The 56,473-nt window shown below is 72.0% G+C and carries 51 protein-coding genes and 3 pseudogenes (2 of these 54 only partly in view); 21 read left to right on the forward strand and 33 right to left on the reverse strand.

What is annotated here, in order from left to right; genetic code table 11:
- The 9 genes from AB0G52_RS18595 to pssA all read left to right on the forward strand — a co-directional run.
- Positions 1–1,362 carry the 3' portion of a 3-hydroxyacyl-CoA dehydrogenase family protein gene (locus AB0G52_RS18595; protein ID WP_132893202.1) on the forward strand. The gene continues 444 nt to the left of window position 1, outside the view, so the window shows 1,362 of its 1,806 coding nt (coding positions 445–1,806); its start codon lies beyond the left edge, outside the window; its stop codon occupies positions 1,360–1,362.
- 136 nt (positions 1,363–1,498) lie between these two features.
- Positions 1,499–2,317 carry a TetR family transcriptional regulator gene (locus AB0G52_RS18600; protein ID WP_207921900.1) on the forward strand — a complete coding sequence of 273 codons (819 nt, stop codon included), beginning with the start codon at positions 1,499–1,501 and terminating at the stop codon, positions 2,315–2,317.
- 407 nt (positions 2,318–2,724) lie between these two features.
- Positions 2,725–4,068, forward strand: a complete 1,344-nt coding sequence (ccrA, locus tag AB0G52_RS18605; RefSeq protein WP_132893198.1) for a crotonyl-CoA carboxylase/reductase — start codon at positions 2,725–2,727, stop codon at positions 4,066–4,068.
- Between the two features lie 17 nt (positions 4,069–4,085).
- A complete protein-coding gene (locus tag AB0G52_RS18610; protein WP_132893196.1) occupies positions 4,086–6,134 on the forward strand; it encodes a protein meaA in 2,049 nt (682 codons plus the stop codon).
- On the forward strand, positions 6,131–7,096 hold the full coding sequence (locus AB0G52_RS18615) for a CoA ester lyase (protein ID WP_132893194.1): 966 nt from the start codon (positions 6,131–6,133) through the stop codon (positions 7,094–7,096). The genes AB0G52_RS18610 and AB0G52_RS18615 overlap by 4 nt, the downstream gene beginning before the upstream one ends.
- A 5-nt stretch (positions 7,097–7,101) precedes the next feature.
- Positions 7,102–7,608, forward strand: coding sequence for a MaoC family dehydratase (locus tag AB0G52_RS18620; RefSeq protein WP_132893286.1), 507 nt, complete (start codon positions 7,102–7,104; stop codon positions 7,606–7,608).
- A gap of 2 nt (positions 7,609–7,610) precedes the next feature.
- The gene (locus AB0G52_RS18625; protein WP_132893192.1) at positions 7,611–8,816 is read left to right on the forward strand and encodes an acyl-CoA dehydrogenase family protein; all 1,206 of its coding nucleotides are present in this window, start codon (positions 7,611–7,613) and stop codon (positions 8,814–8,816) included.
- 169 nt (positions 8,817–8,985) lie between these two features.
- Positions 8,986–9,642, forward strand: coding sequence for a phosphatidylserine decarboxylase (locus AB0G52_RS18630; RefSeq protein WP_132893190.1), 657 nt, complete (start codon positions 8,986–8,988; stop codon positions 9,640–9,642).
- Positions 9,643–9,664: 22 nt separating this feature from the next.
- The gene (gene pssA / locus AB0G52_RS18635) at positions 9,665–10,489 is read left to right on the forward strand and encodes a CDP-diacylglycerol--serine O-phosphatidyltransferase (RefSeq protein WP_132893285.1); all 825 of its coding nucleotides are present in this window, start codon (positions 9,665–9,667) and stop codon (positions 10,487–10,489) included.
- A gap of 99 nt (positions 10,490–10,588) precedes the next feature.
- Here the strand turns inward: pssA and AB0G52_RS18640 are convergent, their stop codons facing one another.
- Positions 10,589–11,707, reverse strand: coding sequence for a glycerate kinase (locus AB0G52_RS18640; protein WP_132893283.1), 1,119 nt, complete (start codon positions 11,705–11,707; stop codon positions 10,589–10,591).
- 159 nt (positions 11,708–11,866) lie between these two features.
- On the opposite strand from AB0G52_RS18640, the gene AB0G52_RS18645 reads away from it, so the two are divergent.
- Positions 11,867–12,361 (forward strand): NUDIX hydrolase, encoded by a 495-nt coding sequence (locus AB0G52_RS18645; protein WP_132893188.1) that lies wholly within the window; start codon positions 11,867–11,869, stop codon positions 12,359–12,361.
- 87 nt (positions 12,362–12,448) lie between these two features.
- Positions 12,449–13,177 (forward strand): Sir2 family NAD-dependent protein deacetylase, encoded by a 729-nt coding sequence (locus AB0G52_RS18650; RefSeq protein ID WP_361337316.1) that lies wholly within the window; start codon positions 12,449–12,451, stop codon positions 13,175–13,177.
- 10 nt (positions 13,178–13,187) lie between these two features.
- On the opposite strand, the gene AB0G52_RS18655 is transcribed toward AB0G52_RS18650, so the two are convergent.
- From AB0G52_RS18655 to AB0G52_RS18665, 3 genes are all read right to left on the reverse strand, one after another.
- The gene (locus AB0G52_RS18655; protein WP_132893184.1) at positions 13,188–13,670 is read right to left on the reverse strand and encodes a methylated-DNA--[protein]-cysteine S-methyltransferase; all 483 of its coding nucleotides are present in this window, start codon (positions 13,668–13,670) and stop codon (positions 13,188–13,190) included.
- 10 nt (positions 13,671–13,680) lie between these two features.
- Positions 13,681–15,147, reverse strand: a complete 1,467-nt coding sequence (locus AB0G52_RS18660; protein WP_361337527.1) for an AlkA N-terminal domain-containing protein — start codon at positions 15,145–15,147, stop codon at positions 13,681–13,683.
- A 108-nt stretch (positions 15,148–15,255) separates the two neighbouring features.
- A complete protein-coding gene (locus tag AB0G52_RS18665; RefSeq protein ID WP_132893183.1) occupies positions 15,256–16,143 on the reverse strand; it encodes an SDR family oxidoreductase in 888 nt (295 codons plus the stop codon).
- A 156-nt stretch (positions 16,144–16,299) separates the two neighbouring features.
- Between AB0G52_RS18665 and AB0G52_RS18670 the strand changes: the two genes are divergently transcribed.
- Complete coding sequence (locus AB0G52_RS18670) at positions 16,300–17,340, forward strand: LysR substrate-binding domain-containing protein (RefSeq protein ID WP_361337318.1); 1,041 nt, start codon at positions 16,300–16,302, stop codon at positions 17,338–17,340.
- Here AB0G52_RS18670 and AB0G52_RS18675 read toward each other — a convergent pair.
- From AB0G52_RS18675 to AB0G52_RS18695, 5 genes are all read right to left on the reverse strand, one after another.
- Positions 17,244–17,672 (reverse strand): hypothetical protein, encoded by a 429-nt coding sequence (locus tag AB0G52_RS18675; protein WP_132893179.1) that lies wholly within the window; start codon positions 17,670–17,672, stop codon positions 17,244–17,246. The two genes, AB0G52_RS18670 and AB0G52_RS18675, sit on opposite strands and share 97 nt — an antisense overlap.
- A gap of 49 nt (positions 17,673–17,721) precedes the next feature.
- The gene (locus tag AB0G52_RS18680) at positions 17,722–18,198 is read right to left on the reverse strand and encodes an SHOCT domain-containing protein (protein WP_132893177.1); all 477 of its coding nucleotides are present in this window, start codon (positions 18,196–18,198) and stop codon (positions 17,722–17,724) included.
- Positions 18,199–18,321: 123 nt separating this feature from the next.
- Positions 18,322–18,519 (reverse strand): hypothetical protein, encoded by a 198-nt coding sequence (locus AB0G52_RS18685; protein WP_046730104.1) that lies wholly within the window; start codon positions 18,517–18,519, stop codon positions 18,322–18,324.
- A 125-nt stretch (positions 18,520–18,644) separates the two neighbouring features.
- Positions 18,645–21,305, reverse strand: a complete 2,661-nt coding sequence (locus AB0G52_RS18690; RefSeq protein ID WP_132893175.1) for a LuxR C-terminal-related transcriptional regulator — start codon at positions 21,303–21,305, stop codon at positions 18,645–18,647.
- 108 nt (positions 21,306–21,413) lie between these two features.
- Positions 21,414–22,376, reverse strand: coding sequence for a YhjD/YihY/BrkB family envelope integrity protein (locus AB0G52_RS18695; protein ID WP_132893173.1), 963 nt, complete (start codon positions 22,374–22,376; stop codon positions 21,414–21,416).
- Between the two features lie 138 nt (positions 22,377–22,514).
- Between AB0G52_RS18695 and AB0G52_RS18700 the strand changes: the two genes are divergently transcribed.
- From AB0G52_RS18700 to AB0G52_RS18710, 3 genes are all read left to right on the forward strand, one after another.
- On the forward strand, positions 22,515–23,201 hold the full coding sequence (locus AB0G52_RS18700; protein WP_132893279.1) for a GAP family protein: 687 nt from the start codon (positions 22,515–22,517) through the stop codon (positions 23,199–23,201).
- Between the two features lie 138 nt (positions 23,202–23,339).
- Positions 23,340–23,768 (forward strand): DUF6325 family protein, encoded by a 429-nt coding sequence (locus AB0G52_RS18705; protein ID WP_361337323.1) that lies wholly within the window; start codon positions 23,340–23,342, stop codon positions 23,766–23,768.
- 24 nt (positions 23,769–23,792) lie between these two features.
- On the forward strand, positions 23,793–24,065 hold the full coding sequence (locus tag AB0G52_RS18710) for an SHOCT domain-containing protein (protein WP_361337529.1): 273 nt from the start codon (positions 23,793–23,795) through the stop codon (positions 24,063–24,065).
- A 31-nt stretch (positions 24,066–24,096) separates the two neighbouring features.
- Here the strand turns inward: AB0G52_RS18710 and AB0G52_RS18715 are convergent, their stop codons facing one another.
- The 6 genes from AB0G52_RS18715 to AB0G52_RS18740 form a co-directional block, all read right to left on the reverse strand.
- The gene (locus AB0G52_RS18715) at positions 24,097–24,606 is read right to left on the reverse strand and encodes an O-acetyl-ADP-ribose deacetylase (RefSeq protein ID WP_361337325.1); all 510 of its coding nucleotides are present in this window, start codon (positions 24,604–24,606) and stop codon (positions 24,097–24,099) included.
- Positions 24,603–26,012, reverse strand: coding sequence for an NAD(P)/FAD-dependent oxidoreductase (locus tag AB0G52_RS18720; protein WP_132893169.1), 1,410 nt, complete (start codon positions 26,010–26,012; stop codon positions 24,603–24,605). The genes AB0G52_RS18715 and AB0G52_RS18720 overlap by 4 nt, the downstream gene beginning before the upstream one ends.
- 84 nt (positions 26,013–26,096) lie before the next feature.
- Positions 26,097–26,945, reverse strand: coding sequence for an inositol monophosphatase family protein (locus AB0G52_RS18725; RefSeq protein WP_361337327.1), 849 nt, complete (start codon positions 26,943–26,945; stop codon positions 26,097–26,099).
- Between the two features lie 111 nt (positions 26,946–27,056).
- Entirely contained in the window at positions 27,057–28,862 is a 1,806-nt protein-coding gene (locus AB0G52_RS18730) for a gamma-glutamyltransferase (protein ID WP_361337329.1), read from the reverse strand.
- 143 nt (positions 28,863–29,005) lie between these two features.
- The gene (locus tag AB0G52_RS18735; protein WP_361337331.1) at positions 29,006–30,709 is read right to left on the reverse strand and encodes an LCP family protein; all 1,704 of its coding nucleotides are present in this window, start codon (positions 30,707–30,709) and stop codon (positions 29,006–29,008) included.
- 227 nt (positions 30,710–30,936) lie between these two features.
- Positions 30,937–31,302: a metalloregulator ArsR/SmtB family transcription factor gene (locus AB0G52_RS18740; protein ID WP_132893164.1), complete on the reverse strand. Its 366-nt coding sequence runs from the start codon at positions 31,300–31,302 to the stop codon at positions 30,937–30,939.
- Positions 31,303–31,533: 231 nt separating this feature from the next.
- On the opposite strand from AB0G52_RS18740, the gene AB0G52_RS18745 reads away from it, so the two are divergent.
- Positions 31,534–31,806 carry a GlsB/YeaQ/YmgE family stress response membrane protein gene (locus tag AB0G52_RS18745; protein WP_132893162.1) on the forward strand — a complete coding sequence of 91 codons (273 nt, stop codon included), beginning with the start codon at positions 31,534–31,536 and terminating at the stop codon, positions 31,804–31,806.
- 234 nt (positions 31,807–32,040) lie between these two features.
- On the forward strand, positions 32,041–32,724 hold the full coding sequence (locus tag AB0G52_RS18750) for a hypothetical protein (RefSeq protein ID WP_361337333.1): 684 nt from the start codon (positions 32,041–32,043) through the stop codon (positions 32,722–32,724).
- Positions 32,725–32,759: 35 nt separating this feature from the next.
- Here the strand turns inward: AB0G52_RS18750 and AB0G52_RS18755 are convergent.
- The 9 genes and pseudogenes from AB0G52_RS18755 to AB0G52_RS18795 form a co-directional block, all read right to left on the reverse strand.
- Positions 32,760–34,279, reverse strand: a pseudogene (locus AB0G52_RS18755) (NCS1 family nucleobase:cation symporter-1).
- Between the two features lie 130 nt (positions 34,280–34,409).
- Positions 34,410–35,432: a TIGR03842 family LLM class F420-dependent oxidoreductase gene (locus AB0G52_RS18760; protein ID WP_132893157.1), complete on the reverse strand. Its 1,023-nt coding sequence runs from the start codon at positions 35,430–35,432 to the stop codon at positions 34,410–34,412.
- An 11-nt stretch (positions 35,433–35,443) separates the two neighbouring features.
- Complete coding sequence (gene hydA, locus AB0G52_RS18765) at positions 35,444–36,850, reverse strand: dihydropyrimidinase (RefSeq protein ID WP_132893155.1); 1,407 nt, start codon at positions 36,848–36,850, stop codon at positions 35,444–35,446.
- A gap of 80 nt (positions 36,851–36,930) precedes the next feature.
- Positions 36,931–37,773, reverse strand: a complete 843-nt coding sequence (locus tag AB0G52_RS18770) for a nitrilase-related carbon-nitrogen hydrolase (RefSeq protein WP_352362706.1) — start codon at positions 37,771–37,773, stop codon at positions 36,931–36,933.
- A 168-nt stretch (positions 37,774–37,941) separates the two neighbouring features.
- On the reverse strand, positions 37,942–39,522 hold the full coding sequence (locus tag AB0G52_RS18775) for a PucR family transcriptional regulator (protein WP_132893151.1): 1,581 nt from the start codon (positions 39,520–39,522) through the stop codon (positions 37,942–37,944).
- A 169-nt stretch (positions 39,523–39,691) separates the two neighbouring features.
- Positions 39,692–40,975 (reverse strand): aspartate aminotransferase family protein, encoded by a 1,284-nt coding sequence (locus tag AB0G52_RS18780; RefSeq protein WP_132893149.1) that lies wholly within the window; start codon positions 40,973–40,975, stop codon positions 39,692–39,694.
- Positions 40,972–41,814, reverse strand: a complete 843-nt coding sequence (locus tag AB0G52_RS18785; RefSeq protein ID WP_132893147.1) for a nitrilase-related carbon-nitrogen hydrolase — start codon at positions 41,812–41,814, stop codon at positions 40,972–40,974. The genes AB0G52_RS18780 and AB0G52_RS18785 overlap by 4 nt, the downstream gene beginning before the upstream one ends.
- Before the next feature lie 141 nt (positions 41,815–41,955).
- Positions 41,956–43,359 (reverse strand): hypothetical protein, encoded by a 1,404-nt coding sequence (locus AB0G52_RS18790; protein WP_361337336.1) that lies wholly within the window; start codon positions 43,357–43,359, stop codon positions 41,956–41,958.
- 126 nt (positions 43,360–43,485) lie between these two features.
- Positions 43,486–43,737, reverse strand: a complete 252-nt coding sequence (locus AB0G52_RS18795; RefSeq protein ID WP_132893144.1) for a helix-turn-helix transcriptional regulator — start codon at positions 43,735–43,737, stop codon at positions 43,486–43,488.
- Positions 43,738–43,781: 44 nt separating this feature from the next.
- Between AB0G52_RS18795 and map the strand changes: the two genes are divergently transcribed.
- Together map and AB0G52_RS18805 are read left to right on the forward strand one after the other, a co-directional pair.
- Entirely contained in the window at positions 43,782–44,561 is a 780-nt protein-coding gene (map, locus tag AB0G52_RS18800) for a type I methionyl aminopeptidase (RefSeq protein ID WP_132893142.1), read from the forward strand.
- A 357-nt stretch (positions 44,562–44,918) separates the two neighbouring features.
- Positions 44,919–47,468, forward strand: a complete 2,550-nt coding sequence (locus tag AB0G52_RS18805; RefSeq protein ID WP_132893140.1) for an ATP-dependent Clp protease ATP-binding subunit — start codon at positions 44,919–44,921, stop codon at positions 47,466–47,468.
- Positions 47,469–47,485: 17 nt separating this feature from the next.
- On the opposite strand, the gene ggt is transcribed toward AB0G52_RS18805, so the two are convergent.
- A complete protein-coding gene (ggt, locus tag AB0G52_RS18810) occupies positions 47,486–49,282 on the reverse strand; it encodes a gamma-glutamyltransferase (protein WP_361337339.1) in 1,797 nt (598 codons plus the stop codon).
- Between the two features lie 142 nt (positions 49,283–49,424).
- Between ggt and AB0G52_RS18815 the strand changes: the two genes are divergently transcribed.
- Both AB0G52_RS18815 and AB0G52_RS18820 read left to right on the forward strand, forming a co-directional pair.
- Positions 49,425–50,192 (forward strand): hypothetical protein, encoded by a 768-nt coding sequence (locus tag AB0G52_RS18815; RefSeq protein WP_132893136.1) that lies wholly within the window; start codon positions 49,425–49,427, stop codon positions 50,190–50,192.
- 116 nt (positions 50,193–50,308) lie between these two features.
- Positions 50,309–51,883, forward strand: a complete 1,575-nt coding sequence (locus AB0G52_RS18820) for an alpha/beta fold hydrolase (RefSeq protein ID WP_361337341.1) — start codon at positions 50,309–50,311, stop codon at positions 51,881–51,883.
- A gap of 91 nt (positions 51,884–51,974) precedes the next feature.
- Here AB0G52_RS18820 and AB0G52_RS18825 read toward each other — a convergent pair.
- The 8 genes and pseudogenes from AB0G52_RS18825 to AB0G52_RS18860 all read right to left on the reverse strand — a co-directional run.
- A pseudogene (locus AB0G52_RS18825) lies at positions 51,975–52,067 on the reverse strand (amino acid ABC transporter permease); the annotation flags it as partial.
- Positions 52,068–52,223: 156 nt separating this feature from the next.
- Complete coding sequence (locus AB0G52_RS18830) at positions 52,224–52,631, reverse strand: DUF6278 family protein (RefSeq protein ID WP_132893132.1); 408 nt, start codon at positions 52,629–52,631, stop codon at positions 52,224–52,226.
- A gap of 16 nt (positions 52,632–52,647) precedes the next feature.
- Positions 52,648–53,427, reverse strand: a complete 780-nt coding sequence (locus tag AB0G52_RS18835) for an exodeoxyribonuclease III (protein ID WP_358980111.1) — start codon at positions 53,425–53,427, stop codon at positions 52,648–52,650.
- A 36-nt stretch (positions 53,428–53,463) separates the two neighbouring features.
- Positions 53,464–54,099 (reverse strand): MBL fold metallo-hydrolase, encoded by a 636-nt coding sequence (locus AB0G52_RS18840; RefSeq protein ID WP_132893129.1) that lies wholly within the window; start codon positions 54,097–54,099, stop codon positions 53,464–53,466.
- 85 nt (positions 54,100–54,184) lie between these two features.
- A complete protein-coding gene (pcaC, locus tag AB0G52_RS18845; RefSeq protein ID WP_132893127.1) occupies positions 54,185–55,519 on the reverse strand; it encodes a 4-carboxymuconolactone decarboxylase in 1,335 nt (444 codons plus the stop codon).
- A 32-nt stretch (positions 55,520–55,551) separates the two neighbouring features.
- Entirely contained in the window at positions 55,552–55,863 is a 312-nt protein-coding gene (locus AB0G52_RS18850) for an IS110 family transposase (protein ID WP_361337344.1), read from the reverse strand.
- Between the two features lie 83 nt (positions 55,864–55,946).
- Complete coding sequence (locus tag AB0G52_RS18855; RefSeq protein WP_361337346.1) at positions 55,947–56,378, reverse strand: transposase; 432 nt, start codon at positions 56,376–56,378, stop codon at positions 55,947–55,949.
- A gap of 27 nt (positions 56,379–56,405) precedes the next feature.
- Positions 56,406–56,473, reverse strand: a pseudogene (locus AB0G52_RS18860) (IS256 family transposase); it runs 1,173 nt beyond the window's last position.

Raw genomic sequence — 56,473 nt, forward strand, 5'->3', positions numbered from 1 at the left:
CTGCACTTCTTCAACCCGGCCCCGGCGATGAAGCTGGTCGAGGTCGTCTCCTCGGTGCTGACCGCGCCGAGCGCCGTCGCCACCGTCACCGACCTCGCGATCGAGCTGGGCAAGGAGCCGGTCGCGGTCGGCGACCGACCGGGCTTCGTCGCGGACGGGCTGCTGTTCGGCTACCTCAACCAGGCCGCCGCGATGTACGAGGCGAAGTACGCCTCCCGCGAGGACATCGACGCGGCCATGCGGCTGGGCTGCGGACTGCCCATGGGCCCGCTCGCACTGCTGGACCTGATCGGCATCGACACCGCGCGCACCGTCCTGGACGCCATGTACGCCGAGTCCCGGGACCGGCTGCACGCACCGGCCCCGATCCTCAAGCAGCTCAGCGAGGCGGGCCTGAACGGCCGCAAGTCCGGGCGAGGGTTCTACAGTTACGAGGCTCCGGGCAGCGCCACCGTGGTCCGTGACGCGGGGACCCCGCTGGACGGCGCCGCCCTCACCCCGGGCCGCACGGTCTCCTCGGTCGGGGTCGCCGGTTCCGGCACCATGGCCTCGGGGATAGCCGAGGTCTTCGCCAAGGCCGGGTACGAGGTGGTCCTCGCCGCCCGCAGCGAGGAGAAGGCGCAGGCCGCGAAGGCCCGGATCGGCAAGTCCCTGGACCGCTCGGTCGGCAAGGGGCGGATGACCGCCGAGGCCGCCGCTCGGACGCTGGACCTGATCACCCCGGCCGGCTCCTACGACTCCTTCGCGCAGGTCGACCTGGCGGTGGAGGCGGTCGCGGAGGACCTGGAGGTCAAGCGGCAGCTGTTCCAGACGCTGGACAAGGTCTGCAAGCCGGGCGCCGTCCTGGCCACCACGACCTCCTCGCTGCCGGTGGTCGCCTGCGCCCGCGCCACCTCGCGTCCGCAGGACGTGATCGGGATGCACTTCTTCAACCCGGCGCCGGCCATGAAGCTGGTCGAGGTCGTGCGGACCGTGCTGACCGCCGAGGACGTGCACGCCACGGTGCGCGAGGTCTGCGCGAGGATCCGCAAGCACCCGGTCGACTGCGGTGACCGGGCCGGCTTCATCGTGAACGCGCTGCTGTTCCCGTACCTCAACAACGCGATCAAGATGGTCGAGGAGCACTACGCCTCGCTGGACGACATCGACGCGGCGATGAAGCTCGGCGGCGGCTACCCGATGGGCCCGTTCGAACTGCTCGACGTGGTCGGCCTGGACGTCTCGCTCGCGATCGAGAAGGTGCTGCACCGGGAGTTCCGCGACCCGGGCCTCGCGCCCGCGCCGCTCCTGGAGCACCTGGTGGCCGCGGGCTGCCTCGGCCGCAAGACCGGCCGCGGCTTCCGCGAGTATGCCCGCCGCTGACGGCGTCGGCGACTGGTTCCGGGACGAGAAGGACTGGGGCGGACTGCTCGACCCCTCCGGGACGCCCCCGCTCCCCGCGGGCGGGGGTTGCCCCGGGCATGCGCATCAAGCTGCGCACATGCAGTACGTTCGGGTCATGTCCCAGCCCGCCAAGTCCTCACGTACCCCCGCCACGCCGGACGCGCCGGAGAGTGCCGCAGGCAGTCGCGCGGCGGCCCAGCGGCTCAAGATGCGCCGAGAACTGGCGGCCGCCGCGATGGAGCTCTTCGCGACGAAGGGGTACGAGGCGACCACCGTCGACGAGATCGCGGCCGCGGCCGGGGTCGCGCGCCGCACCTTCTTCCGGCACTTCCGCTCCAAGGAAGAGGCGATCTTCCCGGACCACGACGACACGCTGATCCGCGCGGAAGCCGTGCTCAACGCGGCCCCGGCGCACGAGCACCCGCTCGACACCGTGTGCCGCGGCATCAAGGAAGTGATGAAGATGTACGCGGGCCGGCCGGAGATCTCGGTCGCCCGGTACAAGCTCACCCGCGAGGTCCCCACCCTCCGCGAGGCCGAGATCGCCTCGGTGGCCCGCTACGAGCGCCTCTTCACCCGCTACCTCCTCGGGCACTTCGACGAGCACGCGCACGCGGACGACGCGAACGACGACCCGCTGCTGGCCGAGGTCGCCGCGTCGGCGGTGGTCACCGCCCACAACCACGTGCTGCGGCGCTGGCTGCGGGCGGGCGGCCAGGGCGACGTGGAGGCCCAGCTCGACCACGCCTTCGCGATCGTGCGCAAGACGTTCGGGACCGGGATCGGGGCGGGCCGGGAGACCGCGCCCCGCACCACCCCGGCCGCGGGAGCCTCGACGCTCTCGCAGGGCGAGGTGCTGGTGACGGTGGCGCGCACGGACGCGCCGCTGGACGAGGTCATGCGCACCATCGAACAGGCCCTCAAGGAACGCTGACCCCTCACGCGGAGTGTCCCCGCGACACTCCGTGCCTGTGACGACGGCCACCCGCCCGGGTGGCCGTTTTGGCATGTCAGGAGCCCTTTTCAGGCAGCTTTCCACTGCCGTTCGATCGATCATCGCTCATTTGTTACGTAAAGATTTCATCTGAGGGGAAGATCTGGCACTCAGTGCCTTGCGGCATGACACGCGGTGTCATACGTTGAGGGAGTCCGGCCTGTCCCGGTGAGCACACCAGCTCCCCCGTCGGACGCCTGCGTCACAGGCACCCTCCCGCGCCACAAAGCGCCGCCGCAGCTCCACCACCGCCGAACCGACGGCACGCACCCCGCAACCCTCAGCAGCACCGACGTAACCCTCAGCGCCCCTTCCCGCAAGGGGCGCGCATCGCCGGAGGCAACACCGTGACCACTCAGGCCATCCTGGACGCGATCCAGTCGCCCGACTCGACGCCGGACGACTTCGCCGCCCTGCCGCTCCCCGAGTCGTACCGCGCGATCACCGTGCACAAGGACGAGACGGACATGTTCGCCGGTCTGGAGACCCGCGACAAGGACCCCCGCAAGTCGATCCACCTCGACGAGGTCCCGCTGCCCGAGCTGGGCCCGGGCGAGGCCCTGGTCGCCGTCATGGCATCGAGCGTCAACTACAACTCGGTGTGGACCTCGATCTTCGAACCGCTGTCGACCTTCGGCTTCCTGGAGCGCTACGGTCGCACGAACGAGCTGGCGAAGCGGCACGACCTGCCGTACCACATCATCGGCTCCGACCTCGCGGGCGTCGTCCTGCGCACCGGCCCCGGCGTCAACGCCTGGAAGCCCGGTGACGAGGTCGTCGCGCACTGCCTGAGCGTGGAACTGGAGTCGAGCGACGGGCACAACGACACGATGCTCGACCCCGAGCAGCGCATCTGGGGCTTCGAGACCAACTTCGGCGGTCTCGCCGAGGTCGCGCTCGTCAAGTCCAACCAGCTGATGCCGAAGCCGGACCACCTGAGCTGGGAGGAGGCCGCCGCCCCGGGTCTGGTCAACTCCACCGCGTACCGGCAGCTGGTCTCCCGCAACGGCGCCGGCATGAAGCAGGGCGACAACGTGCTGATCTGGGGCGCGAGCGGCGGCCTCGGCTCGTACGCCACCCAGTTCGCGCTGGCCGGCGGCGCCAACCCCATCTGCGTCGTCTCCTCGCCGCAGAAGGCGGACATCTGCCGGGCGATGGGCGCCGAGGCGATCATCGACCGCAACGCCGAGGGCTACAAGTTCTGGAAGAACGAGCAGGAGCAGGACCCGCGCGAGTGGAAGCGCTTCGGCAAGCGCATCCGCGAACTCACCGGCGGCGAGGACATCGACATCGTCTTCGAGCACCCCGGCCGCGAGACCTTCGGCGCGAGCGTGTTCGTCACCCGCAAGGGCGGCACGATCACCACCTGCGCCTCGACCTCCGGCTACATGCACGAGTACGACAACCGCTACCTGTGGATGTCGCTGAAGCGGATCATCGGCTCGCACTTCGCCAACTACCGCGAGGCCTGGGAGGCCAACCGGCTGATCGCGAAGGGCAAGATCCACCCGACGCTGTCGAAGACCTACTCCCTGGAGGAGACCGGGCAGGCCGCGTACGACGTGCACCGCAACCTCCACCAGGGCAAGGTCGGCGTGCTCTGCCTCGCCCCCGAGGAGGGCCTCGGCGTGCGCGACGAGGAGATGCGGGCCAAGCACCTCGACGCCATCAACCGCTTCCGCAACATCTGAGACACCCGAGGTCATAGATGACTGAGCGTCAGATCGCCGACGGGGCGCGTGCCAAGGACCGGCCGTGGCTCATGCGCACGTACGCCGGCCACTCCACGGCCGAGGCGTCCAACGAGCTGTACCGGCGCAACCTCGCCAAGGGACAGACGGGTCTGTCGGTGGCGTTCGACCTGCCGACGCAGACCGGCTACGACCCCGACCACGTCCTCGCCCGCGGCGAGGTCGGCCGGGTGGGCGTGCCCGTCTCGCACCTGGGCGACATGCGCCGCCTCTTCCAGGACATCCCCCTGGAGCAGATGAACACCTCGATGACGATCAACGCCACGGCGATGTGGCTGCTGGCGCTCTACCAGGTGGTCGCCGAGGAGCAGGGCGCGGACATCACCAAGCTCCAGGGCACCACCCAGAACGACATCGTCAAGGAGTACCTGTCCCGGGGGACGCACGTCTTCCCGCCGGGGCCGAGCCTCCGCCTGACGACGGACATGATCGCGTACACGGTCTCCCACATCCCGAAGTGGAACCCGATCAACATCTGCAGCTACCACCTGCAGGAGGCGGGCGCCACGCCGGTCCAGGAGATCGCGTACGCGATGTCCACCGCCGTCGCCGTGCTGGACGCGGTGCGGGACAGCGGCCAGGTGCCGCAGGAGCGCATGGGCGACGTCGTCGCCCGGATCTCCTTCTTCGTGAACGCCGGCGTCCGGTTCGTCGAGGAGATGTGCAAGATGCGGGCGTTCGGCCGCATCTGGGACCGCATCACCAGCGAGCGGTACGGCATCGAGGACCCCAAGCAGCGGCGGTTCCGGTACGGCGTCCAGGTCAACTCGCTCGGGCTGACCGAGGCGCAGCCGGAGAACAACGTCCAGCGGATCGTCCTGGAGATGCTCGCGGTGACGCTGTCGAAGGACGCCCGCGCGCGTGCCGTGCAGCTCCCCGCCTGGAACGAGGCGCTCGGCCTGCCGACGCCCTGGGACCAGCAGTGGTCGCTGCGCATCCAGCAGGTGCTCGCCCACGAGAGCGACCTGCTGGAGTACGAGGACATCTTCGAGGGCTCGCACGTCATCGAGAAGAAGGTCGCCCAGCTGGTCGAGGACTCCCTGGCCGAGATCGAGCGGATCCAGGAGATGGGCGGCGCGATGGCCGCCGTGGAGTCGGGCTACCTGAAGTCGCAGCTGGTCTCCTCGCACGCCGAGCGCCGGGCCCGGATCGAGTCCGGCCAGGAGAAGATCGTCGGCGTCAACATCTTCGAGACCACCGAGCCGAACCCGCTCACCGCCGACCTGGACACGGCCATCCAGACCGTCGACCCGGCGGTCGAGGCGCGGGTCGTCGAGGCGATCGGGCGCTGGCGCGACTCGCGCTACCAGCCGCCGTTCAACCACCCGCGGCCCTGCAAGGCCCTGGAGCGTCTCAAGGAGGCCGCCAAGGGCACCGACAACCTCATGGAGGCCACCCTGGAGTGCGCCCGCGCGGGCGTGACGACCGGTGAGTGGGCCGGTGCCCTGCGGGAGGTGTTCGGCGAGTTCCGGGCGCCGACCGGGGTCTCCTCGGCCCCCGTCGCGGTCCCCGTCGAGGCGGGCTCGGCGCTGGCGCGGGTGCGCGCCAAGGTGGATGCCACCGCCCGCGACCTGGGCACCGGCAAGCTGAGGTTCCTCGTCGGCAAGCCGGGCCTCGACGGGCACTCCAACGGCGCCGAGCAGATCGCCGTACGGGCCAGGGACGCCGGCTTCGAGGTGGTCTACCAGGGCATCCGCCTCACCCCGGAGCAGATCGTGGACGCGGCGCTCGCCGAGGACGTGCACGCGGTGGGCCTGTCCATCCTGTCCGGGTCGCACGCCCAGCTGGTCCCGGACGTCCTGGAACGACTCCGTGTGGCCGGTGCCACAGATATACCGGTGATCGCCGGTGGCATCATCCCGAACGGTGATGCCGAGCAGCTCAGGCAAGCCGGAGTGGCCGCGGTCTTCACCCCGAAGGACTTCGACATCACCGGAATCATCGGCCGCATCGTCGACGAGATCCGGAAAGCGAACCAGCTCGACCCTCTGGAGGTCCCCGCATGACGACACCCGTCAACCGTCTCCGTCCGCGGCGCTCGTGCCTGGCAGTGCCCGGTTCGAACCCGCGCTTCCTGGAGAAGGCGCAGGGTCTCCCGGCGGACCAGGTCTTCCTGGACCTGGAGGACGCGTGCGCGCCGCTCGCCAAGCCCGAGGCGCGGCACACCATCGTCAAGTTCCTCAACGAGGGCGACTGGACCGGCAAGACGCGCGTGGTGCGCGTGAACGACTGGACGACCGAGTGGACGTACCGCGACGTCGTCACGGTCGTCGAGGGGGCCGGCCAGAACCTGGACTGCATCATGCTGCCGAAGGTGCAGACGGCGCAGCAGGTGGTCGCCCTGGACCTGCTGCTGACCCAGATCGAGAAGACCATGGGCTTCGAGGTCGGCAAGATCGGCATCGAGGCGCAGATCGAGAACGCGCAGGGCCTCAACAACGTCAACGAGATCGCGACGGCCTCCCAGCGCGTCGAGACGATCATCTTCGGCCCGGCCGACTTCATGGCGTCCATCAACATGAAGTCGCTGGTCGTGGGCGAGCAGCCGCCCGGTTACCCGGCGGACGCCTACCACTACATCCTGATGAAGATCCTGATGGCCGCCCGCGCCAACAACCTCCAGGCGATCGACGGCCCCTACCTGCAGATCCGCAACGTCGAGGGCTACCGCGAGGTCGCCCGGCGCGCCGCGGCCCTCGGCTTCGACGGCAAGTGGGTGCTGCACCCGGGCCAGGTCGAGGCGTCCAACGAGATCTTCTCGCCCTCCCAGGAGGACTACGACCACGCCGAGCTGATCTTGGACGCGTACGACTACTACACGTCCGAGGCGGGCGGCAAGAAGGGCTCGGCGATGCTCGGCGACGAGATGATCGACGAGGCCAGCCGCAAGATGGCCCTGGTCATCTCCGGCAAGGGCCGGGCCGCGGGCATGCAGCGCACGTCGAAGTTCGAGATCCCGGAGGCGTGAGCGCGATGCAGTTCGGACGCACGTACGAGGAGTTCGAGGTCGGGGCGACGTACAAGCACTGGCCCGGCAAGACGGTCACGGAGTACGACGACCACCTGTTCTGTCTCCTCACCATGAACCACCACCCGCTCCACATGGACACGAACTACGCCGAGAAGACGACGGACTTCGGCAGGAACGTGGTGGTCGGCAACTACATCTACTCGCTGCTGCTCGGCATGTCCGTCCCGGACATCTCGGGCAAGGCGATCGCCAACCTGGAGATCGAGTCGCTCAAGCACGTGGCTCCGACCTTCCACGGCGACACGATCTACGGCCAGACCACCGTGCTCGACAAGTGGCCCTCGAAGTCGAAGAGCGACCGCGGGATCGTCCACGTCGAGACCAAGGGCTACAAGCAGGACGGCACGCTCGTGTGCGTCTTCCGCCGCAAGGTGATGGTGCCGACCGAGACGTACATCAAGGAGCGCGGCGGCGAGCAGCCCGGCCGCCCGGAACTTCAGGAGCGCTAGTCATGGCCCGTCTCGCCCAGACCGCCGGTCTGACCGACGTCCAGCAGGAGATCCTCTCCACCGTCCGCGACTTCGTGGACAAGGAGATCATCCCGGTCGCCACCGAGCTGGAGCACCGCGACGAGTATCCGCAGGCGATCGTCGACGGTCTCCGGGAGCTCGGCCTGTTCGGCCTGATGATCCCCGAGGAGTACGGCGGCCTGGGCGAGTCCCTCCTGACGTACGCGCTGTGCGTCGAGGAGATCGCCCGGGGCTGGATGTCCGTGTCCGGGATCATCAACACGCACTTCATCGTGGCGTACATGCTCAAGCAGCACGGTACCCAGGAGCAGAAGGAGCACTTCCTGCCGCGGATGGCGGCCGGCGACATCCGGGGCGCGTTCTCGATGTCGGAGCCGGGTCTCGGCTCGGACGTGTCGGCGATCACCTCGAAGGCGGTGCGGGACGGCGAGGAGTACGTCCTGAACGGCCAGAAGATGTGGCTGACGAACGGCGGCACCTCGTCCCTCGTGGCGGTGCTCGTCCGTAGTGACGAAGGACACCCCGAGGGTACGGCGCCGCACAGGTCGATGACGACCTTCCTGGTCGAGAAGGAGCCCGGCTTCGGCGAGGTCCGCCCCGGCCTGACCATCCCGGGCAAGATCGACAAGATGGGCTACAAGGGCGTCGACACCACCGAGCTGATCATGGACGGGCTGCGGATTCCGGCCGATCGGGTGCTCGGCGGGGTCACCGGCCGAGGTTTTTACCAAATGATGGACGGAGTCGAGGTCGGCCGGGTCAACGTGGCGGCACGCGGCTGCGGTGTCGCCCAGCGCGCTTTCGAACTCGGCGTCCAGTATGCCCAGCAGCGTCACACTTTCGGCAAGGCGATCGCCCAGCACCAGGCCATCCAGTTCAAGCTGGCGGAGATGGCCACCAAGGTCGAGGCCGCCCATGCCATGATGGTCAACGCCGCACGCAAAAAGGACTCCGGGGAGCGAAACGACCTGGAGGCGGGGATGGCGAAGTACCTCGCCTCGGAGTACTGCAAGGAGGTCGTGGAGGACGCCTTCCGGATCCACGGCGGCTACGGATTCTCCAAGGAGTACGAGATCGAGCGCCTCTACCGCGAGGCGCCGATGCTGCTGATCGGCGAGGGCACCGCCGAGATCCAGAAAATGATCATCGGGCGAAGGCTGCTCGAAGAGTATCGATTCCAGGGCTGATTGTCCGGGTACGGGGTGTTTTCTTCGAGAAGAAGATCACACCCCGTCAACGGTCTTCGGCCGCCGACTCGGCTGCTTGGCTTGCCCAGTTGTGGCCCCCGACCGGTACGATCCCGGAAAGCCGCCGTCCCCGTTTCCCGCGCGGCATCATCCGCTACGAAGGTCATCCATGCCCCACAGCCAAACCTCTGCACATCGAGACAGCCTGGCCGGCGTACGCCTCGCGCGCGGAGCATCGCCGTGGCTTCTCCCGACCGTCGCCACCGCAGCTGTCAGCCTCCTGCGCGCCCGTCGCTCCGGTGCCGCGAAGGCCGTCGCCGTGCCCGCCACCGCACTCGCGGCGGGCATGCTGTGGTTCTTCCGCGACCCCGAGCGTGAGATCGCCCCGGGCCGTGTCATCTCGCCCGCCGACGGTGTGGTGCAGAGCATCATGCCGTGGAAGGACGGTCGCACCCGCGTCGCGATCTTCATGAGCCCGCTCAACGTCCACGTCAACCGCGCGCCCCTGGCGGGCGAGGTGACGTCGGTGGAGCACATCCCCGGTGGCTTCGTTCCCGCCTTCAACAAGGAGAGCGAGAACAACGAGCGCGTAGTCTGGCATTTCGACACCGAACTCGGCGACATCGAAATGATCCAGATCGCCGGCGCGGTGGCCCGTCGCATCGTCCCCTACGTTCCGCAGGGCACGAAGGTCGAGCAGGGCGACCGCATCGGTCTGATCCGGTTCGGCTCGCGCGTCGACATCTACCTGCCCGAGGGCGTGGAGGTCGCGGTCGAGGTCGGCCAGAAGACCGTGGCTGGGGTGACTCGCATTGACCGTGATTGATCCAGAGACCCAGGCGGGCTGGGTGCCCGAGGCCGACGAGATCGGCGACGACGAGGAGGAGATGCCGCTCTCTCTCCGCCTCTCGATAGCGGACACCCTCACCCTGGGCAACGCCACCTGCGGGTTCATGGCGGTGTACTTCACCACCACCGGCATCCTGATCCCGCACCTCACCGGGGACGACCAGTCGGCGGGCATGGCCCGCCACAGCGCGGCCACCGCGGTCATCCTGATGCTGTGCGCGGCGATCTTCGACCTGTTCGACGGCCTGGTGGCGCGCAAGCTGCGCTCCTCCCCCATGGGCGCGGAACTGGACAACCTCTCCGACCTGATCAGCTTCGGCCTCGCCCCGGCGTACTTCGTCCTCGTCTACGGCATGGTGGCGGACGACGCGTACCAGAAGGTGGCCGCGGTCGGGGCGGTCGTGGTGCTGCTGGCCGTGGTGCTGAGACTCGCGCGCTTCTCCTGCGTGACACCGCCGAACGGCATGTTCCAGGGCATGCCCTCGCCGTTCGGCGCGCTGACGGTCGTCTCGATCGTGCTCCTGGAGCTGCCGTTCTTCGCGACGCTGCTGGCGATCCTGGGCACGGCGTGGCTGATGGTCAGCCGGGTCGAGTACCCGAAGCCGCGCGGCCGCCTCGCGGTCGCGATGCTGTCCTGGATCGTGCTCGGCGTCGGCCTCCTGGCGGCCTGGGCCTTCGACGCCCCGGGCGGCCAGCTGCTCCTCCAGACCGGCTGCGCGCTGCAGCTGGTGACCGGCGCGGTGATCCCGCTGTTCGCCACGGCCCGCCGGGTGAACAACTTCCGCGACAACCGACGCGAGGCGCGGGCGGCCCAGCTGCCCTGACGCCGCCCGCACGGAAGACGGGTGTGGCCCGGACCCGTAGGTCCGGGCCACACCCGTCTTCCGTTCACGTTCCCCGCTCCGGGACGCGGCTTTCGCCCCTCAGCTCAGGAAGTCCCGGGCGATCTGTTCCGCCACCCGCTCCAGGATCGGTCCGGCGTCGGCGATGCACGTCACCACGTCCGGTTCGACGTCGGTGAGCGGGTAGACGCGGCGGATCCCGGCCCGCCCGATCGCCTCGGGCGGCAGGGCGAGGCGGCCGCAGACCGCCACCACCTCCTTGCCTGCGGCACGGGCCGCCGCGGCCACCCCGGCCGGTGCCTTGCCGTGCAGCGTCTGCTCGTCGAGCGAGCCCTCGCCGGTGATGACGAGCGACGCCCGCTCCAGCGCCGGCGCGAAGCCCAGAACGTCGAGCATGACCTCGATGCCGGCCCGGAACCGGGCGCCGAGCAGCAGCGCGCCGTACCCGATGCCGCCGGCCGCACCGGCGCCCGGTGCCACCGCGTACCCGGCGGCGCGCGAGCCGGCCTCGGCCTCCAGGACCTTCGCGAAGTGGGCCAGCGCCGCGTCCAGCAGTTCCACGTCGTCGGGGGAGGCGCCCTTCTGCGGGCCGTAGACGGCGGGCGCGCCCTTCGGGCCGGTCAGCGGGTTGTCGACGTCGCTGGCGAGGATCAGGTCCACGGAGGACAGCCGCGGGTCCAGCCCGGACAGGTCCGCGCGGGCCAGTTCGGCGAGTCCGCCACCGCCCGGCGGCACCGGTTCGCCGTCCGCGTCGAGGAGACGCGCGCCGAGCGCCGACAGCATCCCGGCCCCGCCGTCCGTCGTGGCACTGCCTCCGACGCCGAAGACGATCGTGCGGGCACCCGCGTCCAGCGCGGCCCGCAGCAGCTCTCCGGAGCCGTACGTGGAGGCCGTGAGCGGCGCGAACACGCCGCGGGGCAGCCGCTGCAGTCCGCTCGCCTCGGCCATCTCCACCACCGCGGTGTCACCGCGCAGCGCGAACGCGGCGGTGACCTCCTGCCCCAGGGGGCCGGCGACCCGCCGCTCCCGTCGTTCGAAACCGGCCGCGACCGCGGCGGCCACCGTGCCGTCCCCGCCGTCGGCGACGGGCAGCGCCGCCACGTCCAGGCCGGGCACGACCCGCCGCAGCCCCGCCGTGACCCGCTCGGCGACCTGCACGGCGGTCAGCGAGCCCTTGAACTTGTCCGCGGCGATGAGCACGCGCTGTGTCACCTGTATCCCCTTGCATTCCGGGCCTCGCGCACGTCAAGGCCAGTCGCGCCGCTGCGACCTTAACCGCAGGACGCCCTCCCCGTCATGCCCGGCCGAAGCGGCGACACGGCGGCCCGGGCGCGGCCCCGGCCTGGTTACCCTGCCTGGGTGACCACCACCGACACCTACGCCGCGTACATCGCGAGCCTCCCCCGCGTCCTCGCCGGGGCCGCCGCGCTCTTCCTGGACGCCGAGGGGCGGGTCCTGCTCGTCGAACCCAACTACCGGGAGGGCTGGGCGCTGCCGGGCGGGACCGTCGAGTCCGACGACGGCGAGACCCCCCGCCAGGGCGCGCGCCGGGAGACCCTGGAGGAGATCGGCCTGGACCGGCCGATGGGCCGGCTGCTGGCGGTGGACTGGGTGCACGGCACCGGCCGGCCGCCCGTCGTGGCGTACGTGTACGACGGCGGCGTCCTCACCGACGACGACCTCCGGGCGATCGTCCTCCAGGAGGAGGAACTGCTGTCCTGGCGGCTGGTCCCCCGCGAGCGGATCACGGACCACCTGTCCGGCGCGCTCGGACGGCGCGTCCTGGTCGCCCTGGACACCCTCACGGACGGCTCGGGGACGGCGGAGCTGGAGAACGGTCACCGGGTCGGCTGAACCACGGCCCCGCCCCCGCCCGCCGATATCCACCGCCCGCCGATATCCACTCGCTGCCGCCGGCCGCCCCGCCCTACCCTCGACCCCATGACCAAGCCCCTCGTCGCCATCCTCAGTGGCGCCGGTGTCTCGACCGATTCCGGGATCCCCGACTACCGCGGTCCCCACGGCCTGTGGCGCGAGGATCCCGAGGCCGAGAAGCTCGTGACGTACGAGTACTACATGGGCGACCCGGAGATCCGGCGCCGCTCATGGCAGATGCGGCGCGAGAACCGCACCCTCCAGGCGGAGCCGAACGCGGCACACCGGGCCGTCGCCGAGCTGGAGCGGTCGGGGACGCCGGTGCGGGTGATCACGCAGAACGTGGACGGCCTGCACCAGCTCGCCGGGATGCCCGCCCGCAAGGTGCTCGAACTGCACGGCACCGCACGGCAGGTGGTGTGCACGAACTGCGGTGCGCGGGGCACGATGGCGGACGCGCTCGCCAGGGTCGAGGCGGGTGAGGCGGATCCCCCGTGCCTGGAGTGCGGGGGCATCCTCAAGTCGGCGACCGTGATGTTCGGCGAGCGTCTCGACCCGGTCGTCCTCGGTGACGCTCTCGCCATCAGCAAGGCCTGCACGGTGTTCATCGCGGTGGGCAGCAGCCTCCAGGTCCAGCCGGCCGCCGGACTGGCGGGCGTCGCCGCCGACCACGGCGCCCGGCTGGTCATCGTCAACGCCGAGCCCACGCCGTACGACGACCGCGCCGACGACGTCATCCGGGAACCGATCGGCAGTGCGCTGCCGAAGCTGCTCGCGGAGCTGCGAGCCGGCTAGGAAAGACCCGTCAGAACAGGCCCGCGCCCCGTTCGAAGTCCAGCAGGCGCTGCTTGCGGGGCAGGCCGCCGCCGTAGCCGGTGAGGTTGCCGTCGGCGCCGATCACCCGGTGGCAGGGGACGATGATGCCGACGGGGTTGCGGCCGTTGGCGAGGCCGACCGCGCGGGAGGCCTGGGGGTTGCCGAGGGCGTCGGCGAGTTCGCCGTAGCTGCGGGTCTCCCCGTACGGTATGCGGGTCAGCTGGTCCCAGACGCTGCGCTGGAACGGCGTGCCGGCCAGCCGCAGTTCGACGGTGAACTCCTTCAACTCCCCCGCGAAGTAGGCGGAGAGCTGTTCCTCGGCCTCCGCGAACAGATCGTCGTCGCGGTCGCCGAAGGTCTCCTCGGGCGGCCGGTGGCGCTGTTCCTCCATGTACAGGCCGCACAGGATGCCGTCCTCGGCGACCAGGGTGAGCGGGCCGTAGGGGCTGTCGGTGACGGTGTGGTTCTTCACGGCAAGGTCCTCACACGGGCAGGAAGTTGATCGGGTGGTTGTCGGTCGCCCACAGGTACTGGACGGCGTAGGCGCGCCAGGGACGCCAGGCGGCCGCGCGTGCGGTGAGGGCGGCCGGGGTGCCGGGCAGGCCCAACTCCTGGGCGGCACGGCGGATTCCGAGGTCGGTGGGGAGGAAGGCGTCGGGGTCGCCGAGGGCGCGCATGGCGATGACGTCGACGGTCCAGGGGCCGAAGCCGGGGAGGGCGAGGAGCTGGGCGCGGGCTTCCGCCCAGTCGCACTCCACCCCCAGGTGGAGGGTTCCGCCGGCCAGTCGGCTCACCAGGGTGGTGAAGGTGGTACGGCGGCTGCGGGGCATCGCCAGGGACTCGGGGGGCACGTCCGCGAGTGCCTCGGGGGACGGGAAGAGGTGGGTCAGGCCGCCCTCGGGGTCGTCGACCGGGGTGCCGTGGGCCGTCACCAGGCGGGCCGCGTGGGTACGGGCGGCGGCCGTGGAGACCTGCTGGCCGAGCACGGCCCGGACCGCGAACTCCGCTTCGTCCACCGTGCGCGGCACCCGCCGCCCCGGCGCCTTGTCCACCAGCGGCGCCAGGACGGGATCCCAACGGAGCTGATCGTCCACGGCGACCGGGTCGGCGTCCAGGTCCAGGAGCCGGCGGCAGCGGCTGATGGCGACGGGCAGGTCCCGCAGGTCGCTGAGGGCGAGCCGGCAGGCGATGTGGTCGGGCTTCGGCGCGAGGGCGGCGATGCCGTGGCCGTACGGCAGCCGCAGGGTCCGCCGGTAGGCGCCGTCCCGCCACTCCTCCACGCCGGGTACGGCGGTGGCCGCGAGGTGCCCGAACAGGTTGTCGGGGTTGAGCGGGGCACGGAACGGGAGGCGCAGCGAGAGCGCGCCCGGTGCCTGCCGCGCGGTCCTCGGGCGGCGGTCGCGCAGCTCGGTCGGAGAGAGCGCGAAGACCTCCCGGACGGTGTCGTTGAAGGTGCGGATCGAGGAGAATCCGGACGCGAAGGCGATCTCCGCCATCGGCAGGGCGGTCGTCTCGATCAGCAGGCGGGCGGTCTGGGCGCGCTGGGCCCGGGCGAGGGCCAGCGGACCGGCGCCGAGTTCGGCGAGCAGCTGGCGTTCCACCTGCCGGGGGCTGTAGCCGAGGCGGGCGGCCAGGCCGGGCACGCCCTCGCGGTCCACGACCCCGTCGGCGATCAGCCGCATGGCGCGGGCGACCAGGTCGGCGCGCTGGTTCCACTCAGGGGAGCCGGGGCTGGTGTCCGGACGGCAGCGCTTGCAGGCGCGGAAGCCGGCCTGCTGGCAGGCGGCGGCGCTCGGGTAGAACGTCATGTTCGCGGGCTTGGGCGGTACCACCGGGCAGCTGGGCCGGCAGTAGATGCGCGTGGTGAGGACGGCGGTGTAGAACCAGCCGTCGAACCGCGCGTCCTTCGACTGCACGGCCCGTACGCAGTGCTCTCGGTCGAGGTGCATCCCTTTCTGCATGGGTCCAGCATCGGCCACGCGAGGGGGTCGATGCTGGCGGGAATCCGACACGAAGGTGCGCTGACCTCGGCTCGCGGGAAGGTCCGCGCGGGAAGGTCAGAAGTAGTGGTCCTGATCCAGGTCGGCGAGGAGGCCGGGCTGCTCGGGCCGCCAGTCGTACCGCTGCCGGGTCAAGGCGCTCGACGTCGGGTTGTCGTTGACGCAGAAGTGGCCGAGCCATCCGAAGTGGTCGATCGCCCGATCCCGGGGCAGGGAGACCGCCGGCACGTCGAGGCGGCGGCCGATCACCTCGGCGATGTCGCGCAACCGTACGTCCCCTTCGGCGACCGCGTGCAGTACGGCGCCCGCCGGGGCCGCCTCCAGGGCCCGGCGGTAGAGGACGGCGGCGTCCAGGCGGTGCACGGCGGACCAGCGGTTGGTGCCCTCGTCCGGGTAGGCGGCGACGCCCTTGTCCCGGGCGATGCCGATGAGGGCCGGGACGAACGCGTGGTCGCCCGCACCGTGCACCGAGGGCAGGCGGATCGCGCTGACCCGCACCCCGCGGTCGGCCAGGGCCAGTGCGGCCCGTTCCGACTCGGCGCGGTGGGCGCCCGGCCCGGCGGGGTCGGGAGCGTCGGTCTCGGTGCCGACGCGGCCGGGGGCGAGCAGGCCGGTCACGGACGTGACGACGAGGGGGCGACCGGAACCGGCGAGGGCGTCACCGAAGGCGGCCAGGGCCGCGAGTTCGATGCGCAGGGCGCCGTGCAGGTCGGAGAAGTCGTGGTGGAAGCCGGTGTGGACCACTCCGTCGGCTTCGGCGGCCGCGGTCCGCAGCCCGTCGACGTCGCTCAGGTCGCCCCGGTGCGCCTGCGCTCCCGCCTCCTTCAGGGCCGCCTCGGCCGCGTCCGAGCGGGCCAGGCCGAGCACCTGGTGTCCGGCGTCGAGCAGCTCGCGGACCACCGCGCTGCCGACGAAGCCGGTGGCGCCGGTGACGAACACACGCATGACAAATCACCTCACGGGGAGTGCATCTGGTGGGACGACCCCAGCGTGCGTCCGGCTGCCGGGCCGGGTCCAAGACCTGTTCCGCACCCGGTGATGCCTGTCCGATTATCACCGCAGCTCACCGACGTTTCAGCGGCGCGCGGGTAGAGTCACGGGGTGCCCGATTCCCCCGTACCGGCGGTGGACCTGGAGCTGCGCCTGGTGCGTTACTTCACCGTCGTCGCCGAAGAGCTGCACTTCGGTCGCGCGGCCGCCGCGCTGCGTCTGGCGCAGCCCTCGCTGAGCCGGCAGATCCGGCGGCTCGAGCAGCAGGTGGGTGCCCGGCTGCTGGACCGCAGCCCGCGCGGCACCCGGCTCACCGAGGCCGGGGAGGTCTTCCTGCCGCAGGCCAGGGAGCTGCTGCGGACGGCCGGCCGGGCCGCCGCGAGCGCGCGTTCGGCGGCCGCCCACGCCCCGTTCACCGTCGGGTTCACCACCCACATGATCGTCACCCCGGCCGTCCGGGAGTTGCGCCGGCGTCACCCCGAGGCGGATGTCCGCGCCCTGCACCTGGACTGGAACGACCCGCGCGAAGCGCTGCTGGACCGGCGCGTCGACGTGGTGGTGACCCGGTTCCTGTTCACCGCCGACGACCTGGACGTCACCGTCCTCTACGAGGAGCCGCGCGTCCTGCTGGTGCCGCTCGACCACCGGCTGGCGGGCAAGAAGTCGGTCACCCTCGCCGACTTCTCCGACGAGCCGCTCCCGCGTTTCACCGGCGCCGACCGGATCGGGGCGAACCCTCCCGGCCACACCCGGCTGGGCCCCTCGGTGGACTCGCTGGAGGACAAGCTCGAACTGGTCGCGAGCGGTGAGGTGGTGACGCTGGCACCGGCCGGGTTCGGCGGGAACCTGCGGCCGGACATCGCCGTCGTCCCGGTGGCGGACGCCACGCCCCTCCAGGTGGTCCTCGCCGTCCGGGCCGGGGACCGCCACCCGCTGTTCCCGGCGTTCCGCCGCGCGGCCGAGGCCCACCTGGTCCCGGACGGCGCCGCCCGGACCGAGCACTCGGTACGAGGCGGCGCCGCCGTGGGGAGGGGCTCCGGGTGGGCCCGGACGCGTCAGGCCGTGTCCGTGGACTCGTCGCCGCGGACCACGCACAGTGCCCAGATGATGAAACCGGAGAGCGCGATCATCACCACGGACCACACCGGGTAGTACGGCAGGGACAGGAAGTTGGCGATGATCACCAGCGCGGCGATGGCCACGCCGGCGCCGCGGGCCCAGGCGGCGGGCTGGAGGAGGCCGACACCGACGACCACGGCGATCACGCCGAGGACCAGGTGGATCCAGCCCCAGCTCGTGAGGTCGAACTTGAAGACGTAGTTGGGCGTCGTGACGAACACGTCGTCCTGGGCGATCGCCATGATGCCGCGGAACACCGCGAGCAGACCGGCGATCATCAGCATGACGGCGGAGAAGGTCGTCAGTCCGCCGGCCCACTGCATCTTGGCGGTGTGCGGGTGGTGCGCGGGATGTGTCGCTGTCATGCGCCTGCCTCGATTCGTTCTCGCAGATCTCGTGGTACTGGGGGTGCGGTCAGCGCCCGTGGGTGGTGGGCACGGCGCCGGTGCGGGGGGCGGCGGCCGGGCCGGCGTCGCCGAGGATCAGTGCCTTGGCCCGGCGGAACTCCTCGTCCGAGATGTCGCCGCGGGACTTCATCTCGGAGAGCCTGGCCAGTTCGTCGACGCTGCTCGTCTGGCCGGTGCCGCTCTGGGCGGTCTGCCGGATGTAGGACTCGAAGGCCTTCTGCTGGTCCCGGGCCTGGGCGATTTCGCGCTGCCCCATGCCCTTGCCGCGGGCGATCACGTAGATGAGCACGCCCAGGAAGGGAACCACGATGCAGAGGGCCAGCCAGCCTGCCTTGGCCCAGCCGCCCATCGAGTCGTCGCGGAAGACGTCCACGATGACCCGGAACAGCAGGACGAGCCACATGATCCACAGGAACAGCCACAGCATGGTCCAGAAGGCGCTCAGCAGCGGATAGTCGTACGCGAGGTAGGTCTGCGCGCTCATTTGTGTCCTCCGTCCACGGCGCCGGCCGGTCGGCCGCGCTCTGCGGTTTCAGGGTGCGCACGGCGGCCTTGCGGGGTCCTCACCCGGTGCGGGTGATCGTGCGCTGCTGTGCGGGACGCCCGGTCACTCCGGGCGGCGCCGCATCTCCACGACCCGCAGTCCGAGTGACAGACAGCGGTTCAGCAGGCCGTACAGCTGTGCCTCGTCGATGACGGGACCGAACAGGACCGTCTGGCCGGACATCGTCACGTGTTCCATTTCCGGGAAGGCCTGCGTCAGCGTCTCGGACATGGCCCCTTCGACGCGGATCTCGTAGTGCATGAGCCGTCTCCCGCCGCGGTGTGCTGCGGTCTGTGCACCGATCCTGCGCCGCGCCGGGCGCCGCCGGCCTCACCCGGCGGAGGTGATCCGGGCCCGGCCTCCGGTGACCGTCGCGGACGGGCGGCTCACAGCAGCCCGCGCTCGCGGGCCCGGCGCACCGCGTCGCCGCGCCGGCCCACCCCGAGTTTCCGGTAGACGCTCTTGAGGTGCGTCTTCACGGTGTTCACGGAGACGTACAGGTCGGCGGCGATCTCCTGGGTGGACATCAGCTGCGCCAGCCTGCTGAGCACCTCGCGCTCACGCCCGCTCAGCTCCTCCACGAGCAGCGGCGAGGCCTCGGGCACGGCACCGGCGCCGTCGCCGTACAGCCAGCCCGCGGCCAGACCGTGCAGCTGCGGGGTGTCCAGCAGGCGCCGGATGCGCGGCCCGGCGTCCAGGAACGGGCGGCGCAGCCGGTCCCCGCGGGCCGCCAGGAGCGCCTTGGCGAGCAGTCTTCGGGCGGTGTCGGCGTCCCCCGTCTCGACCGCGGCCAGCGCGTGGACCAGGGTGGCCCGCACCGTGACCCCGGGACCTCCCCCCTCGTCCGCGCACAGCGGGCCCGCCGCCTCGACCGCTTCGTCGCGGTGGCCGGTGACCAGTCGCGCCCAGGCCAGCTCCGCCGCGCACACGGACCCGTCGGGGCCCCGGACCCCGTCGAGCACCCCGGCGGCCGCCTCCGGGCGGCCCTCGGCGAGATGGGCCGCCGACGAGGCCAGGGCCGCGCCGGCCCGGACCCAGGGCGAGGTGACGGTGGCTCGTACGGCCGGGGTGGCCGCGTGCGCGGCGGCCTCCGGGTCGCCGAGCGCGGCCAGCAGCCGTGCGGTCGCCAGGGCCCGGCACCCCTCGGTCACCGGGTCGGGCGCCGCGGGGCCGGGGCCGGACGCGGCGGCCTCGGCCAGCAGGGTCCGGGCCTGGTCCAGTTCGTCGCGGTCGACGGCCACGGCGGCCAGCACCAGCTGCCCGAGCCCGGCGCCCGGGAACGGGTGGCCGCCGCAGTGCCGGGTCACGGCCGTGGCGGCCAGGGCCCGGCTCTCCGCCCGGTCGAGCCGGCCGTCGAAGTAGTCGAGCAGCGCCAGGTGCCCGAGGCAGTCCTCGCGCGGCAGCTCCGTCGCGGCGTCGGCGAGGGCGGTCACCTCGGTGAGGACGGCGCGGGCCTCGTCGAAGTGCCCGGCCCACACCCGGGCCGAACCCAGATGGGTGAGCAGCAGCGCGCCGAGCTCGGGGTGGCGCGCCAGCTGGTCGGCGGGCACCTCGCGGCGGAGCCGCTCGGCCGTCGCCATCGCCTGCTCGGCCTGGCCGGGGGCGCCGGTCAGCCGGGCCGCCAGGGACTCCAGGAGCACCCGGCTCAGCCGGCTCGCCGCGGCGGACTCCCCCGCGGCCGGGTCCCGCGCCGCGTGGCCGAGGTGGACGAGGCCGCGGTCGAGGTCGCAGCCGGACAGTTCGCGGGCCGCCCGCACCAGGTCCACCGCCGCGCCGTCGGCCGCGGTGTCCATCCGGGAGAACAGCTCGGTGAGGTCGTCGGCGCGCGGCCCGGTGAGCAGCCGGCCGATCGCCAGGTCGTCGACGACGGTGCCGGCGGTGAACTCCCAGTCGGCCGCCGCCGCGCCGTGGGCCAGTGCCTCGGGTACGGCGCCGTGGGCCCGCAGCCAGCACGCGGCGCGCCGGTGCAGTTCGGGTTCCCGCTCCGGTCGGCGCGCCCGCAGGTGGACCCGGAGGATCTCCGCGAACAGCGGGTGCAGCCGGAACCAGGAGTGCCCGAGGTACTCGACGAAGGCGTTCTGGCGGCACAGCCCGGCCAGCCGAGGCCCGGCTCCGGGGCGGCCCGTGAGGGCCTCGGCCAGTTCGGGGCAGAACCGGTCCAGGACGCTGACGCACAGCAGCAGGTCCTGCGTCCCGGGCGGCTGCCGGTCGAGGACCTCGGCCAGCAGGAAGTCGGCGATGACGCTGTGCCCCGCCTCGAACTCCTTGAGGTACGTCTCCGGGTCCGGGCTCTGCCGGGCGGCGAGGGCGCTCAGCTGCACTCCGGCCGCCCAGCCGCGGGTGCGCTCCACCAGGGCGCGGGCGGCCTGGGCGGGCAGCGCCAGGTCGTGCCGGGCCAGCAGGGCGGCGGCCTCCTCGGGGGTGAAGGCCAGTTCGTCGTTCCTGATCTCGGTGATGGCCGCGGCGGCCCGGTAGCGGTGCAGGGGCAGCAGGGGTTCGGTCCGGGTGACCAGGATCAGCCGCAGGCCCTGTCCGGCGTGGTGCAGGACGAACTCCAGTTGCTCGGCGGGCTCCGGGGCGGACAGCCGGTCGAACTCGTCGAGGACCAGGATCGCCGGCCGGCCGCTCCCGTTCAGCTCGTCGGCGAGCCGGCCGAGCAGCCGGTGGCCGACCATGCCGATGGTCCCCGGGCCGCCGACGCCGGCGGGGAGCGCGGTGCCCGCGGAGCGCAGGGCGTGCAGGACATGGGTCCAGAACGTGCCGGGCCGCTGGTCGCCCGCCTCGAGGGTGAGCCAGGCGACCGGTTGTCCGAGCCCGGCGGCCCAGTCGGCGACGAGGAGGGTCTTCCCCGCGCCGGCCGCGCCGTTGACCATGGTCAGCGGTGCCTGGAGGGCCTGGTCGAGGTGCGCGGTCAGCCTGGGCCTGCGGACGAAGGCGGGGGGCCTGGCCGGTGCGGTGAACCGGGTACGCAGCAGCGGCTCCCCCGGCGGTCCGGTGTACCCCGCGGTCCGCCCCGGTGCGCTGTCGTCGTGCACGGCCACAGACATCACCACCTGTGTCCGGCCGGCCGTGGCCGGCGCCCTACGTTCTCAGGATCACAGGGTTTGCGCCCCGGCGCAGGACTGGCAGGGGCCCCCGGCCGAACGGCACCGCTGTCAGGAGCGGGGGCCGGGTGGGCCGGGCGCCCGGTCCACGGGCGTCCGGGTGTCCCGGGGACGGCGGGGCGGCGGGCTGCCGAGCCGGCCCGCGAGGAACGGCTCCTGAGCCAGGACCGCACCGACGGTGACGCTGAGGGTGGCGGCCAGGCAGACCACGATCAGCCAGGACAGGGCCACGAAGACCGCTCCCAGCGAGCCGTACTCGCCGAGGGCGCGGTCGAGGGCGCGCGGCATGTAGAACCGCGCGGTCACCGACAGGACGGTGAAGGAGAGCGCGGTGATCGCGGCCCCGGGGAACAGCGGCTTCCAGCTGACGTGACCGCCGAGCAGCAGGTGCTGGGTCCACCACCACAGGCACACCTGGGCGGCGAAGGTGACCGGGACGCCCAGCCAGGCCCCCACGCCGAAACCGTCCCGCAGCACGCCCTGCAGGACCAGCGCGACGATCCACAGGGCGAGCCAGGCGAGCCAGCGCCACGGTGCGATCCGGATGCTGCCGCGCGGGATGCCCCAGGCACGCTGGCACAGCCGTTGCACGGCCCGGCTGAGCGAGGTGGCGGAGATCAGCACCATCAGCACGCCCACGGCGCCGGTGGTCTGCCGCAGGCCTTCGCTCTGCGGCTGCACCAGGTGCTGGAGCTGGGGGTCCGCCGGTCCGGTCAGGCCGAACACCGAGCGCACCGAACGGATCAGCTCCTGCTCGACCGCGGGCGGGGCGTAGGCGACGAACACGAAGAGCAGCGGGACTGCGGTCAGGAAGCACTGGGCGGCGACCCGCGTGGCGGTGTCGAAGATGTTCACGGACACCATCCGGTCCGCGAGATGGATCACGACGGGGAACCGGATCTCCGCCCACCGGTGCAGCGCCCTCGCCCGCGCCGCCAGCCGCGCGGTCCGCTCACGCCACCGCGACGGCCCGGGCCGAGAGCCGTTGCGCGGCACCCGCCCCCTGGTCCGCATGGCATCGCTCCTTCCTGCGTCCAGGGTGCGCGGCGGGCGCCCGGGCGGCACCCCGGAGGCACTCCGCCGGGCCCGGTCCGGGTGTCGCCCCGGTGACCCGCGCCTACGCTCGTGGTGTCCGACACCCTGGGGGTCGTCGTGGTCCTCGACCTGCTGCTCATCGCGCTGGCCATCACGCTCGAACCGCTGCCGCCGACGGCCTTCGTCCTGGTGGTGGCCTCCGCCAGGGGCGTGTGGAAGGGCCTGGTCTTCATCCTGAGCTGGCTGGCGTGCCTGGTCCTCGTGATCGCGATCGTCCTGGTGCTGACGGGCGGACAGCCGCCACCGCCGAAGTCCCCGCCGTCCACCGCCGCCCTCGCGGCGAAGCTGTTCGCCGGCGTGTCCCTCATCGGGTACGGCGCACACCGGCGCCGGCGCCCGGGCGGCCACCGGGCCCGGAACGGCCGGGCGGGGCGGCCCGCGCCGGAACCGGCGTCGTCCGGGGCCCTGACCTCGGAGATGGACCGCAGTTCGGTGTGGAGCGCGGCCGGTCTCGCCGTCCTGCTGCAACCGTGGGGGCTGGTCGCGGCCGGGGCCACGACGGTCGTGGAGGCGGACACCTCGCACGTGGCGACCTGGCTCGCCCTGTCCGGCTTCTGCCTGCTGGCCACCTCGAGCCTGCTGACCCTGGAGCTGTACGTGGTCTTCGCCCCGACGGCGGCCCGCGGCCGGCTGCTGCGGTTGCGCGCCTGGCTGACCCGGCACCAGGAGCAGGCGCTGGTGTCGCTGTGCCTGCTGCTGGGCTGCTGGCTGGTCGGCAGGAGCCTCTACCAGCTGACGAGTTGACCCCGGGGAAGCCGCGGGTGCGGGGCCGTCCCGGCCGGTGCCCGCACATGCGGTGCCCCGGCGCGGGTGCTGGAATGGAGGCACCGGCCGGCGACCGCCCCCGCGCTCCCGTCCCGTTCCGTCCAGGAGGAGTGACCCATGGACAGCGTCGAAGAGATGGGCCCCGTCGACTACCTGGTGATCGAGTTCCCGGGCAACAAGATGACCGGCGAGGCCTTTCCCCTGCTGGTGGATCTCGCCGACCGCCGCATCGTGCGGATCCTCGACCTGGCCTTCCTGCGCAAGGACGCCGACGGTTCGGTGACCGCGCTCGAACTACGGGACCTCGGCGACGACACGGTCGACCTGACCGTCTTCGAGGGGGCCTCCTCCGGCCTGCTGGACGAGGGCGACCTCGCCGAGGCCGGAAACGCGCTGGAGCCCGGCAACTCCGCCGCGGTCCTCGTGTACGAGAACCTGTGGGCCGCGCCGCTGGCCGCGGCGCTGCGGCGCAGCGGCGCCCAGCTGGTCGCGAACGGCCGGATCCCGGTGCAGGCCCTGCTGGCGTCGCTCGACGCCGCCGACTGAGTCGACCGAAGGGAGATGACCGACATGCCCGGACTGCTGCGCGGGATCGCGCGCACCGCCGTCGTCGCCGGTACGGCGACCGCGGTGTCGAACCGCGTCTCACGGCGCCAGGCGGGCCGCTGGGCCCAGCAGGACTACGAACAGCAACCGCCCGCCGCCCAGCCGCCCGCGCCACCGCCCGCCGCCGACGACATGTCCGCCCGGATGGACCAGCTCAAGCAGCTCGGCGAGCTGAAGGCGCAGGGGATCCTCACCGAGGAGGAGTTCGCGGAGCAGAAGCGCCGCATCCTGGGCTGACCCGCGGGCGTCCTCGGGCCGGCTGGCGCCCTCAGCTCAGCTGGGCGGCGAACGCGTCGTAGGCGCGCTCGTCGAAGAGGACGAACCGCACCTCCTCGACGGCGGTGTCCGTCTCCCGGACGGTCGTCACGGCGATCCGGGCGCCGTCGTCCATCGGCCAGCCGTAGACGCCGGTGGAGATGGCCGGGAAGGCGACCGTACGGGCGCCGAGTTCGTCGGCCCGCCGCAGGGACTCGCGGTAGCAGGACGCCAGCAGCGCGGAGCGGTCCTCGGTCGTGGCGTGCACCGGTCCGACGGTGTGGATGACCCAGCGGGCGTCGAGTTCGCCCGCGGTGGTGGCGACCGCCTGGCCGGTGGGCAGCCCCTTTCCCAGGTGCCCGGCGCGCAGCTTGCGGCACTCCGCCAGGATCGCGGGGCCGCCACGCCGGTGGATGGCACCGTCGACGCCTCCGCCGCCGAGCAGCGAGGAGTTGGCCGCGTTGACGACGGCGTCGACGCTCTGCCGGGTGATGTCACCTCGGACGAGGGTGATGCGGGTCATGGCTGTCTCAGCCTCCTCCACACGGCCTTCGCCGCGTTGTGCCCCGACATGCCGTGCACACCCGGGCCGGGCGGGGTCGCCGACGAGCAGATGAAGACGGCCGGGTGCGGGGTGGCGTACGGGAACAGGGACAGTCTGGGGCGCAGCAGGGCCTGCAGGCCGGTGACCGCGCCGGTGCCGATGTCGCCGCCGACGTAGTTGGCGTTGCGGGCGGCGAGTTCGGCGGGGCCCGCGGTGGCGCGGGCCAGCACGCGGTCGCGGAACCCGGGGGCGAACCTCTCCAGTTGACGCTCCATCACGTCGGTGAGGTCGCCGGTCCAGCCATTCGGCACGTGGGCGTACGCCCAGAACACCTGCTTGCCCTCGGGGGCGCGGCTCGGGTCGGCCACGCCGGGCTGCACGGTGATCATGAACGGCCGGCCGGGGGCGCGGCCCTCGCGGGAGGCGGCGCGCAGGGCGGCGCCGATCTCCGTGCTGTCCGCGCCGATCTGCACGGTCCCGGCGCGGCGGGCCTCCGGGGCGGTCCAGGGGACCGGCCCGTCCAGCGCATAGTCGACCTTGAAGACGCCGGGGCCGTAGCGGTAGCCCTGGTAGTAGGTGCCGAAGCCGGCGATGCGGGCGAGGGCGGTGGGCGAGGTGTCGAACACGTACGCGCGCGCGGGCGGCAGGTCGTCCAGTCGCTTGACCTCGTAGTCGGTGTGGATGGCGCCGCCGAGGTCCTTCAGATAGGCGGCGAGGGCGTCGGAGACGGCCTGGGAGCCGCCCTGGGCGACCGGCCAGCCGCGGGCGTGCGCGGCGAGCGCGAAGACCAGGCCGACGGCGCCGGTCGCGAAGCCGCTGAGCGGGGCCATGACGTGGGCGACGAGCCCGGCGAACAGCGTCCTGGCCCGCTCCTCACGGAACCGGCGCAGCAGCAGCGTGGCCGGTGGCAGCCCGGTCAGGCCGAAGCGGGCGAGGGTGACCGGGTCACGGGGCAGGGCGGTCGCCGGCAGCGACATGAAGTCCCGGGCCAGCGTGTCCCACCGGGGCAGGAACGGCTCGACCAGCCTGCGGTACGTGCCGGCGTCGCGTGGCCCGAAGGAGGCCGCGGTCTCGGCGACGGAGCGGGCCAGCACGGCGGCGCTGCCGTCGGGGAAGGGGTGGGCCATGGGCAGATCGGCGTGCAGCCACCGCAGGCCGTAGCGCTCCAGGGGCAGGGCCCGGAAGGCGGGCGAGTTGATGCCGAGCGGATGCGCGGCGGAGCACGGGTCGTGCCGGAAGCCGGGGAGGGTGAGCTCCTCGGTGCGGGCGCCGCCGCCGACGGTGTCCCGCGCCTCGAAGAGGGCGACGGAGAAACCGCGCCGGGCCAGCTCCACGGCGGCCGTCAGGCCGTTCGGCCCCGCCCCCACCACGACCGCATCGAGCATCGACGGCACCTTCGGACCCCTTCGTCAGCCGATGGCCACTCGGCCTCAGGATATGCCGGAGGACTGCCACGCTTCCCGCGCGGGCTACCAGTGCGGGTTCCGCAGCAGGTCCACGACCCGCTGGGCGGTGGCCGCGTCGCGGGCCGCGGTGAACGGCAGCGCGTTGTCGCCGGTGACGCGGAACGGCACGCCGTCCCGGGTGAGGTGGGCGCCGCCCGCCTCCTCGACCAGCAGGAGCCCGGCCGCGTGGTCCCAGGCGGCCTCCCAGGAGAACGCGGTCGCGTCCAACTCGCCCCGGGCGACGGCGAGATACTCCAGGCCCGCCGAGCCGCAGGGACGCGGGGCGACGCCGTCGGCCCACAGGGCGAACAGCTCGCGCTTCTGCGCGTCGGTCGTGTAGTCCGGGTGCGAGGTGGCTATCCGCAGGTCCCGGCCCTGCTCCGGGGACCCGGCAACCAGCCGGACGCCGTCGAGGCGGGCGCCCTTGCCGCGCACCGCCGTGGCGAGTTGCTCGCGGGCCGGGGCGTAGGTCCAGGAGGCGAGCAGGACGCCCCGATGGGCGAGCGCGACCAGCGTGCAGAAGCCGTCCTCGCCGCGCACGAACTGGCGGGTGCCGTCGACCGGGTCGACGATCCACACCGGCGCGTCGCCCTGGAGCGCCTCGTACGTCTCCGGGTCGGCGTGCACGGCCTCCTCGCCGACCACCACGGAACCCGGCAGCAGGGCGCCGAGGGCTTCGGTGAGGTACCGCTCCGCGAGCCGGTCGGCGTCCGTCACCAGGTCGTGCGGTCCGGCCTTCTGGTCGACCTCGTGGTCGGCGAGCCTGCGCCAGCGGGGCAGGATCTCGGTGCGGGCCGCCTTGCGGATCGCGTCCTCGACGTCGACGGCGTGCCGGAGGAGAAACTCGTCGATGGTCTCCATTGCTTCGATCATGCCTCCATGAGAGCACGTGCCACTGACAATCCCCGCCGCCCCGGTGTACGGGCGATGGAATCCGGCGGAACAGACGGGGCCGGCGATCAAGTGCCCCGAAGGGCACCGGCGTCAGCGCCCCACCGCGTACCCCTGCATCCCGCGGGGGTTGGCCGCCGCCGAGAGCACCCCGGTCCGCGGGTCCCGGGCCACCGCGCACAGCCGCCCCTCCGACCAGCCGGGACCGACCGTCACGTGGTGGCCGCGCCGGCGCAGCTCGGCCACCACGCCGGGGTCCGTCCGGGACTCGACGGTCAGACTGCCGGGGCGGCGCCCGCGCGGGAAGAAGGAGCTGGGGAAGCTGTCGTTGTGCCAGTTCGGGGCGTCGATCGCGCCTTGCAGGTCGAGGCCGCCGCGGACCGGCTCGCGCAGGGCCACGGCGAGGAAGAAGTGCAGCTGCCACTGGTCCTGCTGGTCGCCGCCCGGCGTGCCGAAGGCCAGCACCGGGGTCCCGTCGCGCAGCGCGATCGACGGGGTCAGCGTGGTGCGGGGGCGCCGTCCCGGGGTGAGCGAGTTCGGCAGCCCCTCCTCCAACCAGGCCATCTGGAGCCGGGTGCCGAGCGGGAAGCCGAGTTCGGGGACGACGGGGTTGGACTGGAGCCAGCCGCCGCTGGGGGTGGCCGCGACCATGTTGCCCCAGCGGTCGACGACGTCCAGGTGGCAGGTGTCGCCACGGGTGGCGCCGTCGGCGGCGACCTGCGCGACCGTCGGCTCACCGGCGCCCAGGGGATCGAACGCGGTGCCCTGTCCGGTCTCCACCCGGGGGTACCGGGGCAGCCGGGGCGCGCGTCCGCCGGGGCTTCCGGGCCGCAGTTCGTCGGAGGCCTTTGCCCCGATCAGCTGCCGCCGGCCGGCGTTGTACGGCTCGGAGAGCAGGTCGGCCAGCGGCACCTCGGCCGCGTCCCCGTACCAGGCCTCCCGGTCGGCCATGGCGAGCTTGCAGCCCTCGACGAGCAGGTGGACGTAGTCGGCGGAGCCGTACGCCGGCAGCGCGGACGGGTCGGGCGGCAGCAGGGCGAGCTGCTGGAGGAAGGCGGGCCCCTGGCTCCAGGGGCCGGCCTTGCACACCGTCCAGCCGTTCCAGTCGTACGACACCGGGCTCTCGTAGCTCGCGGACCAGCCGCCGAGGTCGGCGGCCGTGAGGGTGCCGGTGTGCCGTTCGCCGCTCGTGTCCAGGGTGGGGCGGGCGGCCTGCCGGAGCAGGGCCTCGGCGATGAAGCCGCTGCGCCACACCTCGCGGGCGGCGTCGATGCGCGCCTCCCGGTCGCCGGCCCCCGCGGTCTCGGCGAGCAGCCGCTTCCAGGTGGCGGCGAGGGCGGGGTTGCGCAGCAGCTCGCCGGGCCGGGGTGCCCGGCCGCCGGGCAGGTAGAGCTCCGCCGACGACGTCCACTCGGTCTCGAACAGTTCGCGCACGCTCCGCACGGTCGCGCCGACGTTCTCGACCGGCGCGTGCCCGTGCTCGGCGTAGCCGATGGCGTACGTCAGGATCTCGTCGAGGGGCTTGGTGCCGTGGTCGCGGAGCAGGAGCAGCCAGGCGTCGAAGGCGCCGGGGACGGCCGCGGCCAGCGGGCCGGTGCCGGGCACGAGGTCCAGTCCGAGGCCGCGGTAGTGGGCGACGGTGGCGCCGGCCGGGGCCACGCCCTGCCCGCACAGCACCCGTACCTCGCCGCCGGCCGGGGCCAGCAGGATCGGCACCTCGCCGGCCGGCCCGTTGAGGTGCGGCTCCACCACGTGCAGGACGAACGCTCCGGCGACGGCGGCGTCATAGGCGTTGCCGCCGGTCTCCAGGACCGCCATCGCCGACTGGGAGGCCAGCCAGTGCGTGGACGACACCATGCCGAAGGTGCCCTGGAGCGTGGGACGGGTGGTGAACCGCATCTGTCACCTCGTTGCTCGCGCGACCGGCCGCTGTGCGCTGCCCGAACTGCCTGCCGGCTGGATGCTTTCACGGTCGCCACGCGCGCAATCCTCCGCCGCACGATCTTTCTCGGTCTCCGTGCCCGCCGCGGCGGGCGGCCGCCTCACTCGTCCGAGTCGGGCTTGCTCCGCGCCGCCGCGTACGCCTGTGCCGGGGTCATCGGGATGCCGTTGAGGCTGACCGTCTTGTACTGGCTGACCTTGGCGCAGGTCTTGGAGTCGTCGGCGGTCGAGGCGTTGGCGTGGGAGACGGCCGCCTTGGTGTCGCCCGAGGCGGCCGGGAAGCTGGTGCCGCTCGTCCAGTCGCTGCCGATGACCAGTACGACGCCGGTTCCGGAGCCCTGCTTCACGTGCGAGCCGGGCACGCCCAGGGCCTTGGCGACGGTCGCCGCCTCGCCCTTGTCACCGGAGCCGTAGGTCACGGTGGTGGTGGTCGCCGAGCTCGGCGCGTTGGCGGTGGTGGTGCTGGTGCTGAAGCCCTGCGAGATCAGGTAGGTGGCGATCGCGGAGGCCCGGCCGGTGATGGTGGTGCCGTTCTCGACGGTCACGGCGATCTGGGCGGCGGGCACGGACGCGGCGGTGGCCGACGGCTTCGCGGTCGCCTCGGCCGCCGACGACTTCTTGCCCGAACTGGTGGTCAGCGACTGGTCGTTGGCCATGGTGGCGAACAGGTCCTTGGCACCCGAGCCGACCACCACCCGGTTGCTGTTGGTCGGGTCGGGCGCGGTCTGCATCGTGGTGAACGTCATCCGCTTGGTGGGGACCTTGTTCACGTCGGCCGCCAGCGAGATCAGCTTCTTGACACTGCCGAGGCCGTCGTCCACGGTGAGTGCCTTGGTGGCCGCGTCGGCGAGGTCGTAGACGGCGGTGGGGTCGGTGAGCGTCCCCGCGCTCTTGAACTTGCGGATCATGGCGCTGAGGAAGATGTGCTGGGAGATCGTACGGCCGAGGTCGCTGCCGTCGCCGAAGCCGTGCCGGGAGCGGACGAACTCCAGTGCCGCCTCGCCCTTGAGGGTGTGGGTGCCCTTGGACAGCTTCAGGTGCGAGTAGGTGTCGTACACGTTGTCGTTGACGCACACGGAGACGCCGCCGACCGCGTCGGACATCTTGACCACGCCGGAGAAGTCCAGCTTGACGAAGTGGTCGATGGGGATGCCGGTGAGCTGGTGGATGGTGTCGACCTGGCAGGCGGGGCCGTACTCCAGGGCACTGTTGACCTGGCCGTAGTAGCCGGAGGTGGACTGGCCGCTGGCGGCGTCCTTGCAGGCCGGGACGTTGACCATGGTGTCCCGGGGAATGCTCATGACGGTGGCGTTGGAGCGGTCGGCGGCTATGTGCACCACCATCTCCACGTCCGCGTTGCCGTTGCCGGTCTGGACGCCGGTCTTCGAACAGCCGCCGCCCAGCTTGCAGTCGGCCTTGCTGGTACGGCCGTCGGAGCCGATCACCAGGATGTTGATGGGGGTCCGGCCGAACGCGTCGGCCTTCTCCGTGCCGCCCTTGCCGTCGAGGGAGACGCTGTTGATGTTGCCGTTGAGGTGCTGGTAGAACCACCAGCCCGCGCCCGCGGTGACCAGCACCAGGACCGCCGTGCAGAGGCCGACGATCCTCAGTACGCGCTTGCCGCGCCCGGCCGGCCTGGCGCGCCGCGAGCCCCTGTTGCCGCCGCGGGACTTGGCCGCCTGCCGGGCCGCGGCCCGGCCCCCGGTCGTCCGTGTTCCGTCGGGCAGCGCACCACGCTGGCCGGGCACCTGGTCGGCGCGGCGGCGTGTGGCCTGGCCTCCCGGGCCGTCCCACGGGTCGGTCATCTTCCACTCCCATGAACGGTCGGGTCCGTCGGCGGGTACGGTCGGGCGGCCACGGCTGGGTACGGGCAGTCCCGGGCCGGGCCCTTTTGGGTTGCGTGATTGCGCAATCTAACAAACCCGCGGCCCGGAGAGCACAGAGCCCAGCCGAATTCACAGGTGAGGGATGTCATGGAACCTCCGCCACGCCCGTTCCGTCACCCCTCATACGCACGTACGAACCGGCGCGCTCAGACACCCGCCTCGCGCAGCCGGCGCACGGGCGGCGCGGGCACCTGCCCGGAGCGGGCCGTCAGCTGGCCGACGGTCACCCGTACGACGGTCACGATATCCGGGTCGCCCACGTAGTAGATCTGCCGCCGCCCCTCACGGCGGGAGCGCACGAGCCCGGCCAGCTTGAGCTTGGCCAGATGCTGGCTGACCGCGGGCAGCGCGCCGCCGACCCGGTCGGCGAGGCACGTCACATCGCTCTCGCCCTGCGAGAGCGCCCACATGAGGTGCAGTCGGGCCGGCGAGGCGAGCAGCCCGAACACCGCGGCCGCCTCGGTGAGCACCCCTTCGGAGGGATCGACGAAGCCACCGGCGTTCTCCCCCACAGCCCACTCCCTCCCGTCACAGCTCCGGCACAGACGCCCACTCAGTGTAGGCGCGCGGTCACCGGTCCGGTTCGCATTGTCATGAGCGGGTGACAGCTCGTCGACGGCTCGGCGTCAGGCGCCCCGGACGCCCGCGATGCTCCATAAGCTTGCGCAACAAGGCAATTAAGCAAGGCAAGTCGGCAAGGCAGGTCGACACGACCGACAGCCCGTACCGGGAGGACAACCATCGTGGGCATCATCGGCTGGATCATCCTCGGCCTCCTCGCCGGAGCCATCGCCAAGATCCTGCTGCCCGGCCGCGACCCGGGCGGACTGATCGGCACCACCCTGATCGGCATCGCGGGTGCCTTCGTCGGCGGCTGGCTCTCCGCCCGCTTCCTCGACCGGCCGGTGGAGAAGCACTTCTTCGACCTCTACACCTGGGGCGCCGCGATCGCCGGCTCCCTGGTCCTCCTCATCGGCTACCGGCTGCTCTTCGGCAACTCACGCGACCGACGGTGACTCCGGTCACCCTCGACGGGCCGCCGCAGTCACGACATTCCGGAAGTACAGGGACCCCGTCCGCGCGACATTCCGGATGTACGGGGCGGTCGTCCCGGGCCGTCGACGGGCCGTCACACCAGCCTCACAGGCAAGGCACCGATTCCGCTTCCACCCCACAGGGAGTCGTGTGACACTGGCGTCCCGTCCACAGGGTGGACTCCTCCGCACCCCGTCCCCAGCGAGAAGTGCGACTTGCGATCTCTTCCACTGCCACTCGCCCTCACCGCGCGCCTGACGCCGGTCGCCGTGCTCGCCTGTGCGGGCTGGGCGATGGCGTCGGGTCCCGACACGACGGCGTCAGCCGGCACCTCAGGTGACACGACCAAGCAGTCGGCCGGTCAGTCGGCGGGCGACACCCCGTCGTCGCCCTCGGCGACCGGGGCGGCCGCGACGAAGACCTACACCGTCTCCCCCGCCCCCTGCGGGTCCATCCCCGCGGCCACCGTCACGTCGTTGGTGCCCGGCGCGAAGACGGCCGGCAAGGAGATCCCCTCCACGGACACCAAGCTGCGCCGCACCTGCTCCTGGAACGCGCTCAAGGGGTACGACTACCGCTGGCTCGACGTCTCCTTCGAGATCATGGACACCGAGGCGGCGGCCGCGAAGGAGTACCAGGACCGGGTCGCCGAGAAGGGCGGCGGCGGGGCGGTGCCGGGGCTCGGGGACAAGGGCTACTCCGTGGTGAACCTGACCACCCAGGACAAGCAGCAGACCCGCGAGGGTGTGGTGATGGCCCAGGTCTCCAACGCGCTGGTGATCGTCACCTACAACGGCAGCGACTTCGAGAACAAGAAGGCGCCGGACACGGACGAGATCAACAAGGGCGCCATCAAGGCCGCGAAGAGCGCGGTGGCCGCGCTGCAGGGCAGCCGGTAGCCGACGGGCCCGGCCGCCCCTCGCGCGGCACCCGCTCAGGACTCCCTGGGCGGCACCAGCCGTGTCAGCGCCAGGTACAGCACCAAGGACGTGCCGAGACCGACCGCCCAGCCGTAGTCGGCGAGCGGGGCGAGCGCCGGGACGGGCCGGCCGTCGATCAGCGGTTTGAAGCTGGCGCCGCCGATCGCGAGGACGCCGCCGACCAGGAAGGCCGCCACCGCACGCCAGTTCCAGCCCCCGTCGTACCAGTACCGGCCGCCCGTGCGGTACAGGTTGGTGAGGTCCAGGCGGGTGCGGCGCAGCAGCCAGTAGTCGGCGATGAGGATGCCGGCGACGGTGCCGAGCAGACCGCCGACCAGACCGAGCCAGGTGAAGATGTAGCCCTGCGGGTCGGAGTACAGCTTCCACGGGAAGATCAGCACCGCGAGGACCGAGGTGACCAGTGCGCCGGTGCGGAAACTGATCCTCCTGGGCGCGATGTTGGAGAAGTCGAAGGCGGGTGAGACCAGGTTGGCGGCGATGTTCACGGACAGCGTCGCGACCAGGACGGTGACCAGGGCGTAGAGCAGGCCCACCACGTTGTCGGTCTTGGCGGCCAGTTGGACCGGGTCCCAGACCGGCTGCCCGTAGACGGCCTGCGAGCCCGAGGTCACCAGGACGGAGAGGAAGGCGAACAGGGTCATCGTGGTGGGCAGGCCGAGGGCCTGTCCCCGGGTCTGCGCCTTCTGGCTCCTGCCGTACCGGGTGAAGTCGGGGATGTTCAGGGACAGCGTGGACCAGAAGCCGATCATGCCCATCAGCGAGGGCCAGAAGACCTTCCAGAAACCGCCGCCCCAGCCCAGCCTGGAGGGCTGGTCGAAGAGCGGGCCGAGGCCGCCGGCCTTGTGGCTCATCCAGATCAGCATCACGAAGGCGCCGACGAGGACGAAGGGCGCGGCCCAGTTCTCGAAGCGGCGGATGGTGTCCATGCCCCGGTAGATGATCGCGACCTGGAGCACCCAGAAGATCGCGAACGACAGCCACATGGTCCAGGCGTAGCCGCCGATGTGCGAGGCGTTCGCCCACCGTCGCCGATCAGCTTGCCGGCGAGGAAGTAGATCGCCTCGCCGCCGATCCAGGTCTGGATGCCGAACCAGCCGCAGGCCACCAACGCCCGTACGACGGCGGGGAGGTTGGCGCCGCGCACCCCGAAGGAGGCGCGGGCGAAGACCGGGAAGGGGATGCCGTACTTGGGTCCGGCGTGCCCGGTGAGCAGCATCGGCACGAGGACGACGAGGTTGGCCAGGGCGATGGTGAACACAGCCTGTTTCCAGTCCATGCCGACCGCGATCAGCCCGGAGGCCAGGGTCCAGGACGCCGTGTTGTGGGCCATGCCGACCCACAGCGCGGAGAAGTTGTACGTGGTCCAGGTGCGCTTGACGACGGGGACCGGCAGCAGGTCCTCGTTGGCGTACGGGCCGTTCGGGGGCGCGGAGTCCGGGGTGAGTTCGACGCGTCCGTCGGGGAGGGTGACTTGACCGGAGAGAGGTATGGCCGAGGGAGCGGTGTCGGTCATGGGCAGGCCAATCGGGTGGGATGGGACGGGAGAGAGGCCGTGCGGGCGGGGCGGGGGGTGCGCGTGTGGGGTGCGCCCTGGCCCCCTTCCCGGGACGGCGGGAAGGGGGAGACCAACGGGGAGGAGGCGGCTAGCGGTTGACGGCGGGGATCACCTTCGCCCCGTACGCGTCGATGGTGGCCTCCTGCGCGTCGTGCATGTCGTAGACGGCGAACTGGTCGACGCCCAGTTCGCGCAGCGCGGTCAGCTTCTCGATGTGCTTCTCCACGGGCCCGATGACGCAGAAGCGGTCCACGATCTCGTCGGGCACGAACGCGGTGTCGGGGTTGCCGCTGCGGCCGTGGTGCGCGTAGTCGTACCCCTGGCGGGCCTTGATGTAGTCGGTGAGTTCGTCGGGGACGGCGGCGGAGTGCGCGCCGTACTTGTCGACCAGGTCGGCGACGTGGTTGCCGACCATGCCGCCGAACCAGCGGCACTGGTCGCGGGCGTGGGCGAGGGCCTCGGGCGAGTCGTCCTCGGTGACGTACGCGGGGGCGGCGACGCAGATGGTGACCTCGGACGGGTCGCGTCCGGCGGCCACCGCCGCGTCCTTGACCGCCTTGACCATGTACTCGGTGAGGTACAGGTCGGAGAGCTGGAGGATGAACCCGTCGGCCTCCTCACCGGTCATCTTCAGGGCCTTGGGGCCGTACGCGGCCATCCAGACGGGGAGTTCGGCACCCGGCCTGATCCAGGGGAACCTGATCACGGTGCCGTCGCCGAAGTCGGCCTCGCCACCGCTGCCGAGGGCACGGATGACCTTCATGGCCTCGCTGATCCGGGCAAGGGTGTTGGGCTTGCGGCCGGCCACCCGCATCGCGGAGTCGCCGCGGCCGATGCCGCAGACGGTCCGGTTGCCGAACATGTCGTTGAGGGTGGCGAAGGTGGAGGCGGTGACCTCCCAGGTGCGGGTGCCCGGGTTGGTGACCATCGGGCCGACCTTCAGCTTCGTCGTGTTGGCCAGGATCTGGCTGTAGATCACGAACGGCTCCTGCCAGAGCACGGCGGAGTCGAAGGTCCAGCCGTACGAGAAGCCGTTGCGTTCGGCGCGCTTCATCAGGCTGACGACGCGCGAGGCCGGTGGGTCGGTCTGCAGGACGAGTCCGAAGTCCATGGGCGCCACTCCTAGTTGAGGTACTGACAGGTGGAGCGCGGGGTGTAGACGCCGTGTCCGGCGTGACCGGTGTACTCCCGCTCGGTGATGACGGGTACGCCGCGCGAGAGGACCGTCTCGACCCGGCCGGTGAGGCGCCTGCCCTCGTACGCCGAGTAGTCGACGTTCATGTGGTGGGTCTCGGCGGAGACGACCTGCTCGGCGTGCGGGTCGTAGATGACGACGTCGGCGTCCGCCCCCGGGGTGATGGTGCCCTTCTTCGGGTACATCCCGAACATCCGGGCCGGGTTGGCGCAGGCGATCTCGATCCAGCGGCGGCGCGTGATGTGCCCGTCCACGACGGCCTGGTGGAGCAGGTCCATCCGGTTCTCGACGCCGGGCAGCCCGTTGGGGATCTTCGAGAAGTCGCCGCGGCCCAGTTCCTTCTGGCCGACGAAGCAGAAGGGGCAGTGGTCGGTGGAGACCACCTGGAGGTCGTCGGTGCGCAGGCCCTGCCAGAGCTTGGCCTGGTGCTCCTTGGGGCGCAGAGGCGTCGAGCACACGTACTTCGAACCCTCGAAGTCCGGCTCGGCGAGGTTGTCGGTGGAGAGGAAGAGGTACTGCGGGCAGGTCTCGCCGAAGACCGGGAGCCCTTCGTCGCGGGCCCGGGCCAGCTCGGCGACCGCCTCCATCGCCGAGACGTGCACGACGTAGAGCGGGGCGCCGGCGACCTGGGCGAGCCTGATGGCGCGGTGCGTGGCCTCGGCTTCGAGCAGCGCCTTGCGGACCTCGCCGTGGTAGCGGGGATCCGTCTCGCCGCGGGCCAGGGCCTGTTCCACCAGCACGTCGATGGCGATGCCGTTCTCGGCGTGCATCATGATCAGGCCGCCGTTGTCGGCGGAGCGCTGCATGGCGCGCAGGATCTGGCCGTCGTCGGAGTAGAAGACGCCCGGGTAGGCCATGAACTGCTTGAAGGAGGTTACGCCCTCCTCGACGAGCAGGTCCATCTCCTTCAGCGTCTCCTGGTTCACGTCGGAGACGATCATGTGGAAGCCGTAGTCGACGGCGCAGTTGCCCTCGGCCTTGGCGTGCCAGGCGTCCAGGCCCTCGCGCAGGCCGTGGCCGACGCTCTGCACGGCGAAGTCGACGATGGTGGTGGTGCCGCCCCAGGCGGCGGCCCGGGTGCCGGTCTCGAAGGTGTCGGAGGCGAAGGTGCCGCCGAACGGCAGCTCCATGTGGGTGTGGGCGTCGACGCCGCCCGGGATGACGTACTTGCCGGTGGCGTCGATGGTGCGCTCGGCGGTGAACGCCTCGGCGGCGGGCGTTGCGGAGGCGGCGAGGGCGGCGATGCGGCCGTCCTCGATCAGGACGTCGGCGTGGATCTCGTCGGACGCGGTGATGACGAGTCCGCCGCGGATGAGGGTGCGGCCGGTGCTCATGGGGGTCCTCTCCTTCGTGGTCGTGTGCGGGTCCGGCCGTGGCCGGTCGCGCAGTTCCTCGCGCCCCTGACGGGGCGCCTTTACGGTGCCGTCAGGGGGCCGTAGGCGTCCGGGCGGCGGTCGCGGAAGAACTGCCAGCGGTCGCGGACCTCGCGGAGCTTGGCCAGGTCCAGGTCGCGGACGACGAGTTCGGTCTCCTTGTCGGAGGCCACCTCGCCGGCGAACTGGCCCTCCGGGTCCACGAAGTAGGAGGTGCCGTAGAAGTCGTTGTCGCCCAGGTCCTCCACGCCGACCCGGTTGATCGCGCCGACGAAGTACTCGTTGGCGACGGCCGCCGCCGGCTGCTCCAACTGCCAGAGGTAGCGGGAGAGTCCGCGCGAGGTGGCCGACGGGTTGAAGACGATCTCGGCACCGGCGAGGCCCAACGCCCGCCAGCCCTCGGGGAAGTGGCGGTCGTAGCAGATGTAGACGCCGATCTTCCCGACGGCCGTCTCGAAGACCGGCCAGCCGGCGTTGCCCGGGCGGAAGTAGAACTTCTCCCAGAACCCCGGGACCTGGGGGATGTGGTGCTTGCGGTACTTGCCGAGGTAGGAGCCGTCGGCGTCGATCACGGCGGCGGTGTTGTAGAGGACGCCGGGCTGCTCCTCCTCGTACACCGGCAGGATCAGGACGAGACCCAGCTCCCGGGCGAGGGCCTGGAAGCGCTGGACGACCGGGCCGTCGGGGACCTGCTCGGCGTACTCGTAGAAGGCCTTGTCCTGCACCTGGCAGAAGTAGGGGCCGTAGAACAGTTCCTGGAAGCAGAGGACCTGGGCGCCCTGCGCGGCCGCGTCGCGGGCCGCCTGCTCGTGGACCTGGATCATCGATTCCTTGTCGCCGGTCCAGGCGGTCTGGAAGAGGGCGGCACGAATCACTCGGCTCATCGGGACCTCCGGTCGCTCGGGGGTGCGTCGCTCGGTGCGAGGAGCCTAGGAAGTCCGCGGGCGGGCTTCGACTGCCACCGTGTCACGTCCGGGGGCGGTCGGCGTGCCACCGTGTCACGCTCTCCATGACCCATGTTTCACCACCGTTTTCCCAGGTCGTCGCATGTTTCACTGCTGTTGCGCGTCGTGCGCGAGGAGCGCGATGTGCACCGAGGCCGCCTGCTCGAAGTCGTCGAGGTCGACCCCGAGCCGGGTCTGTATCGCCTCCAGCCTGCGGTACAGGGCGGGCCGGGAGACGTGGTGCAGCTGGGCGGTGCGGGACTTGTTGCGGCCGGTGGCGAGATAGGTCCGCAGGACGTTCAGGAGGTCCTGCTCGGTGCCGTTCCCGCAGAGCAGTCCGTCCAGCTCGCGCTCGGCGAAGGACTGGACGTCCGGGTCGTCCCGCAACAGCCTGATCAGGCCGCGCAGGTGGACGTCCCGGAGCCGGACGACCGCCGGGAGGTCGAGGGCGGCGGCCGTGTCGGCGACCGCGTCGGCCACGTGCTGGGCCTCGCGCAGCCCGGCGGGCACGTCGTCCCAGGCGGTGCAGGGACCCGCGGCGGCGACCACCGCTCCGTGCGCGGGTGCCTCGCCGTGCAGCCGGGCGGCGAAGTGCGCGGCGAGGGCGTCGGCGTCCTGGTCGCGGGCGAGGCTGAGCAGGACCGCGGTGCGGTGTTCGGTGAGTTCGGCGACGAGTCCGGACAGCCCCAGCAGGCGCAGGGTTCTCTCCAGCCGGGCGGGGTCGCAGTCGCGTACGACGAGCGGCACGAAGGTGCGCCGGTTGACCGGCAGGCCCGCCGCTCGTGCCCTGGGCAGCAGTTGCCGTGCCGGTACGACTCCGGAGACCAGGTCGGTCAGCAGGCTCTGCGCGGACTGTTCCTCCCAGCTGTGGGCCGAGCCGCCGCCGAGCATCCGGTGCAGGACGAGGGCCTCGGCGGCGCGGTCGGCGAGGAGGCGTCCGGTGGCGGTGTCGCCCCGGTGGCCGCAGAGCATGATCCGGCCCCAGCGTTCGCCGCGGCCGCCCAGTTCGGCGCGGATCCAGCCGTCGCCCTCGGCGCCGCCGGCCTGCCGTGCGATGCGCTCCCAGTCGCGCAGCACGTCGTCGACCGCCGAGCGCTCCCCCGCGGTGGCCAGCACCCGGTGTGCGAGGTTGGTGACGACGACCGGGCAGGCGCTGTGCACGGCGATCTCGTCGAGGAGCCGCTGGAGGGGGGCGCCGGCCGTGATGAGACCGGTGAGGGCGGTGCGGACGGACTCCGAGAGGCTGACGGCGGCGAACTTCCGGCGCACCAGGCGGGACTGGACCTCCTCCGTCAGTTCGGCGAACGGGAAGGGGCGGTGCAGGACCACCATCGGCAGGCCGCAGCGGTCCGCCGCGCGGCGCATGGCGTCGGGGGGCGCCGGGAAGGCGCGGCCGAGGCCGAGGACGACCGCGGCGGCCTCGGCCCGGTGCAGGGACTGGATGTACTCGGCCTGTCCCTGCTCGTCGCCGGCGAGCAGGACACCGGTGGTGAGGACCATCTCGCCGCCGGTGAGCATGACGCCGACGTCGGGGGCCTCGGCGACGTGCACCCAGCGGACGGGGCGGTCGAGGTGGGCGGTGCCGGCGACCACCTCGGGGTCGCCGGCGAGGACCCTTTCGAGGGCGAGGATCTGGCGGACCGACAGGATGGGGTCGGTTGTGCTGGCGGGCTCCCAAGTGGCGGTCATCTTGCGTGTCCCTTGGTCTGGATCGGTGCGTTCGAAACTGCGGGCCGGTGAGGGCTTGTCGCGCAGTTCCCCGCGCCCCTTACGGGGCGCTGCCTGAGGCCCCTTCAAGGGGCTCGGGGAACTGCGCGACCAGCCACGACGGCGCCGCGGTCGACACACGGCGGGTCGGCTAGTAGGCACTCCGCAAGGCCCGCTCGAGGATGGCCGCGCCCTCCTCCGCCTCCGCCACCGTCAGGGACAGCGGCGGCGCGATGCGCAGCGCACTCGTGTTGTGGCCGCCGCCCTTGCCGATCAGGAGGCCGCCCTCCCTGGCCGCCTCCAGGACGGCGGCGGCCGACTTGGGGTCGGCCTCGTCCGTGCCGGGCTTGATCAGTTCGACGCCGATCATCAGTCCCCGGCCCCTGACCTCCCGTACGCCCGGCAGCTGGGCGGCGACGGCCCGCAGGCGTTCGATGAGGAGGCCGCCGACCCGGCGGGCGTTGCCCTGGAGGTCGTGCTCCAGGAGGTACGACAGGTTGGCGAGGCCGGCCGCCATGGTGATCTGGGTGCCGCCGAAGGTGGAGATGCTGTTGGAGTCCAGGCAGTTCATGATCTCGGAGCGGGCCACCACGCCGCCGATGGACATGCCGTTGCCGATGCCCTTGGCGAAGGTCAGGATGTCCGGCGGGCCGCTCTGGCCGTGCGCCTGCCAGCCCCAGAAGTGCTCGCCGGTGCGGCCCCAGCCGGTCTGCACCTCGTCGGCGATCCAGAGGACGCCCTGCTCCTGGAGGACCTTGCGGAAGGCCGCGTACAGCCCGTCGGGCGGGGAGGTGAAGCCGCCGACACCCTGGATCGGCTCGGCGATCAGCGCGGCCGGCGGACGGGTGTGACCGAGGAGGTCGCGCAGGTCGGCGACGCAGGCCTCGATGAAGTCACGGTCGTTCAGCTCGGCGAACGGCCCCCGGGTGCGGACGCCTCCGTGCACGTAGAGCGTCTGGAGCGGGGACAGCGAGGTCGGCGACCAGCCCTTGTTGCCGGTGATGCCGACCGAGCTGAAGGAGCGGCCGTGGTAGCTGTTGCGCATCGCCAGGATCGTGTTCGTCCTGCGGTACGTCGTGGCCAGCAGCAGGGCCGTGTCGTTGGCCTCGGTGCCGGACGTGGTGAAGAAGACCCGGGCGTCCGGGATGCCGCTCAACTGGGCGATGCGTTCGGCCAGTTCCACCATCGGGCGGTTGAGGTAGAGGGTGGAGGAGTGGATGATCCGGCCGGCCTGCTCGCTCACCGCCTTCGTGACCTCGGGCAGGGCGTGCGCGGTCATCGTGGTGAGGATGCCGCCGAAGAAGTCGAGGTAGCGGTTGCCGTCCGCGTCCCAGACGTGCCGGCCCTCGCCGTGCGTGATCTCCAGCGGCTCGTCGTAGTACAGCGCCAGCCAGTCGGGCAGGACCTGGCGGTGACGGGAGAAGAGGTCGTTCACGGCTGTACCAGCCCTTCGTATGCGTCGGGACGGCGGTCGCGGTAGAAGGCCCACTGCTGCCGCACTTCCTCGATCAGGTCGAGGTCGAGGTCCCGGACGACGAGTTCCTCGCTCACGTCGCTCGCGACCTCCCCCACGAACTGCCCACGGGGATCGACGAAATAGCTCGTCCCGTAGAAATCGTTGTCCCCGTACTCCTCCTGGCCCACCCGGTTGATGGCGGCCACGAAGTACTCGTTGGCGACGGCGGCGGCCGGCTGTTCCAGCTGCCACAGGTGCGCCGAGAGCCCCCGGTGGGTGGCCGACGGGTTGTACACCAACTGGGCGCCGCCGAGTCCGAGTTCCCGCCAGCCCTCGGGGAAGTGGCGGTCGTAGCAGATGTAGACGCCGACCTTGCCGACGGCGGTGTCGAAGACCGGCCAGCCCAGGTTGCCCGGTTTGAAGTAGTACTTCTCCCAGAAGCCCTTCACCTGCGGGATGTGGTGCTTGCGGTACTTGCCCAGGCAGGTGCCGTCGGCGTCGATCACGGCGGCGGTGTTGTAGTAGAAGCCGGACTGCTCGATCTCGAACACCGGGACCACGATCACCATGCCGGTCTCGCGGGCGAGCTCCTGCATACGGCGGGTGGTCGGGCCGTCGGGGACCGGTTCGGCCCAGCGGTAGTGCTCGGGTTCCTGGACCTGGCAGAAGTAGGGGGCGTTGAAGACTTCCTGGAACCCGATGATCTTCGCACCCCGGCGGGCCGCCTCGCGGGCGTGCGCCTCGTGTTTCGCCACCATGGACTCGGTGTCGCCGGTCCAGGTGGCCTGGACCAGAGCGGCGCGTACGACATTCGCCATGAGCTGCTCCTTCTACGCCCGTAGAGGGTCGAAAGTAAGCGTCCTCGGGGCCCTTGCCAAGACCATCGTCGTGAAGCCGCGGAGTCGATCGTGTTTCGTACCTGGCTGGCGGATGCGGGGGAACGTCCGGACTCCCGCCGGTCAGGAGGAGAGGCCCGCCACCCGCAGGGCGTGCAGCAGGTCCCGGTGGTACTGCTCCGAGATCCGCCGCGCCGAGCGCAGGAGCAGCGGGGCCAGCCGGTGCGGGTCCGGTTCCGCGCTGTGCGCCGCCTCTTCCGGGGTGCGGACCTGGACGTACGCGTCGAGCAGTGCGGTGGCCTCCCGGTGGCGGCCGGCCGTGTCCAGGGCGAGGACCGCCTCGCCGATCTCGAGGGCGGGACGGACCACTCCCTGGCGCAGGATCTGCCGGGCCTCCTCGGTACGGCCGGCGTCGGTGAGGGCGTCCGCGACCGGTACGAGGCGGGCGGGCGGCAGCGAGGCCGCCTCCCACAGCAACGTGGCCCAGTCGGCGCCCAGTCCGGCGCCCTGGAGGGCGTCCGCGAGCAGCGGGAACCGGGCCGCGGGCCACTGCGCGACCTCGGCGAGCAGCGCGTGCGCCTCGCCGGTGCGGCCCGCCGCCCGCAGCGGGACCAGCCGTGCCACGGCCACGGTCACGGCCGTCCGGGCGTCCTCGTCGGGCCGTACGGGCTCCGGCACCGGCTGTTCCGGCGTCTCGGCGGCCCCGGCGAACCGGGCTCCGCGCGGCCCGCCACGACCGCCGGCCGCCGCGGGCGGCTCCGGCGCCCGCGGTACGACGGAGGGCGCGGCCTCCTCCACGGCCATCCCGGCGAACCGGGCACTGCCACGCCGCCGCTTGCGCTGCTTGGCGGGGGTGGGGTCAGGGTCAGGGTCAGGGGTGGACGCGGAGGCGGAGGCGCCGGGGGTGTCCTCACCACTTACGTCATGGACGTAAGCCGCGTCGGCATCGGCGCCACGTGGCGGAACGGGGTCGTCATGGTGCGGCGCCCGGCCGTCACCGCCGTACCGTGCGCCGGCAGGTGCGGCGTCCAGGCGGGCCAGGCGGGCCCGGAGTTCGGCGCACCGGGCCGATGCCCGTTCGTGGTCGTCGTGGGCCCAGGCGAGGTCGAGGTTCAGCGCCTCGGCCTCCTGCCGGGAGTGCGCGGCGCCGAGCGCCCGGCCGAGCCGGGCCAGGCGTTCGGCGGCGTGGCGCTGTTCACGGACCATGGCGTCGAGGCGGCCGTCGAGGTCCTGGCGGGCGCCCGGTCTGGCGTCGTACGCGGCGACGGCATCCGTGTGCAGCGACCGGGCCCGCTCCGTCTCGCGCGCGGCGGCCTCGGGGCCGTGGGCGGTGGCGAGGTCCTGGAGGAGCGCCGCCACGACGTCCCAGGGGGGCACCTCCCGCCCGCCGAGGCAGGCCAGCATGCCGTCCGGGTCGCGCCGCCAGAAGACGGCGCACCAGCCGCCGCCCTGGTCCAGGCGTGCCAGCAACCCGTCCAAGTAGTTCGCGAACTCCCGCACCCGGCCCGGGAGTTGTTCCACCGTCATCGTCCCACTCCCGCCGGCCCGGAACACTCCGGTTCCGTAGGCAACACCAGACGTGTTACACGGGTGCTACGGGGAGTTTTCAGCGGGCGCCCAGAGCCCTCCTCGCCCGGCTCCGGCGGCTGGGCGTCAGGCCGGGACCAGCGCGCAGCGCGCCACCAGGTCGTCCATCGACAGGCCGAGCGCGCGGGCCAGCGCGGCCACGGTGAAGAAGGCGGGGGTCGGGGCCCGCCCCGTCTCGATCTTGCGGAGCGTCTCGGCCGAGATGCCCGCCTCCGCGGCCACCTCCGTCATGCTCCGGGCGCCGCGCGCCTCGCGCAGCAGCCGCCCGAGCCGCTCGCCGCGTTCACGCTCTTCCGGGGTGAGGGGGGTGCGCACCATGCCGTCATTCTACTCCGGTCGAATAAGCCGGTATATTAATTGGCATGGTGGAGCTGAAGACAGACACATCGATCGACGCCATGTACGCGGCCGGGCAGGTCGTGGGGCGGGCCCTGACGGCCGTACGGGAGGCCGCCGACGTCGGCGTCTCCCTGCTGGAGCTGGACGAGGTGGCCCGGGACGTGCTCCGCGAGGCCGGCGCGTCCTCCCCCTTCCTCGGCTACCGGCCCTCGTTCGCGCCCACCCCCTTCCCCGCCGTCGTCTGCGCCTCCGTGAACGACGCGATCGTGCACGGCATCCCGACCGGGTACCGGCTGCGCGACGGCGACCTGGTCTCGATCGACTGCGGCGCCGAACTCGACGGCTGGGTGGGCGACTCGGCGATCAGCTTCACGATCGGCAGAGCGCGCCCGGCGGACACGCGGCTCGTGGAGACCGCGGAGCGGGCGCTGGCGGCGGGGATCGAGGCGGCCGTCGTCGGCAACCGCATCGGCGACATCGCGCACGCGATCGGCCGGGTGTGCCGGGAGGCCGGCTACGGCATCCCGCAGGACTTCGGCGGCCACGGCATCGGCCGCCGCATGCACGAGGACCCCGGGGTGCCGAACGAGGGCCGACCCGGCCGTGGCCTGCCGCTGCGCCCGGGCCTGGTCATCGCGATCGAGCCCATGCTGATCGGCGGCGGAAGGGACGGCTATCACCCGGCTCCCGACGGCTGGACCCTGCGCACGGACGACGGCTCCCGCGCGGCCCACGCGGAGCACACGGTGGCGATCACCGAGGCCGGGCCGCGGGTCCTCACGGCCCGGAACCCGGAGAACTGACCCGGGCCGTCCCCACGCCCACCGGTGCCCCTCCCCCGGCCCACCCGACAGCCCCCGAGGCCCCGCCCCGGCGCCCAGGAGCGGCACCCGCGCCACGGCGGCGTCACGGGGCGGCCCGGCCGACGACGGCCCGCCTCCGCCCGGCCCTGCCATTGCGGCCCACCCGCTGCCGTATCCCCCCACCTGCCGCCCCATCCCCCCACACTGGACATGTCCCCCACCACTGGACATGCCCCCCATCAGCGGGCGTGCGAAGGTGGTGTGACCGGGCCCTGCAGGGGCACCCGCGTGGACCGGCACGTCGACCAGCGAGCGCGTCCCGCCAGGCGCCGGGACGCCGGAACGGAACGAACGCTCATGACCAGCGGCTACCCCGGACCGGGCGACTACGGACAGGACCCCTTCGGCGATTTCCTCGCCCGCTTCTTCGGCGGCGGCGGACCTCGCCAGGGACCCCGCCAGATCGACATCGGGAGGCTGCTCAGTCAGCCCGCGAGGGAACTGGTCAGGGGCGCCGCCCAGTACGCCGCCGAACACGGCAGTCGTGACCTGGACACCGAGCACCTGCTGCGCGCCGCCCTCGCGGCGGAACCCACCCGCTCCCTGCTCAGCAGGTCCGGTGCGGATCCCGACTCGCTGGCCCACCAGATCGACGACCGGGCCGGCCCCGTCCAGCACCCGCCCGGTGAGACGCCCCCGCCGACCTCGCTGTCCCTCACGCCCGCCGTCAAACGGGCCCTGCTGGACGCGCACGACCTGGCCCGGGCCGGCGGCGCCGGGTACATCGGCCCGGAGCACGTCCTGGGCGCCCTCGCCGCCAACCCCGACTCGGCCGCCGGGCACATCCTGAACGCGGCCCGGTTCGCCGCCGCCGGCCTGCCGCCGGACGCCCCCGAGACCGACCGCTCGCACCCCGGCGCCGACACCCGGCGCCGTACCGGCACGCCCACCCTCGACAAGTTCGGCCGCGACCTGACCGAGCAGGCCGCCCAGGGCCGGATCGACCCGGTGATCGGGCGCGACGACGAGATCGAGCAGACCATCGAGGTGCTGTCCCGGCGCGGCAAGAACAACCCCGTGCTGATCGGCGACGCCGGGGTCGGCAAGACCGCGATCGTCGAGGGGCTCGCCCAGCGGATCGCCGACGGCGACGTGCCCGACATCCTCTCCGGGCGCCGGGTGCTCGCCCTCGACCTGCCCGGCGTGGTCGCGGGCACCCGCTTCCGGGGCGACTTCGAGGAGCGGCTCAACACCATCGTGGGCGAGATCCGTGCCCACTCCGACCAGCTGATCGTCTTCATCGACGAGCTGCACACCGTGGTCGGCGCCGGAGGCGGCGGCGAGGGCGGTGCGATGGACGCCGCCAACATCCTCAAACCGGCGCTCGCCCGGGGCGAGCTGCACATCGTGGGCGCGACCACCCTGGAGGAGTTCCGCAAGATCGAGAAGGACGCGGCGCTGGCCCGCCGCTTCCAGCCGATCCTGGTGCCCGAGCCGACGGTCGCGGACACCATCGAGATCCTGCGCGGCCTGCGGGACCGCTACGAGGCCCACCACCAGGTCCGCTACACCGACGAGGCGCTGGTGGCCGCCGTCGAACTCTCCGACCGCTACCTCACCGACCGCAGGCTGCCGGACAAGGCGATCGACCTGATCGACCAGGCGGGCGCCCGGGTCCGCCTCGGCTCGCGCACCAAGGGCAGCGACGTACGGACGATGGAACGCGAGATCGAGCAGCTGGTCCGGGACAAGGACCAGGCCGTCGCCGACGAGCAGTACGAACGCGCCACGCAACTGCGTGACCGGATCGGCGAGCTGAAGACCCGCATCACCGAACTGTCCGGTGAGGACCGGGCGGACGAGGGACTGGACCTGGAGGTGACGGCGGAGGCGATCGCCGAGGTGGTGTCCCGCCGGACCGGCATCCCGGTCAGCAGCCTCACCCAGGAGGAGAAGGAGCGGCTGCTCGGCCTGGAATCGCATCTGCACCAGCGGGTGATCGGCCAGGACGAGGCGGTCGCGGCCGTCGCCGAGGCGGTGCTGCGCTCCCGTGCCGGCCTCGCCAGCCCGAACCGCCCGATCGGCAGCTTCCTCTTCCTCGGCCCGACGGGCGTCGGCAAGACCGAACTGGCCCGCGCGCTCGCCGAGGTCCTGTTCGGCAGCGAGGACCGGATGGTCCGGCTGGACATGAGCGAGTACCAGGAACGCCACACGGTCTCCCGCCTGGTCGGCGCCCCGCCCGGCTACGTCGGCCACGAGGAGGCCGGCCAGCTCACCGAGGTGGTCCGCCGCCACCCCTACTCGCTGCTCCTCCTCGACGAGGTGGAGAAGGCCCACCCGGACGTCTTCAACATCCTGCTCCAGGTCCTGGACGACGGCCGGCTGACCGACTCCCAGGGCCGCACGGTCGACTTCACCAACACGGTCGTGGTGATGACGAGCAACCTGGGTTCGGACGTGATCAACAGGCGTGGCGCGGGCATCGGCTTCGGCTCCGGGGACGCGGCGGCGACCGAGGAGGCCCGCCGCGAGCAGGTGCTGCGCCCGCTCCGGGAGCACTTCCGCCCGGAGTTCCTCAACCGCATCGACGAGATCGTGGTCTTCCGTCAGCTCACCGGCGAGCAGCTGCGCCAGATCACCGAACTCCTGCTGGAGAACACCCGCCGCATGCTCCACGCCCAGGGCATCACCGCGCACTTCACGGACAAGGCGGTCAACTGGCTGGCGGAACACGGCTATCAGCCGGAGTACGGCGCCCGGCCGCTGCGCCGCACGATCCAACGGGAGGTCGACAACCAGCTGTCACGCCTGCTCCTGGACGGCACGATCACGGAGGGCAGTGAGGTGACCGTGGACACCGCGGACGGCCGCCTGGAATTCCGCCCGCGGAAAGCATCCCCTCTCTAGGTCCTGCTGCCTCCGCGCTACGGCGCGGGCCGCACCACGGCGGCCGAGCCGCCGCCGCGCCGTACGGTCTCCGCCGCCGCCAGCCACTTCCCACCCGGCAACCGCTGCACCCCGGTGGCCGCCCCGATCTCCGGGTTCAACGAGAACGAGTGCCCGATCGCCTCCAACTTCCCCCTCAGCACGGAGTCGTTGTACAGCGCCGGTTCCAACTCGGTCCTGGCGGCGTTCCGTTGCGAGGCCCGCGGTGCCGCGATCGCGTCCACCAGCGGCAGGTGCCGGTCGAGGAACTCGGTCAGCACCTGGAGCACGGTGGTGATGATGGTCGCCCCACCGGGCGAACCGACCGCGACCACGGGCCGGTTCGCCTTGTCGAGCACGATCGTCGGCGAGATGGAGGACCGCGGCCGCTTGCCCGGCCCGGGCAGGTTCGGGTCGTGCACCGCGGGGTTCGCCGGGGTGAACGAGAAGTCGGTCAGTTCGTTGTTGAGCAGGAACCCCCGCCCGGGAACGGTGATCGCACTGCCGCCGGTCTGCTCGATGGTCAGCGTGTAGGAGACGACGTTGCCCCACTTGTCGGCGACGGTGAGGTGCGTCGTGTTCTCCCCCTCGTACGTGGTCGGCGCCGCCGTCCCCGTCGAGCCCGGGTCGTTGGGGTCGCCCGGTGCGACCGGGCTGGTCAGCACGGCGTCGTCGCTGATCAGCTTGGCCCGCTGGTCGGCGTACCGCTGGGACAGCAGACCGGCCGTCGGCACGTTCTCGAACGCGGGGTCGCCGACCCAGCGCCCCCGGTCGGCGAAGGAGATCCGGCTGGACTCGATGAAGTGGTGCAGGTACTGCACCTCACTGGCCTTCGAGAGGTCGGTGTTCTCCAGGATGTTGAGGGCCTCACCGACCGTGGTCCCGCCGGACGAGGACGGCGCGATGGAGTACACCTTCAGCCCGCGGTACGACGTCTCGGTCGGCGCCTGCGACTTCGCGCGGTAGGCGGCGAGGTCCTTGAGGGACAGCCGGCCCGCCCGCGCCTTCCATCCGGAGCCCGGGTCCACCGGCGGGTCGTCGACGGTCGCGACGATGTCCCTGCCGAGGTCGCCCCGGTAGACCGCGCCGATCCCCTTCTTCCCCAGTTCCTGGTACGTACGGGCCAGCTCGGGGTTCTTGAAGGTGGATCCGACCACCGGGAGCTGCCCGCCCGGCAGGAACAGCTTGGCCGTGTCGGGGAAGTACCGGAACCGGGTCTCGTTCGCGGCGGTCTGCGAGCGGAACGTGTCGTCGACGACGAATCCCTTGCGGGCGATCCGCTCGGCCGGCTTGAGCACCGTGCCGAGCCGTTCCGTGCCCCACTGGCTCAGCGCCGACTGCCAGGTGGCCGGGGTGCCCGGCGTGCCGACGCTCAGGCCGCTGCTCACGGCGTCGGCGAAGGCCAGCGGCTTGCCGTTCTCCACGAACAGGTTCGAGTCGGCCGTCAGCGGCGCGGTCTCGCGGCCGTCGATGGTGTGGACGGTCCGGGACCTGGCGTCGTAGTAGACGAAGTAGCCGCCTCCGCCAATACCGGACGAGTAGGGTTCGGTGACGCCGAGTGCCGCGGCGGTCGCCACGGCCGCGTCGACCGCGTTGCCGCCCTTGCGCAGTACCTCGATCCCGGCGGCGGTGGCGTCGGCGTCGACGCTGGAGACCGCGCCGCCGTACCCGACGGCGACCGGGGTCTTCTGGGCGGCCTTGGCACCGGAGGCGGCCGGGGGCGCGGCCGCTCCTACCGACACCACGGCGGCCGAAACCGCCAGAACGGTGAGTTTCCGCGCGACAGGGCGACGCATCCGCACCTCCAGTTCGGGAACGTCCGCGCAGCGTATCCACGAGGCCGTGCCCCCGACAGCCGGATTCAGGGCACTTCATACGACTGGCACACTTCGAACACGGATACGTTCCAGCCACCGGTGCCCGCTAGCATGCGCGCCCATGAATGACGACCTGCGCAACATTGTCCTCGGTGTGGTGGCCGCCGGCATCAGCGCCGCGCTCGGCTGGCTGGCCCGCACCTATCTCTGGCGGCGCAAGCTCCGCCGCAAGCAGGCCTTCTTCGGACTGCCGGAGAACTCCGAGTCGCTGCTGGTCGTCAACCGCGATCCGGCCACCTCCGAGCCGGCGGTCCACCGCTTCGACGTGTTCGCGCTCCTCGAACTGGCCGCGCTGATCAAGGACTGCGGGGCGAACCTCCAGATGGTGACGCAGGACAACGTGCAGCAGGGGTTCGGCGAGCGAACGGAGTTCTGTGTCGGCGGTCCGGGGTCGAATCGCCGGATGCTCGCCCACATGGGGGCCATGCTGCCCGGCATACGCGTCAACATCGATCCCGAGCCGGGCCCGGACCGCGGCGCCTTCCAGATCGGCAGCGAGCGCTACCGGCTGGACCCCGGGGTCACGGAGTACGTCCTGCTCGCCCGTCTCACGGCCGGACAGCGCCCCGACGCCCGCCCGGTGTTCCTCTTCTGCGGGCAGCGGGCGATCACCAACCAGGCCGCCACCCGCTACCTGGCCCGCAACCACGAGCGGCTCGCCCGCAAGCACGGCAACGGCTCCTTCGTCCTCCTGCTCAAGGTCGTCAACTCGCAGGCGTACGGGCCGGACGTGGTCGAACTCGTCGCGGACGTCACCCGGGCCGCACAGGCGCCGCTGCCGCCGGCGGCGACGACCGAGACCGCACGGCCCACGCACCGTGCCTCCTGAGTGCCTGCGCACTTCAACAATCTTTACCCGCACGTAACTTACCGGCGGGTTACTTCCGGTAAGGCGGCGCGGTTACCGTCTGGTCACTTTGCACTGACACGAGTGAGGAGTGACCGATGGGACACGGTCGTCGTACCACCGCTCTGCGCACCTCCGGCGCCGCGGCCGCCGCCGCCCTGATCGCCGGTAGCGTCGTCGGCCTGGCTCCGGCCGCCCGGGCCGCCGACCCGGTCCGCTTCGTCGACATCACCGGCGACGGCGGCACGGTCCTGAAGGCGAACGTCGTCACGCCCACGGGCGCCGACGCCGGCGCCGGGCACCGCTATCCGCTCATCGTGCTGCCCACGAGCTGGTCCCTCCCCCAGGTCGAGTACCTGGCCCAGGCCCAGAAGCTCGCGGACGCCGGGTACATCGTGCTCAGTTACAACGTGCGCGGGTTCTGGCAGTCAGGCGGCCGGATAGAAGTGGCCGGCCCGCCGGACGTGGCGGACGCCTCCAAGGTCATCGACTGGGCCCTCGCCCACACCGACGCCGATCCCCGGCACATCGGCATCGCGGGGGTGTCGTACGGCGCCGGGATCAGCCTGCTGGCCGCCGCGCACGACAAGCGGATCAAGGCGGTCGGCGCGCTCAGCGGCTGGACCGACCTGATCGACTCGATCTACTCGGGCCGCACCCAGCACGTGGAGGCGGCGGCCCTCCTGGACGGCTCGGCGACCCTCACCGGGCGCGAGAGCCCCGAAGTCCGGCAGGTCTTCAAGGACTTCTACGCCTCGAACCTGGACCGGGAACAGGCCATGATGGACTGGGGAGCGAAACGTTCCGTCGCGACCTACGTGGACCAGCTGAACAAGAACGGCGCGGCCCTGTTCATGGCCAACGCATGGAGCGACAGCATCTTCCCGGCCAACCAGTACGCCGACTTCTACGGCAAACTGACGGGACCGAAGCGCCTGGAGCTGCGCCCCGGTGACCACGCCACCGCCGAACTGACCGGCCTGCTCGGGCTGCCCAACGACGTGTGGACCGACACCGAGCGCTGGTTCGACCACTACCTCAGGGGCGTGGACAACGGCATCGACCGCGAGCAGCCGGTCCAGCTCAAGGCCCGTACCGACGACGGCTACGAGGGGTACCCGGACTGGAAGTCGGTGGGCGCCACGCGCCGCAAGCTCGACCTCGCCGGCTCCACCACCATCCACGCAAACGTCGACTCGGGCGCGGACGGCGGGGTGGTGCTGCTCTCCGGACTCCTCGACCAGGTCGCCAAGTTGCCGCCGGTCGCCTCGATCCCGCTGCTGCCCCGCCGTTGGGCGGCCGTCTGGCAGTCCGAGCGGTACGGCAGTGCCCAACAGGTCCGCGGCATCGCCCGGTTGCACACCACCCTGACCCCGACCAAGGAGAGCGGCACCCTCGTCGCCTACCTGTACGACGTGGGCCCGCTCGGCCTCGGCAAGCTGGTCAGCAACGCGCCGTACACGTGGTACGACCGGACGCCCGGCAAGGCGTTCGACGTGGACCTGGACCTGTTCGCCACGGCCTACGACGTCCCGGCCGGCCACCGGCTCGCGCTGGTGATCGACACGGTCGACCCGCTCTACATCGAGCACAACCCGTCCGGCGCGCAGCTGACCTTCTCCTCGCCGGTGAACGACCCGTCGTACGTGTCCGTTCCGCTGCGCGAGCAGTGATCTCCGGCTGCCGCCGGCCGGGCCTGGCCCTGGCTGCCGCTCCCGTCCACCCGGCCGGCGAACCACGAGAGCAACAGGTACATCCCGGTGCGATCGGCGAGATCACCATCACCACAGGGATGAACGGCACATCGTAGTCGAGGTTCGGCGCGGTCGGTTTCCCGGCATGGACGAACTCCTCGTGGGGGGGCGGGGGCGTGGACGGTGGGTCCGACGGCGCAAACTATCCGGCCGCGAGCGGTCCTTCGCCGCGACACGCGCCTCTCCCGCATAAGCCGTATTTACGCCGTACTTATGTGGGGCCCGCGGCCGGACGCCCGGCCCGGGCCCCGGCCGCCGATCAGGCCTCGGCGACCTCCGCGTACAGCTGCGAGAGCTCGGGGGCACCGCTCTCCGCCCACGCGTGGCCGGCCTCGACCACCTCGAACTCCCGCCCGGACGAGAGCCGTACGACCGCCTCCCCGTCCGCGTGGATCTCCCACCGCGCGCCGGACACGGTCCGGACCAGGACGGTGCCCAGGTACAGGCCTGCGTCCGTGCCGAGCCAGGTCAGGGTCTCCTCGTCGTCCCGCCAGCGCGGCAGCAGCTGGTCGAGTGCCTCCAGCGAGGCCGGGGTGTCGTCGAGCACGACACCCTCCTCGGCCGCCTGGGCGCGCAGGAACTCGCACTCCGCGAGCAGCTCGGGGTCCGCGGTGTGGGGGAGGTCACCGGTCCGGTCGTGCCTGTTGCCCAGGAAGGGGATGTTCATGGTCCCAGGTTGACACTCACACCTCCAGGTCCACCACTACCGGCGCGTGGTCGGACGCGCCCTTCCCCTTGCGCTCCTCACGGTCGACGTAGGCGTCCTTGACGGCCTTGGCGAACGGCTCGTTGCCGTACACCAGGTCGATGCGCATGCCCCGGTTCTTGGGGAAGGCGAGCTGGCGGTAGTCCCAGTAGGTGTACGGGTGGTCGTACTTCAGGGGCCGCGGGACCACGTCGGACAGGCCGGTCTCGCGCAGGGCCGCCAGGGCGGCCCGCTCGGCCGGGGTGACGTGGGTGAGGCCCTCGAAGGCGGCGGTGTCGAAGACGTCGTCGTCCGTCGGCGCCACGTTGTAGTCACCGAGGACCGCGAAGGGGCGGCTGCCGCCCGCGTCACCGGCCACCGCGGCCCTGAGCGCCTCGAACCACTGGAGCTTGTACGCGTAGTGCGGGTGGTCCACCTCGCGGCCGTTGGGCACGTACACCGACCAGACGCGGACCGGGCCGCAGGTCGCCGAGATCGCGCGGGGCTCCACGCCGCCGTCGTAGCCCGTGTCGCCCGGCAGGCCCTTGACGACGTCCTCCAGGCCGACCTTGGAGAGCACCGCCACGCCGTTCCACCTGCCGGTGGCGTGGACCGCCGCCTCGTAGCCCAGCTCGCGCAGCGGCCCGAACGGGAACTGCTCCTCGGCGACCTTGGCCTCCTGGAGGCAGAGCACGTCGGTGCCGCTGCTCTCCAGCCAGGCCAGGAGCCTCGGCAGGCGGGCGGTGATCGAGTTCACGTTCCAGGTCGCGATGCGCATGCCTGACAACCTACCGGGCCCCTCTGACAACCTGCCTCAGACCTCCGCCGAGGCCCCCGGGTCCAGCCGCCGGTGGTCCGCGCCGCCGAGGGCGCCGATCTGGCTGTCGTAGATCGGCCGGGCGAGATCGGTGAGCAGCGCGTCGTGGATGTCGTAGGCGCGCTGCGGCTTCACCTCGCGGACGTAGTCGATGACCTCGGAGATCTTGCTCCAGGGGGCCATCACCGGGAGCATCAGCGTCTCCACGGGGCGGTCGGGGACGGTGAGGGCGTCGCCGGGGTGGAAAAGCCTGCCGTCGTCGATCAGGTAGCCGACGTTCGTGATGCGCGGGATGTCCGGGTGGATCACCGCGTGCAGTTCGCCGTGCACCTGGACGTCGAAGCCGGCCGCGGTGAACGCGTCGCCGTGGCCGACGGTGTGCACCCGGCCCGGGAAGGCGGCCGCGAGCCGGTCGGCGACGGACTTCAGGGTCCACACCTCGGTGGCGGGGTCGGCCTCCAGCGCCGCCCGCAGCCGGCCCTCGTCGAAGTGGTCGGGGTGTTCGTGCGTGACCAGGATCGCGTCCGCGCCGACGGCCGCGTCCGGTTCGCTGAACCCGCCGGGGTCGAGGACGAGCGTGCGCCCGTCCTTCTCCAGCCGCACGCACGAATGCGACTTCTTGGTGAGCTTCATGGTGTCCATCCTGCCCCCAGGACGCCTCTCAGTCCTCAGGAGCCTTTGGTAGCCCCCAGGAGAAACCCTCACTCCTTGGCAGCTGTCAGGACTCCTCAGGAGTGGTCTCCTCGCGGATGACCTGCTGGGCGACCCGGAAGGCGCTGCTCGCCGCCGGCACCCCGCAGTACACCGCCGCCTGGAGGAGCACTTCCTTGATCTCGTCCGGGGTCAGGCCGTTGCGCAGGGCAGCCCGGACATGGAAGCCCAGCTCCTCCAGGTGGCCGCCCGCGACCAGCGCGGTGAGCGTGACACAGCTGCGCGCACGCCGGTCGAGTCCGGGCCGGTCCCAGATCTCGCCCCAGGCGTAGCGGGTGACGAGGTCCTGGAAGTCCCCGGAGAAGTCGTCGGCCTGCGCCAGCGTCCGGTCCACGTGCGCGTCCCCGAGCACCTCCCGGCGGACCTTCAGCCCCGCGTCGTACGGGTCGGGCCGGCCGTACGGCTGCGGTGCCGCGGCGGCCGGGGCGATCTCGGCGATCGGCTTGACCTGCGGTGCCACCTGGGGCGCGGGCTGGAGCACGACCTGGGGTCCGGTGGCGAGCGCCGGTTGGGCGGGGGCGACCGGGACGGCCATCTGGCCGGTGGTGGAGTCGAAGGCGGGCTGCCAGGCGGTGGAGAAGTGCCGGACGAGGAGGTCGGTGACGGCGGCGGGCTGCTCGACCGGGACCAGGTGGGAGGCGCCGGGTACCACCGCGAGCCGGGCGTCCGGAATCCCGGCGACCAGGGTACGGGCCTCGGCGGGGCCGGTGACCTGGTCGTCCGAGCCGACCAGGACGAGTGTCGGCACGCCGATCCGGCCGAGCTCCGCCCGTACGTCGAAGCCGGCCAGCGCCTCGCAGGCGGCGATGTAGCAGCCGGGGTCGGTGGTGCGCACCATCTGCACGGCCCACTCGGTGATGGCGGGCTGCGCGGCGGCGAAACCGCCGGTGAACCAGCGGTCGGGCGAGGTCCGGGCGATCGGGTCGAGGCCGTTGGTCCGCACGATCACCCCGCGCTGGCGGAACTCGTCCGCCGTCCCGAACCGGGGCGAGGCGGCGACCAGCGCGAGCGAGGCGATCCGCTCCGGGTGCCGCAGGGCCAGCTCCATGCCGACGGCACCGCCGAGCGCACAGCCCGCGTAGCCGAAGCGCTGGATGCCGAAGGAGTCGAGGGTGAGCAGCAGCCGGGCGGTCAGCTCGGCGACGGAACCGGCCGGGTGCGCGGGCGCGCCGCCGTGCCCGGGCAGGTCGTACCGGAAGACCCGCCACTGCTGGGTCAGCTCCGGGATCTGCCGGTCCCACATGTGCCATGTGGTACCCAGTGAGGGACCCAGGATCAGGACCGGAGCGTCTTCTGGCCCGTCAAAGCGGTATTGCAGGGTGTTCGGGGGTGTCTCACTCACGCCCCAGACCCTCTCACGTCTCACGGACGCCCCTATAACGCGGGGGCGAGGGAAACCGGTCTGACCAGGTTGAATACCTCACGGGCGGTATACCGCTTGAGGCATCGGATGATCTCGCGTCGGGTCTTGCCCTCCTGGGTGCGGCGTTCGTAGTACGCCTGAGTGCGCGGGTCGTGGCGCAGGCGGGTGAACACGATGCGGTGCAGGGCGGCGTTCGCCTGGCGGTCGCCGCCGTGGTTGAGCCGACGCGTGCGCCGTCGGCCGGAGGAGTACTCGACGGGGCTGACTCCGCAAAGGGCAGCAAAGGACGCTTCGGTGTTCAGCCGCTCGGGATTGTCCCCCATGGTGATCAGGAGAGTGACGGCGCTGTCCGGACCGATACCCACCGGTACGAGCAGCTGTGGGGCGTGACGTTCGACGAGCCGGGTCAGGCCCTCAGGGTCATGTGGGTGGCCTGGGCCACCGCGTTCTCGCCGTCCTCGCCGTCGCCTGGCCCGAGGCGCGCGCAGGTGCGGAACAGCTCGGCGTTGCCGAGGCTGGACAGTCGTTCCCGCAGGGCGGGATCGGCGATGACCAGGACGGCTTTGAGCTGGTTGATCGCCTGGGTACGGGCCTTGACCGCGGAGTCCTTGGCCAGCTTGAAGATCCGGGCGCTGTGCACCGGACCATCGCCGGACTTGGCCCGGGCCCGGGCACGACCGCTGAGCACGGCCCGCGCTGCGGCCTGAGCGTCGAGCGGGTCCGACTTCCCGAGCAGTCGGCGAGCCGACCGGTCGGGTCGGTTCACTTCGAAGACTTGAATCTGCTGGGCCAGCAGGTAGCGGGACAGGCCCGCGCCGAAGGTGCCGGTGCCCTCCACGCGGTCATGTCCCGCGGGGTGGTGTAGTCACGGCAGCTCTTTCGGTTCCGGTTGTGGGGTGATCTGCGGTTCTGGTTCGGTCGGCTTGGTGGCGA

The sequence above is a fragment of the Streptomyces sp. NPDC021562 genome (assembly GCF_040640875.1).
Lineage (GTDB): Bacteria > Actinomycetota > Actinomycetes > Streptomycetales > Streptomycetaceae > Streptomyces.

Excerpts from the sequence above, each read along its gene's own strand:
- map (WP_132893142.1), top strand. The coding sequence starts at position 43,782 with ATGGTGGAGCTGAAGACAGACACATCGATCGACGCCATGTACGCGGCC.
- AB0G52_RS18815 (WP_132893136.1), top strand. The coding sequence starts at position 49,425 with ATGAATGACGACCTGCGCAACATTGTCCTCGGTGTGGTGGCCGCCGGC.
- AB0G52_RS18850 (WP_361337344.1), bottom strand. The coding sequence starts at position 55,863 with ATGGGGGACAATCCCGAGCGGCTGAACACCGAAGCGTCCTTTGCTGCC.
- AB0G52_RS18600 (WP_207921900.1), top strand. The coding sequence starts at position 1,499 with ATGTCCCAGCCCGCCAAGTCCTCACGTACCCCCGCCACGCCGGACGCG.
- AB0G52_RS18625 (WP_132893192.1), top strand. The coding sequence starts at position 7,611 with ATGGCCCGTCTCGCCCAGACCGCCGGTCTGACCGACGTCCAGCAGGAG.
- AB0G52_RS18730 (WP_361337329.1), bottom strand. The coding sequence starts at position 28,862 with ATGCGGTTCACCACCCGTCCCACGCTCCAGGGCACCTTCGGCATGGTG.
- AB0G52_RS18735 (WP_361337331.1), bottom strand. The coding sequence starts at position 30,709 with ATGACCGACCCGTGGGACGGCCCGGGAGGCCAGGCCACACGCCGCCGC.
- AB0G52_RS18615 (WP_132893194.1), top strand. The coding sequence starts at position 6,131 with ATGACGACACCCGTCAACCGTCTCCGTCCGCGGCGCTCGTGCCTGGCA.
- AB0G52_RS18705 (WP_361337323.1), top strand. The coding sequence starts at position 23,340 with ATGGACAGCGTCGAAGAGATGGGCCCCGTCGACTACCTGGTGATCGAG.
- AB0G52_RS18760 (WP_132893157.1), bottom strand. The coding sequence starts at position 35,432 with ATGGACTTCGGACTCGTCCTGCAGACCGACCCACCGGCCTCGCGCGTC.
- AB0G52_RS18690 (WP_132893175.1), bottom strand. The coding sequence starts at position 21,305 with ATGTCTGTGGCCGTGCACGACGACAGCGCACCGGGGCGGACCGCGGGG.
- AB0G52_RS18695 (WP_132893173.1), bottom strand. The coding sequence starts at position 22,376 with ATGCGGACCAGGGGGCGGGTGCCGCGCAACGGCTCTCGGCCCGGGCCG.
- AB0G52_RS18610 (WP_132893196.1), top strand. The coding sequence starts at position 4,086 with ATGACTGAGCGTCAGATCGCCGACGGGGCGCGTGCCAAGGACCGGCCG.
- AB0G52_RS18805 (WP_132893140.1), top strand. The coding sequence starts at position 44,919 with ATGACCAGCGGCTACCCCGGACCGGGCGACTACGGACAGGACCCCTTC.
- AB0G52_RS18770 (WP_352362706.1), bottom strand. The coding sequence starts at position 37,773 with ATGAGCCGAGTGATTCGTGCCGCCCTCTTCCAGACCGCCTGGACCGGC.
- AB0G52_RS18820 (WP_361337341.1), top strand. The coding sequence starts at position 50,309 with ATGGGACACGGTCGTCGTACCACCGCTCTGCGCACCTCCGGCGCCGCG.
- AB0G52_RS18685 (WP_046730104.1), bottom strand. The coding sequence starts at position 18,519 with ATGCACTACGAGATCCGCGTCGAAGGGGCCATGTCCGAGACGCTGACG.
- AB0G52_RS18630 (WP_132893190.1), top strand. The coding sequence starts at position 8,986 with ATGCCCCACAGCCAAACCTCTGCACATCGAGACAGCCTGGCCGGCGTA.
- AB0G52_RS18675 (WP_132893179.1), bottom strand. The coding sequence starts at position 17,672 with ATGACAGCGACACATCCCGCGCACCACCCGCACACCGCCAAGATGCAG.
- AB0G52_RS18785 (WP_132893147.1), bottom strand. The coding sequence starts at position 41,814 with ATGGCGAATGTCGTACGCGCCGCTCTGGTCCAGGCCACCTGGACCGGC.
- AB0G52_RS18830 (WP_132893132.1), bottom strand. The coding sequence starts at position 52,631 with ATGAACATCCCCTTCCTGGGCAACAGGCACGACCGGACCGGTGACCTC.
- AB0G52_RS18650 (WP_361337316.1), top strand. The coding sequence starts at position 12,449 with ATGACCAAGCCCCTCGTCGCCATCCTCAGTGGCGCCGGTGTCTCGACC.
- AB0G52_RS18840 (WP_132893129.1), bottom strand. The coding sequence starts at position 54,099 with ATGAAGCTCACCAAGAAGTCGCATTCGTGCGTGCGGCTGGAGAAGGAC.
- AB0G52_RS18715 (WP_361337325.1), bottom strand. The coding sequence starts at position 24,606 with ATGACCCGCATCACCCTCGTCCGAGGTGACATCACCCGGCAGAGCGTC.
- AB0G52_RS18775 (WP_132893151.1), bottom strand. The coding sequence starts at position 39,522 with ATGACCGCCACTTGGGAGCCCGCCAGCACAACCGACCCCATCCTGTCG.
- AB0G52_RS18665 (WP_132893183.1), bottom strand. The coding sequence starts at position 16,143 with ATGCGTGTGTTCGTCACCGGCGCCACCGGCTTCGTCGGCAGCGCGGTG.
- AB0G52_RS18660 (WP_361337527.1), bottom strand. The coding sequence starts at position 15,147 with ATGCACCTCGACCGAGAGCACTGCGTACGGGCCGTGCAGTCGAAGGAC.
- AB0G52_RS18795 (WP_132893144.1), bottom strand. The coding sequence starts at position 43,737 with ATGGTGCGCACCCCCCTCACCCCGGAAGAGCGTGAACGCGGCGAGCGG.
- ggt (WP_361337339.1), bottom strand. The coding sequence starts at position 49,282 with ATGCGTCGCCCTGTCGCGCGGAAACTCACCGTTCTGGCGGTTTCGGCC.
- AB0G52_RS18835 (WP_358980111.1), bottom strand. The coding sequence starts at position 53,427 with ATGCGCATCGCGACCTGGAACGTGAACTCGATCACCGCCCGCCTGCCG.
- AB0G52_RS18680 (WP_132893177.1), bottom strand. The coding sequence starts at position 18,198 with ATGAGCGCGCAGACCTACCTCGCGTACGACTATCCGCTGCTGAGCGCC.
- AB0G52_RS18620 (WP_132893286.1), top strand. The coding sequence starts at position 7,102 with ATGCAGTTCGGACGCACGTACGAGGAGTTCGAGGTCGGGGCGACGTAC.
- AB0G52_RS18790 (WP_361337336.1), bottom strand. The coding sequence starts at position 43,359 with ATGACGGTGGAACAACTCCCGGGCCGGGTGCGGGAGTTCGCGAACTAC.
- hydA (WP_132893155.1), bottom strand. The coding sequence starts at position 36,850 with ATGAGCACCGGCCGCACCCTCATCCGCGGCGGACTCGTCATCACCGCG.
- AB0G52_RS18720 (WP_132893169.1), bottom strand. The coding sequence starts at position 26,012 with ATGCTCGATGCGGTCGTGGTGGGGGCGGGGCCGAACGGCCTGACGGCC.
- AB0G52_RS18725 (WP_361337327.1), bottom strand. The coding sequence starts at position 26,945 with ATGATCGAAGCAATGGAGACCATCGACGAGTTTCTCCTCCGGCACGCC.
- AB0G52_RS18710 (WP_361337529.1), top strand. The coding sequence starts at position 23,793 with ATGCCCGGACTGCTGCGCGGGATCGCGCGCACCGCCGTCGTCGCCGGT.